The following is a 57671-nucleotide window of genomic DNA, read 5'->3' on the forward strand; positions in this document are numbered from 1 at the left end:
CTTTTGTGGTTCATCCAGGGAAGTCGTGAACAGACTGCTTAGTGACTTGAAGAAAGAAGGCGTGCTTGTTGTGGATAAGGGATATATCATTGTGTTGGATCTGAATCATCTGAAAGATGAAATCGACTGTGAAAATTGTCCCGTTTCCATCTGCCGTATCAATTAGAAGAGCTAAGTAAAATCCCCATGGAGCAATAATTGAATTGCCCCATGGGGATTTTATAAATATTTGCAATTAACGAATGCCTAATGCAATCTTCGCATATCTTGACATATTGTCTTTGCTCCATGGTGGATTCCAAACGATGTCTACTTCAGTTTCTTTGACTTCGGGAATATCCCTAAGTGCCGTTTTCACTTGATCGACGATGGTTCCTGCAAGCGGGCACCCCATTGACGTCAATGTCATGGTGACCGTTGCCTTCCCTTCTTCATCCAGATCAACATCATATACTAAACCTAAATTAACAATGTCTATTCCTAATTCAGGGTCGACAACCTGTTCCAATGCACCCATCATATTATCTTTAAGGTCCTGATCCATGCTAATCACTCCTTTATGCTTGTCTTTTATCCATTTTCACTACTCATCTTAACAAATAAACAGGTATAAAACAAAAGGTTAAGCTGATAGATGCTTACTAAACCACTCGACGAGTCGTAACACTCCGTCCCGCGACACCTTATGATCAGCTCTCTCATCTTCTATAAAGAGCAAATGGTCTTCATTCTTTTCATAATAAGGTAAAATCCTTTCATAGAATTCCCGGGTCAGATGGAACGGTACAACTTTGTCCCGTTTCCCATGCCAGAACATGAGTGGTCTGCCGGCAAGCTTTTCAGGTTGAAGGCTTAAATCGTAGCGTGCAAGTTCTTTCATCATCTGATCAATTTCCTCTTCGCTGAAAGGTATTTCATATCCTGAAGATTCTACTTGAGACAGCTGTGCCTGTGCAAACTTTACATATGTAGGATTACCCATCAATGAAACGGCAGTGGATATCCAATGATATTGTGTCATGGCACCTAATGTCACGATCCCTCCCATGGATGTACCGGCGACTCCGATTCCATTCGGAAGGATGAGGGCTTTTTCTTCAAAGTATCCTTTTAAGATCGATAATTCATGAATCGTATTTAAGACAATCTTCCAAAAGTCTTCTCCTAATTGATATTCGGATTTCCCAGTTGACCGTTCTCCATGCTCTAAGCAATCGGGAAGGATCACCCTGAATCCTCTCTCCGCAAGAAGATAGGCGTAGTGAAGATTATGCTCTTTCGCACTCGTGAAGCCATGAATGAAGAAGCATGTGGGTAGCGGTTTATCTATATTCTCTTCCTTTACAAGATGAAGAAATGGGATGTTCTGAAAATTTGAACTATCGACTAGAATCATGTTTGTCCTCCCCCTCCTGACTGCATTTCACTTTACTATGATATCCTAGATTTGGTAGTATGTATAATATTTAAATCGTAAGCGTTTGTAAACATTCGTTAAAGCCAATAAGCAGGATATAGACAACGTTCAAGCTGTCACGATACACTAGAGTAGCCTTAAACCAATAAGATTGGGGATTTGAATTGATGAACTCACAAGAAAAACATCTGATTGTTCTGGATCTCGACGGAACATTATTAACCGATGAGAAGATAATCTCATCCAAAACCCACGATATACTGAAAAAAGCACGCCTTAAAGGACACGAAGTGATGATTGCAACGGGAAGGCCTTTTCGCGCGAGTGAATTGTACTATCAACAATTGCAGCTTGAAACCCCCATCGTTAACTTCAACGGTGCTTTTGTGCATCACCCATCCGATCCATCGTGGGGACTATACCATGAACCGATGGATTTAAAAGTGGCGAAACAGATTATCGATGCCTGTGAAGAGTTTAAGTTTCGCAACATTGTTGCAGAAGTGATGGATGATGTTTATCTCCACTATCATGATGAAAAGATCATTGATGTCTTTATGATGGGGAATCCATCCATTTCTACAGGCGATATTCGCAATGTACTGTCAGATCACCCCACCTCCATGCTCATCCATGCTGAGGAAGAAGACGTTGCAGAGATTCGTGCACATTTAGATGATGTCCATGCTGAATTAATCGACCATCGCCGCTGGGCTGCGCCATGGCATATCATAGAAATCGTTAAAACAGGTTTGAATAAAGCGGTGGGCATTGACCGTGTAGCTTCCTCTTTAAACATCCCAAAAGAAAGAATCATCGCATTCGGGGATGAAGACAATGATCTTGAAATGCTTGAATACGCCGGGACTGGCGTTGCCATGGGGAATGCCATTGATCCCCTGAAAGATATCGCAAATGAAGTGACTCTTTCAAATGAAGACGATGGCATCGGACGCTATTTACAAAAACGCTTCGACCTCTAAACAATTGGAAGCGGTGGGTATATCTTCTTACTGTATGATTCCTTCTCAAAAGCCATACTAGTAAAGAACGCAACGCTGCGTTCCAACTTGCAAAAGGGGTGGTAGTAATGGGTAGAAATAAATCAAAACGATTTGTACAACAAGGTAAAATTGCTGTATCAAAACATGATGAGCGAATCCCGTATCATCTCACATATGCTGAAGCCGAGGCGAAGAAGCTTGCTTCCAACGAATCAGGAGGGCTTGAATAATGAGCAATCCATTATTTCAACAAGCTCGTACGGCTGTCTCTTCTGCTAAGAAGGCTTGCAGTTCAGGAGAAGATGCTCACATGTCCATTGATAAAGCAAAGAATGCTTTGTCTTCTGCTTACGCAAACTCGAATGTTGAAGAACAACACCAACTTCATGCTCTTCAAGATGAGTTAAACCGCCTATCATAATGAAGGTCAAGACAGGGTTGCCCTCTTTGGACAACCCTGTTTTTATGGAATGGCAATCACAAAGGGATGAACAATCTTCCCATCTCCCGCATCCCGCTCATACAAGCTCACGATCAGATTATCGTTTTTCCCTTTCACCTGGTTAAGAATAATGGTAAAGTCTGACCAATTAGGTGCTTCTTTATTCACCTTTTGAAACGTTTCTGGTATTAGTACTCTATGTCCATCTTCAACGGAATAATAGAAACTTCCATTTGATACACGGGCTTGTCCGCTCACGGTATAGACCCCTTTAATCTCTCGAATCTTCACATTTCTGAAAGAGGGATTTTCTTCAGGTATTTGAAAAGAAGCCGTAGCACGTAAGGGATGATTGAAACCATTCATATCTTCTCCCATTAGCACCGCTTCAATTGTATAGTCACCCGCAGGCGCGCGGTTCCCTCCATGAACATAATCCCAACTTTCTTTCAAAATCTTAGTGCCTCTCCGTTTCAACTCGGTGGTCTGTAAAGCCTGTAAAAATGATTTCCCTTCACTGTATCGGTAAACCACTTTTCCCTTCTCATTTTTAATTGTAAATTCAAACATTTGACTCGTGGGGAATGTGATGTTCATGTCTCGTTCGCTATTGTTGTAAAGAAGCAGTTGTATCTCGACTCCTTCTTCTCCAGGAAGTGCATCTACTGAAAAAATCAAAGGTACTCTCCCGGCACCGACGGTCAGGGAGGAAGACATAAACAGGATGGAGCAGATAAGTATATACAGTATGGCTTTCAAGGTGATGCCCCTTTCTATCTAGGATCACCTTTAGTATTTGTTAAACATGAGAATTTAATCTTTTCTAAAGAATCCAAATATCCCGGTGGTTTGGACAATATTCGTAAATGCATTGGGATCTACGTCCTTTATGGTATGTTCAAGCTCATATAATTCATACCTTGAAATGACGATGATTAACATTTCTTTATCCTCACCAGAAAATGCCCCTTTGGCAGGTAAAGTGGTGATTCCCCTCACCAGCTTGGAATGAATGGCTTCCCTCAATTCATTTGATTTCTTCGTGACGATCATGGCCGTTAGCTTCTCGTGGCGGGTATGGATGGCATCAATCACTCGTGTAGAGGCATATAAAGTGACTAACGTATACAATGCTTTTTCCCATCCGTAAAGGAAGCCTGCAGACGTGATGATAACGGTATTCATCAAGAAGAAATAGGACCCGACAGGCTTATCTTTCATTCTGGAGAGGATCATGGCGATAATGTCCATTCCCCCGGTGGATGCCCCCCATTTCAACGTGATCCCTACACCAATCGCCGCAATCACCCCACCAAATACCGCATTAAGGAGAATATCCGGTGATAATTTAATGACTGGTATCACTTCTAGGAAAAAGGAGGTCAAAAATACCGAAATAAAGCTATAAACAGTAAAGGAACGGCCCACCTTCAGCCATCCCAGAATGGTTACCGGAATATTAAGGATGAAAAGTAATATACCTGTTGAAATATTGAACGGTGCAAATTCCTTCAGTAGGCTTGACAGCAACTGGGCGAGTCCAGTAAAGCCGCTGGCATAAACGTTTGCTGGTATAAGAAAGAAATTCATGGCAATGGCCCCTAACAGGGATCCGACCAACACTACGACAAATTTCTTAGCTTCCAGCTGAACATGGTTTCTGGACATACACATACCTCCTAATATCTTGTTGTTAGTTTCTATGTTCCACATTATATCTTAACTAAACTCCCCCTGCTAATCATCTTTTTCTTTCAAATTCATGTTTAATCGATTGTTATTTTCATCAAAAGTAGCTAGACTGAAACTATAAGACCAGTCAAAGGATGATGAGGATGACAGTTAAATTATTTGCCGATAGTGCAAGCGATCTTCCAGCTGCCTATTTCAAGGAACACAACATAGAGCTTCTACCCCTTAAAGTACATATAGATGGTCAAGATTACGAGGACTTGATCACTATTGAACCCGAAACGGTGTTCAGCAAAATCAGGAAAGGATATATGCCTAAAACGTCTCAAGTATCACCCGACCTTTTCTTAAAAAAGTTCACTGAGCTTGCAGAATCAAATCAATCAGGCATATACGTAGCTTTCTCCTCCCAACTTTCAGGGACGTATCAAACCGCTGTAATGATCCGCGACCAGGTAAAAGAGGAGTACCCGGATATCGACTTGACAATCATTGACTCAAAATGCGCCTCACTTGGCTACGGTTTGGTTGTCATGAAAGCTGCTGAACTTCTCCAGAATGGTGGAACCAAGGAGGAAATCATACAAGCCTCAAGGTTCAACTCTGAACACATGGAACACCTGTTTACCGTAGAAGATTTAGAATATCTCGCAAAAGGAGGCCGCGTTTCAAAAGCTTCTGCCTTTCTCGGAGGGCTGTTGAACATCAAACCTCTTCTGCATGTGGAAGATGGAAAGCTCGTCCCGATTGAAAAAATGCGCGGAAAAAAGAAACTTCTTAAACGCATTCTTGAATTGATGGAAGAGCGCGGAGAAGACCTTTCCAATCAGGTCATCGCCATCAGTCACGGTGATGACAAAGAACTCGCTCTGGAAATGAAACAACTGATTCAGGAAAAATTCTCACCGAAAGATGTCTATATCAGTATTATCGGGTGTGCGATAGGATCTCATACAGGAACAGGAACCTTAGCCATATTTTTCCTGAACCGATGCTCATAAACTCCCCTCCTACTCCTCATACTAAAGAGGAGATCTAATATGGAAGGGAGTATCACCATGTCACATACATCTGATAATGAAAAAAAGGCAAGAGACAACAACGCCCTGCGCCAGGAGAAGAATAAAATCAAAGAAGTGAACCGAAAAGCAGGAAAAAATCAATACTCTAAGAAGACGGACCATCTGTAAGGGATGGACTGGAAGAAGGCACGGGCTCTTTCATGAGGCCGTGCTTTTTTTATTTTAGGCTATTTTCGTAAACATTGTTGCTTTCGGATGTAGCGAGTGGCGGTTGATTGCAGCGAGTGGTGCTCGCTTTCCGCGGGGCTGGCGGTGAGCCTCCTCGGCTGACGAAAAGTTTGACTATCACAAAGAAAATGAGGAGATTGCGTATGCCAGTTCTTTTTCATTCGTTGCAGTGACTGTTTTTATTTCATAGTCCTTTACTCTTATTAAACTGATGATCACATACCATTTTGCTCTGTCAACTACTTACTACTCTAGAGGGTGAAGGGAACTGCGTAGACTCCTACGGAAAACGGGCGTGTCGAGACCCCGGAAGCGGTTTGCTGAGGAGGCTCGGCCGAACGTCCGTGGAAAGCGGAGCAGTTCCCTTCACCCTCCTGCACCACAACCTAAATGACAGAGCATCGAAAATCTTAGTTTGGATACGAATAGCAACAATCTTTGCGAAAACAGCCTCATTTCAACTCCCATGAAAAAGTTTAGACGTTTCTCATATATTCTCGACTTACCCTCTCAACCTTTATAAAAAATCCACTTCCACCCGACAAAGAAGTTGTATGTCCCCTCACAGCTTGTCTATAATGAAAGAAGAAAAAAATATGGAGGGGTTACATATGGCAAAGGAAAGTTCATTTGATATCGTATCCAAAGTGGATATGTCAGAAGTAAGCAATGCGATTCAAATTGCATTGAAAGAAGTACAAACACGGTATGATTTCAAAGGAAGTAAGAGTGACATAAAGTTAGACGGTGAGGAAATTGTTCTTGTCTCAGATGATGAATTCAAAATGAATCAGTTGAAAGACGTCCTTCTAAGCAAACTGATCAAACGTAATGTTCCAGTGAAGAACTTGGATTACAGCAAGCTTGAAGGTGCATCTGGAGGTACAGTCCGTCAGCGCGCGAAGCTCATTCAAGGAATCGACAAAGAAAACGCAAAAAAAATCAACACCATTATCAAGAATTCCGGCGTGAAGGTTAAGAGCCAAGTACAGGATGATCAAGTGCGGGTAACCGGAAAAAGCAAAGATGATCTTCAAAAGATCATCGCAGCAATCCGCGAAGCCGATTTATCCATTGATGTACAATACGTAAACTTCCGTTAAAACGGTTTTTCAAAGAAGTCTAATGGGTACAATAATTCCATTAGACTTCTTTCATTTAGGAGGAAAAACATGAAGAAAAAAGTCATCATTATAGGTGCCGTCGGCGGCGGTGCGACAACGGCATCCCAAATCAGGAAGGTTGACAGCGAAATCGAGATTATCCTTCTTGAGAAAACATCTTACCTATCCTACGGTGCATGTGGCATGCCCTATTATTTAGGAGAAGTGATCAAGGACCGTGAAAGTCTGTTTGCAGCGACTCCTGAACGTTTACATACGAAGAAGAATATCGATGTCAGGATGCATCATGAAGCGTTACACATTGATCGTGACAATAAATCGTTACTTATTAGGGATCATGACGGTAACAATGATTATGAGGAATCATTTGATTACCTGGTCATCGCTACAGGCGCGTCTCCCTTTCTCCCCGACATAGCCGGCCTTCAGCAAATCCCTGCTTTCCATCTCAGAACTGTTGAAGACATGGACAGAATCAAGCAATTCTTAGAAACAGAAAAGCCTGAAACATGCACGATTATAGGCGGCGGTTTCATCGGGGTGGAAATGGCTGAAAACTTCACTCATCTCGGGATGAAGGTGAACATCGTCGAACGATCCGAACATGTCATCAGCATCATTGATGCTGAAACCGCTAAGCAGTTGCAGGATCATATCATTGGGCAGGATGTTAAACTGTACACAAATGATGGTCTGAAAGAAGTACTACCGGAGTATACGTTGAAACTGGAGAGCGGAGAAACATTCCAATCGGATTTCATCCTCCTATCAGTGGGGGTAAAACCCAGAAACGAATTGGCAAATCAAGCAGGGTTATCCATCGGTGAATCAGGCGGGGTAGTGACCAATGAGTTTATGCAAACGGATGACCCCTGCATCTATGCTGTCGGGGATGTTGTCGAGTCCATCGATTTCATTGACGGTACGCCGAAACAAGTACCCCTTGCCTGGCCTGCCCATCGGCAAGCCTATATCATCGCAAGACATTTATCGGGAAGCCCTGTCCCATTCAAGGGTATGCTCGGGACAGCCATTGCGAAAGTATTCGATCTTTCCATCGCTTCCACGGGATTGGGGGAAAAAGAGTTAAAAGATAAGGGGTATACCTATAAAACGGCAATGCATGAAGGAAAATCCCATGCCGGATACTACCCCGGCGCTCAGGACGTATACGTAAGAGTTCATTTCTGTCCTGAAACGGGTAAAATCTTTGGTGGTAATGTGGTAGGGGGTGAAGGTGTTGATAAACAAATCGACACCCTGGCCACTGCCATTTACGGTGGATTGACGGTTACCGATCTCCAGGAAATCGAAACCTGCTACGCCCCTCCCTTTTCTTCACCAAAAGGCTTGTTGAATATGATTGGTTATAAAGGTTCTGGCATGATGAATTAAGAATAATGAAATGACAGACAGGCTTCTCTTGGCAGGGGCCTGTTTTTTTATGGGCTCATGCAGGTTAAGAGTCTTGATGGTGGTAGGATTAGATAATTGGCTTCATTTTTGATAGAGATGGCCTGATTCCTTTCTATTCCGGCTGGATTCACCTACCCAATAAAGGTATTTACACCACCCCCTCCCAAAAAATCACGTTAATAATTATTTTTTCCGGGTAAACACTATCTTAAGATATCCTAAACTATAAAAGGAGTGTTTTCATTGTCTCAACAAGAACAAAACCAAAACCAGACATTTCCACCTCAGCATCAGAACCATCAGCCTGGTACGGTGGATGAAATGAACCCTCAACCTATTCATACGGATCAAAATTATAAAGGCAGCGGCAAATTAGACGGAAAGGTAGCCCTCATTACTGGTGGCGACAGTGGAATCGGCCGTTCGGTTGCCTGGTACTTTGCAAGGGAAGGGGCCCATGTGGCCATTTCGTACTTGGATGAGCATGAAGATGCTAATAAAACGAAGGAGTTGGTAGAAGCAGAAGGAGTCAGGTGTATCCTTTTCCCGGGAGACGTCGGAAGCTCCACTTTTTGCAAAGAAATCCTGAATAAAACGATATCCGAGTTCGGTAAGCTTGATATCCTTGTGAATAACGCAGCTGAACAACATCCACAAGAGGGCCTGACGGATATAAGCGATGAACAGCTGGAGCGTACTTTCAAAACGAATGTATTCTCCATGTTCTACTTGACGCGAGCTGCTCTTCCACATCTTAAGAAAGGGGCTTCGATCATCAACACGGCTTCGATCACGGCGTATAAAGGCAATAAGGTTCTCATCGATTACTCTTCCACTAAGGGTGCCATCGTCAGCTTCACCCGATCGCTTTCGGAGAATATTGCATCCGAGGGTATCAGAGTGAACGGGGTAGCTCCCGGACCGATCTGGACACCTTTGATTCCATCTACCTTCAGTTCGCAAAAGGTGGCAGAATTCGGAGCCAACACCCCTCTCGGAAGGGCGGGACAGCCATTTGAATTAGGGCCTGCCTATGTTTACCTTGCAAGTGAAGATTCCAGCTATGTGTCAGGACAGATGATTCATATCAATGGCGGCACCGTCATCAACGGATGACAAAAAAAGCGGCTAAAAGCTTTGAGGTTCCTCCCAGAGGAGTCTCATGCCTTTTTAGCCGCTTTTTATTTCTCTTTCACTTTTCGCTCACTGCATGAACATCTCTTCACAATGTGATGCGGGACAATGATTCTTTTGATTGGCTCTTTCGGGTTTTCAATCTTTTGGATCAGGCTTTTCGCTGCCTCATTCCCAAGATTGTATATATTGATATCCACCGATGTGAGCGGCGGCCGTGACATCTCGGCAAGGAGTACATTATTGAAGCTGACAATGGAGATATCTTCAGGCACACGTATGCCCATCTCATCAAGAGTGTTCAAGACACCAAGAGCCATTAAATCATCTGCCACGACGAGAGCCGTTGGTGGATCTTCCAGCTGCATGAGCTCATTGATCGCCTCACGTCCCCCTTCCCGAAGAAATTCTTCATGGATGATGTATTCGTCCTTCATATCAATCCCTGCATTCCTGAGGGACTTTTCATACCCTAATAAGCGCTCAACGGTCACGACGAGATTCAAATCTCCCCCGATAAAGCCGATGCATTCATGCCCGAGTTCCAAGAGGTAATCCGTTACTTCCTTCGTTGCCCGGAAGTTATCATTATCCACATGTGTGATTTCTTCGCAATATTTATAAGGCTTTCCGACAACGACAAATGGGAAGTCCCGATCTTTCAAATAGTTCATGACTTTATCTTCTACCTTTGAATAAAGCAGGATGATCCCGTCCACCCGTCCACCTTGGACCATTTGGACGACTCCTTCATAGATCTCTTCTTCGGATTGACCAGTGGACATCTGAAGAGCATACTGTTTTTCCTGTGCCCCTTCACTCAAACCTCTTAATACCGTCGGAAAGAATGGGTTTTGCGAAAAAGTACTGGCCGAACCCGGTAATACAAGCCCTAACACTTGAGTGGACTGATTGGCCAGGCTCCTTGCAATGAAATTAGGGTGATACCCCAGATGCTCCATCGCTTCCCGTACTTTTTGTTTTGTTTTTTCGCTTATTCTTGGATTATTTGCGATAACCCGCGATACCGTAGATGGTGCCACGTTCGCAAGCTTTGCTACATCCTTTATGGTGACCGCCATTCATTCCACCCCCTCTTTAGAAAAACGCAGTCCCGCAGCGGGAGGTCTTTCCATTTAATTAAAACGCTTCCAATTTATCATTTTTGAAGATGGCAGCAGGAATCTTATACAAGATCCCCACAACTCTCAATGCTGCTTCTTTCCTTTTCCCCGTTTCCATACGAAGTAGAGGAACAGAAGAAATAATACGTACATAATCCCCAGTGTAAATAGATAAGGATAATTCAGCCCACTCTTGTTTTTAAGCAAGTAAATCTCTGCTTCTTCACGGTCAAGGACGAGATGATAATTCCCTTCTTTATCACTGCGTATAAGGTCATCGCCCATTAACCCCTTTAATTCATGATTATCCGCCAGTTCTTCTTTTGTCAATTGAACATTTTGTGTTTCACTTGAATTGTTGATGGCTATAACAGTTGTTTGATCCTCGTATGTCCGTTTAAAGATGCCCATGCCGTCTTTGTTGTATATCGGTTCGATATCCCCCCTCGTCAATGATGGGTATTGTTGACGGAGCTCTCCTAGACGACTGATGTAATCAATCAGTTCTTCATCAGCCCTGAAATTCATAAAACGGCGATTGTCAGGATCGTTTCCCCCGTCCATGGCGATTTCCGATCCGTAATAAATAATCGGAATACCTGGAGTTGTATACATATAGGTCAGGGCAAGCTTCCACCTCGTACCCGGAAATAGCTTCTCTTCTACAATCAATCTAGTAAAGCGTTCCATATCATGGTTATCAATGAAGGTACCCATCAAGTATGGATTATCATAATAGGTTTCATTGTATTTCCAAAAGTTGAATAATCTCTCCATGGAGGTATCCGGCTTTTGGAAGACAGTGCGCGTTTCTTCTGCCTGAGGCACATTGACGAATCCATCGATCCCGACGTCATTATACGCAGCAATCTTATCAGGATCACGGTCGAACACTTCTCCCAGGAGGTAAAAGTCATCCTTGACCGACTTCACCTCTTCACTGAACTCTTCCCAGAATTCTTGAGGGACATGACGGACTGTGTCTAGTCGATACCCGTCGATGTCTGTTTCTTTGATCCACCACTTGGCAGCATCGAACAGATAGTTTTTTACTTCGGGATTTTCTGTATTTAAATCAGGAAGGTCATATAACCACGCATTCTGCAGACTTTCTTCATTAGTAAAGTTCATCGCCTGCTTGTCATGGAACCAATCCTCTTTATCCGGGTCATTTACCCAAGGGTGCTCCGGTCCGACATGGTTCACCACAAAATCCAGCATGACTTTCATATCCCGCTTATGTGCTTCGGCCACAAGCTTCTTGAATGTTTTCATCGAGCCGAAATGTTCTTCGGTCTTATAGAAATCCGTGATCCAGTAACCATGATAGCCCATGGGTTGATTATCAAAGATCGGAGTCAGCCAAATGGCGGTGAATCCCATATCCTTAATATAATCAAGTTTATCGATGATTCCTTGGAAATCCCCGCCCTGATAGGCCTTTGGGTCCTCTGTATTTACATTTTCATCATTGCTCATATCCCCATTATTAAAGCGATCGACCATCAAAAAGTAAATGGTTTCATCCTGCCATTTTCGTTCTTCTTTTTCAACTGCTCCTACCGGAAGGGCGTAAAAAAGAAGAAACGGGACTAAAATGAGAGATAATACTCTTCTTTTCATCTCCGCTCCTCCTAAAATTGTTAGTAACGCCTATAAGATTATCCTTTTGTACCCCCTGCCGTCAATCCTGAAACGAAGTATTTCTGGAAGAACAGGAATAATAGAGCAATTGGCACAGCGATTAAAACAGATCCGGCAGCAAATGTCGTAAATTCGGCCCCGAACTGTTTTGCCACCATATCATAAAGGGCAACCGGTAATGTGTACATTTTTTCTGAACGTAACAGGATACTTGCAATGATAAAGTCCGCGAATGGAGCAATGAATGAAAACAGTGCTACAACCGCAATGATTGGTTTCGCAAGAGGCATGACGATCTGGAAGAAGATTCGCAGATGTCCTGCTCCGTCCATCTTAGCTGATTCATCAAGCTCTTTCGGGATCGTATCCAGATATCCTTTCATCAACCATGTGTTCATAGGGATTTGACCACCTACGTATACGAGGATCAAACCGATATGCGTATCTAAAAGTTTTGTTAATAACGCTAATACGAAAATCGCAATCAGCGCGGCAAAGTTCGGAATCATCTGTAAGATCAAGAATGTCATCAACCCATTTTTACGTCCAGCGAATCTGTATCGGGAAAAAGAATACGCGGTTAGACTGACCAGTAAGACGGTAATGGCCATCGTAGACAAGCTGACCTTCAATGAATTCCAGTACCATATCATGTAATTACTTTTCTCGAGGTCAAAAAGCTCTTTATAATGAGCCAGTGTTGCATTCTTCGGGATAACCGATGATCCGGATAAGCTTTGCCCCGGGTTGAATGAAGACCCGATGATCCAGGCAACCGGGTAAAGAATGATGGCAAACATGATTCCGATGGCTGCGTATGAAAGTGTTAAACGTATGAGTTTCTGTCTCTTCATATTCATATTACATCATATCCTCTTCTTGGAATGACTTCGTTCTCTTGAACTGCCAGATTGCTACAGTGATCACGATGATGGACAATAATACTGTAATGGCTGCAGCTTTCGAATACTGTGCGGATGTCATCGTCAGACTGTAGATCCAGGATATCAGGATATCCGTCCCACCTGCATTTTGGCCGGTTAAAGCCGGTCCACCGCCGTTGAATAAGTAAATCACGTTGAAGTTATTAAAGTTAAACGTATATTGCGTAATGATGATGGGTGCCGTTGCAAAAAGAACAAGGGGCAGCGTAATATTCTTAAACTTTTGAAAAGCGGATGCCCCGTCCACCGTTGCTGCCTCATAAAGCTCATCAGGAATCGATTGAAGAACCCCCGTTGTCATGGCAAAGATGAATGGGAAACCAAGCCAAGCCTGAATTCCAATCAGAGCAATTCGTGTATACATCGGTTCGGTCATCCAAGGTAAGTCTTCAATGCCGAAGAACCCCAGGATGTCACGATTGATCGTTCCGAATGATTCATTGAACATACCGGCGAAAACAAGAACCGAAACGAAAGCCGGGATCGCCCAAGGTAGTATGAACACCGTACGGATGATGGCTTTCCCTTTTAAGTCCTTTTGGTTAACGAGTATGGCGAGGAATACACCAAGTGCCACTTGAAGAGTTGTCGCACCGAACGTCCAGACAAGCGTCCAGGCAAGCACCGTAATGAATGTTTCTCTCCACATATCAATCTTAAAAATATCAACAAAGTTTTGAAACCCTACCCAGTCGACTAACTTGGCAGGCGGTGAATGATACAAATCGTAGTTAGTAAACGCTAATAAGACGACAAAGATAATCGGGAAGATAACGACGAATACAAGAAGCAAGAATCCCGGTGACATGATGAGATACGGAAATCCATTATCAATCAGATTTCTGTACTGTTCCCGGATCGTGCTGGGCTTCTCACCCCTGTCTCTCTTTTCTCCATTTTTATATGCGTCCCGAAGATTGAAAAGGTAAAAGCCGATTCCTAAAATACATACAATGATGGCGAGAATACCGTATACCATTAAGAAAATGGAATGGTCTCCATATGAAATGTCTGTCCCAAGGGTCGTGATCCCCCATAATCCATAGCCGATTAAATCACGGAAGACAAGGATAAAAGCAGCTGTCATGATGAGGAAAAATCCGCCTTTTAGAAACTGTCTATGATACATCTGACCTAATCCAGGGATTAGGGAAAGGGCCAGTGCAGTTTTTCTTTTGTTTGTTTGATAGGATTGTTGCTCCATCCTATATTCCCCTTTCTACGTTCACAATTTTGATAAGCTTCAAGAGCTTTTTAAGAAAAGAACTACATTTTTCCCTTAAAAAGCCCTGGAATGGTCTTTAAAAGGATAGCAGTACCTCTCAAGATGAGAAGGTACCGCTATGTAAGTGATTAGTTGGAATGACCTGCTTTGATTTTTTCTTCAATTTGCTTCACTGCTGCATCAAGTGCCGCTTTTGGTTCTTGCTTACCTGTTACAACCGTTTGAAGGGAATCAGCCATAGGGTCCCATACTTCACCCATTTCAGGGATGTTCGGCATTGGAACAGCATATTGAGATTGCTCGGCAACCGCTTTTGCTCCCGGATTGTCAGCAATAGCTGGATCGTCGATCAAACCTTCGTTTGTTGGAACTTCCTGAGTTTGTTCGAAACGTAACTTTGCATACTCATCTTGAGTGATGAACTCAATGAATTTTTGAGCCCATTCTTTATTTTCAGAGTAGCCTGACACATGCCATCCTTTAACACCCATGAACGTTTTCATCGGCTCACCGTTTGGAAGCTTAGGCATGGCAGAGATACCGATGTCGATGCCGGCATCTTTATAGCCTTGGAAAGACCAAGGTCCGTTCATGACAGATGCCACTTTTCCTTCTCCGAAAAGACCGTCAAGTGCCGATCCACCATTTTCCCCGATGATTCCTTTAGGGAATAGTCCTTCTTTGTACCATTTTTGAATATATTCAGTACCTTCAACAGCACCTTCATTGTTTAAGCCAAGATCTTTCGCATCCAGTGCTCCGTCTTTTTCAGCAAATACATATCCGCCGAATCCACCAATCGGTGCATGTGCGAAATAGAAGTTATCCCAAAGTGCTAAGAAACCATATTTTCCGTCTTTTGTGAAATCTTTAGAGAAAGTGTAAACCTCATCCATTGTCTTTGGTGCTTCTTCCATCAACGCTTTGTTGTAAACAAATACAGGCGTTTCAGAAGATTTTGGAAGACCATATAACTTCCCATCATAATTTTCAGCTGTCATAGAAGACTCCGTGAAACGTTTTTCAATGTCCCCATCCACTTCTAAAGGAGCGATATGCCCTGCAAGAGCAAGCTCACCGATTTGGTCATGTGGTAATGTCAATACGTCCGGGCCAGTTCCTGCAGGACCGTCTAAACGTAGTTGTTCTTTCATTTTAGAAGCCATTTCGACTTCTTTCACGTCAACCTTGATGCCTGTTTCTTCCTCGAACTTGGCACCTACTTCATCTAGCCAACCGGATTTTTCTTTATCTTCCCAGACAACCAGCTTTTCAGGTTTGTTCGCATCGTCAGCTTTTTTCTCTCCGCTGTCACCCGATCCTTCCTCACGGTTTGGACCACAAGCAGCGAGCGCCCCTAATACAAGCATGATTACCATCAACAATGATAACGCTTTCTTCATCTCGACCCCTCCTAAATATGTTAAAACTATCGATTCAACTTACAGATTGAACAAACGCTTGCACACCCTATCAAAAAAACTCAAAAGATATCGCTTACATATTTTTGTGAAAACGATTGCACAACCTATCTCTTATTATACAAACTATAATCCTTTTGACAATACTTTTTTGAATTTTTTTTAATAGTTAATAGAAAAAAGAAAACGGTTTATTCCTTTACTATCGTATTATTGACATAGAAGCTTGTTTAGAATACTCTTTAATGGAAATAGAAATGAGGAGGAACGATGATGCTGTTGGAAGCTGTTTATCATAGACCGAAAGACAATTATGCATACGCTTGCACTGATAAAGAATTACACATTCGACTACGCACAAAGAAGAGTGATATAAGCCATGTCACTCTTCTCCATGGTGATCCTTATCAATGGGAAGATGGGAAATGGTTGTACGATCGTAAAGATATGGTACTTACCGGTTCTGATCATCTATTTGATTATTGGTTCGCTCCCATCACCCCTCCCTACAGGCGGCTTCGATATGGATTTCTTCTCGAGGATGAAACAGAGGAAGTATTTTACGGAGAAAAAGGATTCGACGGATCCCCTTCCAGTGATATTGGAGATTTCTTCTGCTTCCCATTCTTGAATTCCATCGATGTGTTCAAAGCCCCTTCCTGGGTGAAGGATACAGTCTGGTATCAAATTTTCCCGGAACGATTCGCGAATGGCAATCCAGAAAACGACCCTGAAGGAGTCCTTGCTTGGAACAGTACAGATCCGACACCAACCAATTTCTTCGGCGGGGATCTGGAAGGTGTGACTCAGAATATATCCTATCTCAAAGAACTTGGAATTACAGGAATCTATTTCACCCCCATCTTTAAGGCGCATTCCAACCATAAATATGATACGATTGATTATTTTGAAATCGATCCGCAGTTTGGTTCAAAAGAAACAATGAAGGAATTGATTAGAGTTTGTCATGAGAACGGAATCAAAGTGATGCTGGATGCTGTATTCAATCATAGTGGTTTCTATTTCGAGCAGTTCCAGGATGTTTTGGAAAAAGGAGAAGAATCCCGCTACCACAATTGGTTCCACGTTCATGATTTTCCTCTGGATATCGAGAGCAAGCCACCCAATTACGATACGTTTGCTTTCGAACCCACTATGCCGAAGTTAAATACTGAAAACGAACAAGTACGAAAGTATTTATTGGAGGTCGGACGTTATTGGATCAATGAATTCGATATTGACGGATGGCGCTTGGACGTAGCCAATGAAGTGGACCACCATTTCTGGCGTGAATTCAGAAAAGAAGTCAAGAGCATCAAACCTGACGTGTACATTCTGGGTGAAATCTGGCATGACTCCATGCCGTGGCTAAGAGGGGACCAATTTGATGCGGTCATGAACTATCCACTTACGACGAACATCCTGAATCTGTTCGCCAAGCAAACGATCTCTCCTGCTCATTTCGTTGAGAATATGACGTCTGTCGTTCATATGTATCCTAAAACCGTGAATGAGGTGAATTTCAATCTTGTTGGAAGTCATGATACCCCCCGTATTTTGACAGAATGCGGAGAAGACATACGCCGCGTTAAACAAATATACACGTTCATGCTGACATTCATCGGAACGCCATGTATCTATTACGGAGATGAAATTGGATTGACAGGGGGACAGGATCCCGGCTGCAGAAAATGCTTCCCCTGGGAGGAAGATCAGCATAATAAAGAACTTTTCGAGCATATCAAAAAGCATATCTCCCTCAGACGTGAGCTTCCTTTACTCAGGAATGAAGGAAATCTCTCCTTCTTACCTGGTGACATGCACGAGCATTGTCTTGCCTTCACCAAATCAAACGGGGAGGAAACGGTCCTTGTCATATTGAACGGCAGTGAGGAATCAACCACCTACACACTGCCGTTTCAACTAAAGGGTAAAAAAATCACGAATGTCTGGAGCGGAGAGGAATTTGCTGCTGAAGCAGAGTCAATCGAAGTAACGCTTAAAGGATTCGATTTTGCCATCCTCCAATTTCAGTAAAATGCACTCACTAATTACGGGACTACACCTCTATGGGTAGTCCCATTATCTGTTTAAGAAGACTGGCCTCCCTTCAGGCCAACTAAAGGAGGACACGTATGAGCAAGAATCAAAAGAACATGACCCTATTCGCATTGACCTGGCCGATTTTCATAGAAATATTCCTTCACATGCTCATGGGGAACGCGGACACATTAATGCTGAGTCAATACTCGGACGACTCAGTTGCGGCTGTCGGGGTGTCCAACCAGATCCTTTCTCTTATCATAGTGATGTTCGGGTTTGTTGCAACGGGTACCGCCATCCTTGTCGCCCAGCATTTAGGAGCCGAAGAAAATCGAATGGCCGGGGAAGTTTCCATCGTTTCCATTGCCGTCAATCTGGTATTCGGGATATTACTGAGTATAGCCCTAGTATTTTTCAGCAAACCGATCCTTCTATCAATGGATCTTCCACGTCCTCTCATAAGTGAGGCCTCTTCCTATTTAAAGATCGTAGGAGGGTTCGCTTTCATACAGGCCCTGATCATGACAGCAGGCGCCATCATGAGAAGCTACGGCTATACGAAAGATGCCATGTATATCACAATCGGAATGAATATCATCAATGTTATCGGGAACTATTTATTCATTTTCGGACCATTAGGCGTACCCGTGCTGGGGGTAGAAGGGGTGGCGATTTCCACCATTACCTCAAGAATGATCGGACTCATTGTTAGTCTTATCGTCATATGGAAGCGAATACCAAGCGCTCTTCCACTCGGGGCATTATTCCGCCTTCCTATGTTCCATGTTAAGAATCTTTTGCGCATCGGGATCCCCTCTGCCGGAGAACATCTGTCCTACAATGGATCTCAGATGGTTATTACGTATTTCATTGCAAGCATCGGAACCAATGCACTGACGACAAAGGTTTATGCCCAGAATCTTATGATGTTCATCTTTTTATTCAGTGTGGCCATCAGCCAGGGAACACAGATCATCATCGGACATATGGTTGGAGCGAAGGATTTTGACAGTGCCTACGATCGTTGCTTAAAAAGCTTGAAAATCGCCATTGTTATCTCTCTTATCATGGCTGGTATATTTTCCTTAGCCGCAGAACCGCTCCTCCGGATTTTCACGAGCAACGAAGAAATCATTTCTCTCGGTAAGACCTTGATTTACCTGACGATCATTCTTGAACCGGGAAGAAGCTTTAACCTGGTGGTCATCAACGCACTCAGGGCAACAGGCGATGTACGGTTCCCCGTTTATATGGGGATTTTGTCCATGTGGGGAGTCAGCGTCACCCTCTCCTATATACTTGGAATCTGGTTCGGCCTCGGACTGATCGGAATCTGGATCTCTTTCATAGCAGACGAATGGCTGAGGGGAATCATCATGCTCAAACGCTGGCGATCCAAAGTTTGGATCCACAAACGCCTCACCCAAAGTGACAGAGACGCCATTTAGAGGGACGAACCTTCCGCCCCACCCAATAGAGTCAGCTCGTAAACCGAGCTGACTTTTTTTATCCTGTAATGTAAGCGCACACAAAGATGTATGTTAGATTTTTTTACATAAAAACGCTTACATTACTAATTAACACTTGAACTTTTGTTATTTTCTGAATATGATAAATAATATAACTTATTCATGTGACAAAAACTAACATCAAAGAATAGAGATATTGAATAACCCATTCTAAAAGGAGGAGTAAATTATGAAAAAAGTAGAAGCGATCATTCGGGCAGAAGCTTTTTTGTCATTACGAGAAGCATTATGTCTTCGCGGATTCAGCGGACTGACCGTATCGGAAGCTGCTGGTTGCGGAAAACAAAAAGGAAAACAGGGAATATTCAGGGGAAACAAATTTGAACTTCAACTGGTTCCCCGGATCAAAGTGGAAATGATTGTGGATGACGGGCAAGTGGAAGATATCATCGACCTGATCGTGGAGCATTGCAGTACTGAAACTGTAGGAGACGGAAAGATTTTCATCTATCCAGTTGAAGAAGTCATTCGAATTCGCACGGGTGAACGTGGAAGAAAAGCAGTCTTATAGCCTACCGCTCATCACCTTCGTTACTTCAGCCACGGCTAAACTCATTTTTGGAGGGATACCATTGATTAAAAAAATTTCAGCTCTTGTATTTCTGTCATTGTTCGTAAGCTCCACTGCATTCGCAGCTGCACCTACTGCGGAATCGGTTCAGGCATCCGTAGACTCTCTTTGGGTCATGATTGCTGCCATACTTGTGTTTTTCATGCACGCCGGTTTCGCAATGGTTGAAACTGGATTCACCCGTGCCAAGAACTCTCTCAATATATTAATGAAAAATTTCCTGACCGTTGCCATTGCATCCGTCCTGTATTTCATCGTAGGGTTCGGCTTTATGTTCGGGGGATCAACGGGTGGAATCATTGGATCTGATAGCTTTTTCCTGTCAGGACGTGAGGATATTGGCTTCTTCCTATTCCAATCTGTTTTCGCCGCTACCTGTGCGACGATCATATCGGGGGCAGTAGCTGAAAGAATGAAACTAAAGAGCTATATCCTTTTGACCGTTGCCATGACGGGAATCATCTATCCAATTGTTGGCCATTGGGTATGGGGAGGCGGATGGTTGTCGGAGCTTGGATTCGTCGATTTCGCCGGCTCTACCGTCGTCCATTTAACAGGTGCTGTGGGAGCCTTCATTACTGTCTTATTCCTTGGAGCCCGCATAGGCAAATACACCAAAGGTAAAGTGAATGTCATTCCTGGTCATAATATACCAATCGGCGCCCTTGGCGTATTCATCCTTTGGTTTGGATGGTTCGGCTTTAACGGCGGCAGCAGTCTGGCAGCTGATCCCGCCCTTGTTCCTCAGGTCATCACTACAACCTTATTCTCAGCATCTGCTGCCATTCTTTCATCCGCTTTTTATACGCTGATCCGATTCAAACGAATCGATCCATCCCTAACGCTTAACGGTGCCCTTGGTGGACTGGTCGGGATCACTGCCGGTTGTGCCAACGTGTCACTTGTGGGTTCTCTCATTATCGGTCTTATTGCCGGGGTCATCCTTGTTGAAGCCGTGACGTTCATCGATTCGAAATTGAAAGTAGATGATCCTGTCGGTGCCATTGCAGTGCATGGAATCTGTGGGATTTGGGGAACGTTTGCTGTAGGATTATTTGATATTCAAAACGGGTTACTTTATGGCGGAGGGGCCTCATTAGTAGCCACTCAAGCACTTGGTGTGTTAGCAGTCATTGCCTGGACGTCCATTAGTGTCGGAGGGTTTCTTTACATCGTAACGAGAGTATCAAGTATCCGCGTATCACGTGAAGAAGAGCTATCAGGATTGGACTTTACAGAACATGGGTCCAATGCCTACGAACTAAAAGATACAGTGCTGGAATCAAACGTTTCTTCTGCTTCACCATTCGGGTCTGATTTAGTGGATCGCTTGAACTCAATCGGAACGGGCAAAGTAAGGGACATGAATCAAAGGAATACGATATAGATACGGACAGGAGCTGCTCATAAGCGGCTCTCTTTTTTATTTTAATACTTTTTCACGAAGCTTGAACCACACAAACATAAGCTCATATGGAAGGCTTTCCTGCAGCCTCCATATGAGCTTACTTATGAAATACTCGATATGATTTTCTCTTTTGCATCTTTAGAAACAAAGTGTTTCTTGGAAAAAACATTGTAGTGATTATTTCTCACCTCATCCAGGATCGCCCGGTATAATAAGGCAGCACCCTTCACGGGGGTTCTTGAATAAACAGGATAAAGGTTCATCGTGCGGAAGGCTTTTTCATAATAGCCTTCCGCTACACCGGCCATTTCTTCCCACAGGGACTGAAAGGCATCATCGTTTCTATATTCCATCAAATCCGTAACGGTATATTCATATTTCACTAACAAATCCTGCGGAATATATAGTCTTCCTCTTTCCAGATCCTCGCCGATATCCCTTAGTATATTGGTAAGCTGCATGGCATACCCCAAATAAATTCCATCTTCCCTCAAATGCTGTTCTTTCCCTGGAGCAAGTATAGGAAGGAGCATTAATCCGACTGTGCTCGCTACGTGATAGGAATAATCCAGCACATCTTCCATATTCACATATACCCTTTCGCTGAGATCCATCCTTTGGCCCCTGATCATATCACGGAAAGCCTGCACGTCCATATTGAAACGCTTAAACACATCATCCAATGCAATCCACATTGGCTGATCATGATTGTAAAACCCGGTTAAAAAAGATTCAAACTCCAATTCGAATTGTCGCAATTCATCAAAAGGACTTGTGCCCTCATCAACGATATCATCTACTTTGCGACAAAATGCATATACAGCCCAAACGGCCTTCTTTTGATCTTTCGGTAAAAGAGAGAACGCTCTGTAAAATGTTTTGGAATGAAGCTTAATGATATTTTCACAATGATCGTATGCTTCCAAGATCCTGTTCATGTAAGGACACATCCTTCCTTTCCGATTCTGTTTTATAATATTCTTTAAAGGCTTCAGCAACCAGCTTTGCACCTTGCATGACAATCGGCACTCCACCACCCGGGTGGATGGATGCTCCAACGGCAAAGATATTTTTCTCCGCAAACGGTTGTACCTGAGGTCTGAAGGGACCAGACTGCATGAGACTCGGCGCAATGCCGAAACTTCCACCTGAATACAGCCCCTCCTGCATTGCTTCTTCAGGCGTTCTGACCTTTATCCACGTGATTCGTTTCTTTAGCCCATCGAATCCTCTTTCCTCCATTGTATCTAATACGAGATTAGAAAGAAATTCTGAAGCATCCTTCCAGTCCAAATCGTCGGATGCAGGAACAGGGATGAGGACATATAAGACACTGTTGCCTTCGGGCGCAAGGGATGAATCGACCTTAGAAGGATTAAAAACGTAAAAAGAAGGTTCTTTAGGAATTCTCTTATTCTTGAAAATATCCTCCATATTTCTTGAGAAATTTTCGTTTAAATAAAATTGATGCATTTCCTTATCATCAAATTTCCCATCGACCCCCATATATATAAGCACACATCCAGATGACGGCTCGTAGGTTTTAGGGGATTTCCTTTTTAATAATTTCGATGCTGTGGGGAAGTCTCCATTGATGATGACAGAGTCTATTTCTTCCTGGTGATTTCCCAGGATAATATGAGTGGCTTGATCACCTGCAGTCTTGATTCCGGTAACAGGAGACGATGTCTTGATCGTGACCCCATTTCGTTCACATGCCTTTTCCACATGGTCCAATAAGCCTGCATAGCCCCCTTTAATATAATAGATACCATGCTTATGCTCACTGTAGGATACTAAACTGTAAATGGCTGGAGTACTGTATGGGTTTCCTCCAATGTATAATGTTTGCAGACCATAAGCTGTCTGAAGCTTTCCGTGCTGAAAATACCGCTCCAAATTCCCCATTACATTCCGGTAGGCTTTTAATTTGAGTAATGAACCTATCGTTCGAGTGTTGAGGTAATCCTTTGTTTTCAAAAAAGATGATTCAAGAAATTGAGGCTTTCCGATCGCGAATCGTCTATCCATGTCATTCATAAATCGAAGGAACCCTTCTTCATCACCGGGAAACTGCTCTTTAATTTCTTCATACTGCTTTTGGATATCAGCATACTTCCTGTACGTTTGACCATCTGCAAAATGAATATGATAAAGGGGATCACATCGGATGAATTCAATTTCGGCTGTGTCTATCCCCGCCTCTGAAAGAATTGATAAAAGCATTTCAGGAAGGAGAACAATGGTCGGTCCTTTATCAATTTTGTACTCACCTTCTTGAACAAAGGCAAGGCGCCCACCGATCGCCGACTCTTTCTCATAGACGGTGACATCATGACCCTCTTTTGCCAATAACAATCCGGATATCAATCCACCTATTCCCGATCCTACGACTGCTGTTTTCATAAAGCTTCCTCCATTGGTTGTTCTTTATTGAAAGAGTAGGAAGGGTCTTCATTCATCAGCATATTGGTTGTAATACGGGCAGATTCCAATATCGTAGGCAATCCGCTTCCAGGATGAGTTCCTCCTCCAACCAGCCAGCAGTTTTCAAGCTCTTCGAACCGGTTATGTGGACGGAGTGCCATCATCTGGGTTAATTGATGCCCAAGGTTAAAGGTGGCCCCTTCATAAATATTGAAGTCCACTTCCCAATGATGCGGAGAAATGATTTTTTCAACCTGAATATGGTCACGGATATTTTCTAACCCTGCTTTACTTTCCACCGCATCCAATACGAGTTCTTTGAAAGTCTGCTCATTCCTTTGCCAATCGATCCCACTTACGTTGTTCGGAACAGGAGCAAGGATATATAATGTGGAATGCCCTGGCGGTGCCAGTGTTGGATCTGTAACCGAAGCATTTTGAATATAAATGGAAGGATCTTCAGGAAGGGTATACGTCTCCGTTATTTCCTCAACATTTTTCTTATAATCCTCTGCAAAAACGATACTATGATGAGGAAGATCAAACTGTTTATCCATTCCCAAATAAATCATAAAGGTCGAACAGGAATATTTTTTCTTTTTCAGTTTTTCTTTACTGTATTTCTTTAAGACGCCATCATCAACCAAATTACTCATGACGTGGGCAAAGTCCCCATTGATGATGACTTCATCAGCGGCAATCTTTTCTCCATCTTCTGTCATGATGCCTTTCACCACATTACGGTCTTCAATCCATAGTTTCTTGACTCCTTGCCCAAGATGGATCGAACCTCCATGCTCTCCCACCACTTTTGCCATGGATTTTGATAATTGATTCAAGCCTCCGATAGGATGGAAAATGCCATATTCGTGCTCCATGAAGGAAAGTATGGAAAATGCCCCTGGACACTCCCAAGGTGACATCCCTAAATATTTTGATTGAAACGTAAAGGCTAACCGTAGTTCATGTTCTGTAAAATAATCACTCAACACGCTATAAAGGGATTTCCCAAGGGACAATTGGGGCAGTGCTCTCAAAACCTTCCAACTGATATATTGATAATAACGGTCCATCGGGCTCTGCAGAATCGGTTTTAATCTCTCCATTTTTTTTCGTGTATCATTCATGAAACGGGTATACCCTTCTGCATTTCCTGGATAATGGCGCTCGATTTCATCGGACAGCTTTTTAGGATCTTTAAACATTCGGACTTTTCTATCCTTAAAGATGAGTTCATACATCATGGAGAGTTCCTGTAAATCCATATAGTCATGAAGATTTCTCCCTGATGCCTCAAATAATTCTTCTGCAATTTCCGGCATACTTAAGAATGTCGGCCCAATATCGAATGTATAACCATCCATCGTGACAGAACCATTTCGTCCGCCCACAAATGATTGCTTCTCATATACGTCTACTTTATACCCTTTACTGGCAAGAAGCATTGCCGCGGCCAAGCCTCCGGGACCTGCGCCGATGACGATTATTTTTTTGGCCAATGTTATAGCCTCCAGTGCTTTTTATTTGTACATTTATTATACAATACTTATACAACTCTTTTCCACCAGAAAGAAAATATAAACTCTATTTTTCCAAATAAACATGTTTTTTTACAATGGATGAGGTTGTCCTATATATAATAAACTCTTAAAAACCGCATACGGATCTCTTCAATTGCATCATGTTGCTATTCAGCCACAGCGGCTTCTCATGGTTTAAATAAGAAAAAGCATAGTTGAGAGTGGATCCCTCTTTACTATGCCTCCTTTTGCTAATCATTATTAGTTTAAATCTATGTTTGTACCGGACTCTTAATTCTTAATACCGGCCTACTCCACAATCTCAATCTTATAATCCTTGAACCATACATGTATCTGGGCAAGATGGGCAAGGAGCTGAGGTCCGGTCATGAGCTGACCGTACCACGGTACTTTAAAGGCAGCCCCTCCCGATGCAACAATTTCCTTCAGTTTCTTTTCATCAAATAATTCGTAAAGAATACTCGATTTATCTTCAAGGATTTCGGTCAGCCAGTCCCCGACCAGTTTCGTATAGACCGGGTGATGGGTTTTCGGATACGGGCTTTTCTTTCGATACAGGACTTCGTGAGGCAGGACCCCTTCAAGGGCCTTCCTCAGGATGCCTTTTTCTCTTCCTTCATGCATTTTCATCTCCCACGGAATGTTCCATACATATTCTACAAGTCTATGGTCTGCAAAAGGAACACGTACCTCAAGGCTCGCTCCCATGCTCATCCGATCCTTTCGATCTAATAACGTGGTCATGAACCAAAGTAAATTCAAGTAGAACAATTGCCTCCTCTTGGTCTCCAGTTCATTTTCCCCTTCTAATAACGGGGTTTCTGCAACGGTTCGGTCATATTGCTCCAACACATATTCTTCGAGATTTAATTTCTTACTCCACTCTTCCTTCAAGAGCCCCTGGCGTTCAGCTGTAGACCGCATCCAAGGGAATCCTCTGCGATTAAAATCTTCAGGTCGGTGGAACCACGGGTATCCACCAAAGATTTCATCAGCACATTCACCGGATAGTCCTACCGTAAAGTCCTGTTTGATTTCCCGGCAAAACCATAAGAGAGATGAATCCACGTCGGCCATCCCCGGAAGATCCCTTACATGGACTGCTTCAATCAAATGGTCTTTAAGCTCTTGTTGGCTGATTTCACATTGGTGATGAATCGTATCAAATTCCGAGGTCATCTTTTCTATCCAAGGTGCATCGGAGTTCGGTTGAAAATCATTCGCCTTAAAGTATTGGTCATTCTCCTCATAGTCAATGGAATACGTATGAAGCTTCCCTTTACCTTCTTTTTTATATGAATTGGACGCAACTGCTGTAATGGCGCTGGAATCGAGCCCACCCGATAAGAATGTACATAAGGGTACATCGGAAACAAGCTGCCTTTCTATGGCGTCGGTAAGAAGAAAGCGCACTTTAGAAACCGTTTCGATAAAGGAATCGGTATGTTTCTCACTTTTTACATTCCAGTACCTCCAAATGTTCAAACCCGCTTTCGAGAAAATCATGGCATGGGCCGGACGCAGCTCCTTTACCCCTTTGAACACACCATTTCCCGGCGTACGCGAAGGACCGAGACCCAATACTTCCGCCAAGCCTTGAAGGTCCACTTGGGGCAAAACATCGGGATGAGCAAGCAAAGCTTTTATTTCAGAACCGAACAGGATCCCTTCATCCTTTTCGAAATAAAATAAAGGCTTTACGCCCATTCTGTCCCTCCCAATAAAGACATGTTCCTTTTCACTGTCCCATACGGCAAAGGCGAATATCCCGTTTAAATGATGAACACATTCTTCTCTCCACTCTATATAAGAAGTCAGCAGTACTTCCGTATCAGAGTGTCCCTTGAACGAATATCCTTTTTCTATAAGTACTTTCCGCAAATCTTCTGTATTGTATAGTTCTCCGTTATAGCAGATGGTGAATAGGTTGTTGTTATGATATAGGCTCATGGGCTGTCTTCCACCTGAAGGATCGACTACGATCAATCGTTTATGACCAAACGCAACGTTTCGGTCCACCCATACGTTCGTTTCATCCGGCCCTCTTTTAGAGAGGGTTTCCGCCATTTTTTCAACGACAACTTTTTGTTTCGACATATCTTGTTTATAATGGATCCAACCTGTAATTCCGCACATGGTGATCATCCTCACTTTCTAGTCAAACAAACTGGGCTCACTGACACATAAATTATTCTATGCTTACCGATAGAAATGGTTAATTGTCTCAATCAATCTTCACATGAATGAAATATGATAATTATGACAAGAAATGTAGTTAAGGAGGGATATTCACTTGAGCAACATATTTCGATCCAACATTATAAAATCCCAAAAAAGGTCCTATTCCGAAGGCACCGCCTTATTCGAGGAGGATACGTGGTTCTTTTTCGAAATTGATGCCGAGGAGGAGTCTGAACTCGAATTTTACCTCAATCATGAATTGAAAGTATATAGAGATGGAGATTGGCTTGCCGGTGTTCTTTTAGAAGACGGGATCATTGTCACGCCCTACGAACGGCTAAGAATTGAGAATGGCGATCGAATTCAAATAAAGAAGAATATATTATATTCGCTGGAGAATTTATTAGAAGAGATTTCAGATGATGCTTTTCATCAGTTTACAACGGCCTTGAACAATTTGGGTTATTCGATTTATGACAGTATTTTCTGTCACAACCACCTTGTTTTCCTCGGAAACCAAAAAATCAAAGAAGGAGTGAACTTCATCACCTTCGACAACAATGTGGAAGTGTGTGCCGTTCAGCATCACTTCACTTATTACAAAAAGAAACGGGATCGATTTGAGTTTACACTGAGCACCGGCAGGCGGATTGTGATTGAGAGCTTCAATATCTGAATACCTGAATGAAAAACATATCCAAAAGCAACAATGTATACGAAAACAGTCTTAAAATAAAAAAAGTTGGCACTCATACGGAGCCAACTTTTTTTCATTATGCAAACGGATGAAGACCTAATGGTAAACGTAATCCCAAGTATATAACAATGACTAAAGCGATGACCATCACGATCCAGAGTACATTTGTACTCTTTCCTTTATTCATACGGACCAGAATCATTTCAAAGATTCCGATGAGCAAGATCCCCACCAAGCCTTTGATACCGTAAAGGGCAGGATCAATGCCTTGATGCTTCCAGAATAAAAGGGAACCCGTTAAAATGATGAGCAGGTAGAATAATCGTAAAATCATATGTACAACTTTCATGCCTTTTTTCTTTCCTGCATTATGCAAGCCGACCGCTACAAAGAAAAGAATGATGGCAATGACCCACGTTGTAATATGGGCATGTGTATTATCAAACATATTGAACCTCCTACAGGTAGATAGTTTACGTTCATAATATTACCACAGTCTGTACAACAACAGAAATTTTAACTAGGCCTGTAACCGATTTGTCAAAATTCCAAGGGCTTCGATTTCAATCTCCACCAGATCTCCCTTTTTTAGAAAACGGGGAGGCTTAAAGCCTTTCCCGACGCCTGAGGGTGTACCTGTCGCAATTATGTCACCCGGTTCCAGTGTCATCCCTTTTGATAAGGTAGAAATAATGGTTGGAATGGTGAAGATCATTTCTCCCGTATTGGAGGATTGTCGGATTTCACCATTGACCTTTGTCTTTATGGACAAGTTATGAGGATCCCCCACTTCATCCTTTGTCACAAGGTAAGGACCCATTGGGCAGGTTGTATCGAGACTTTTCCCGATGAAGAATTGGCCATGTTTTTTCTGAAGATCACGGGCAGTAATATCATTAAGGATGGAATAACCAAACACATACTTCATGGCATCTTCTCGAGAGATCCCTCTCCCCTTCTTCCCTATGATTACGGCCAGTTCTCCTTCATAATCAAGCTCTTCTGTTATATCATCGTGATGAAGTACCGTTTCTCCGTGACCAATGACCGTATTCGTTGCTTTCGTAAACATCATGACGTCCTTGGGGATATCTTGTTCAGCACCCATTTCCAGGGCATGCTCACGATAATTTTTTCCTACGCACATGATATTTCTCTTCGCTTTCGGAATTGGGGAAAGCCATTTCACTTCATCCTTGGCAAAAGAACGAATGGTCCCGGCCTGCTCCTTAAGGACATTTGTCACACCTTGGAGAAAATCTTCCCCGTATTCTATCCCCTTCAGTAAATCCCGGGGTAAATCATGGACTCCCGCCAAATCAAGGAGCCTGCCATCCATCTCCACCCCATAGGTTTCTTTATCCTCCACTTTAAAACTTACGAATTTCATACGTCATATCCCCTTTCTACCGTTTTACATCTTTCCTTTTTCCCCCGCATTGCGTCTACCATAACTTAATACACGCCATAGCTTCTCAACAGGACCGTGCTGGAACTTGGATAACCAAATTTCTGACATGATCACCTGTATGACATATATGCCTACTGCGAGCATGGTGCCAGTCGTTAACGTCACTTCCCCGTATAGACCAAATCCATATGAATAGAAAATCAATGTACCGATGACCGATTGCATCAGATAGTTTGTGAGGGACATCTTCCCCATTGAAACTAACGGCCTGCTCCATTTCATGATTTTTTCATTCAACAATAATAATGAAAGAATTATTGCATAAGATACTGATAAGAACGGACCTCCCAAAAAGTCTTGTATGTATGAATAAGCAAAGTTGGATGCTATGAGAAGCGGCAGGGACTTGATGACAATTCCCAAGAGAAGTGTACTTCCACCAGTCACCATCCAAATCTTTCTATGGGTCGATACCTTTTCCAGTAGCTGCAGCTTACTTGCTGCTGCCCCGATCATCATCATAGGGAGAATGGATAATAATAAGAACAAAAGATTATCAGGGGAATTCACCATATACCAGTCTTCGAAACGCTGGGCCATGATACTGCTGAAGCTGCCTGAAGCATAGGCTGCAACCGAATTCTGGAGAGCGGAAATATTCGTATAATGCATTACCCCCGTCGGATCGGCAAACGTCATCAACACTAGTAAAATACTGAAAAAAGTTTGTGGCAACAGAAATAAGATACCCCCAAGCCACATCAATCCCTTTCCGGAAAGTCTCATGAATGCAAGTAGAATAAAACCAAACACTGCGTAATTAATCAGGATATCCCCAGACCATATCAGGAAGGCATGGATACATCCGATTCCCAATAATACAAGAAGCCTCCTGATTCCGAAACGGTAGAAGGACGTTCCTTTATCCACAGCCCTCTGCTGCTGAATTCCTAACCCATACCCGAACATCATGGCAAATAATGGGTAGAAGCTTGCTTGAACCAGCACATCGATCCATGGATACAGCCCAATATCTTCCGGTGTTTTCCACCACGTATACGGATCCATATATAGAAATGGTGAATGAAAAGAAATCATATTGATGATAAAGATACCCAGCAATGAGAATCCTCTGATCACATCAAGACTTAGAATGCGTTTTGATTGTTCAATAGGCGACATGGTGTTCATTTATCTTCCTCCGAAAAAATAATCTTGATTCTATTCTAACCCTAAACTGGGAATTAGGCGATTATCACCTATTCAGTTTCTTAACATAGAATAACAATAATTAACTTTGTCTTAAAGGTGTGAATCACAATGCCCGCAATCGTAGGAATTGCACAAGTCGTCAATGTCGGTTCAAGCGCCGTCTTCCATATCGGGGACGTATTTAACATCAGTCCCATATCCACAGCCAAAACCTTTGCCGGGGCAGGTTCATTCATCACGGGAAAGGGAATTTCAGTCTATAATGAGAGCTCCTTGACCTACACCGTGGATGACGATGGAATGGATCAAGGAATAAACTTTAACGTATGAGTGTGATGCCGAATGTCGAATTATTATATTCAACAATCCATACAGATTCAATTTATTAAAATCGGGGGAATGTCCAATTCTTCCATCCTTCAAATTGGAACATGCGGTCAAATTACTACCAATGACTTTCTTTATAACACAGGGGGCTTTACAGAGCCTGCTCCTGAAGCTCAGAAGAACGGAGCCTCACCTTCCTCTATTACACCGCTCGTTCCGCTGCAATCGCCGGGATAAATATAAGATATCGCGACAAAAGAAAGAGGTGGCAGGATGAATAATTACTATATGACCCCCCAACAACTCTATCAGTATATCGAAATGTTAAATTCGAAAATTGTCGCGTTGGAAAAAAAAGTGAATGAGCTGTCACAGGAATTAACCACCCTCAGGGATACCCCCAAAATCAATGTGGAGAAAATCGAATACAAATTTGACCAGCTTAAAGTGGAATCCCTCGACGGCACGCTGAATATCGGACTGAATCCAAGCAACTTAAAGGAAACCATTGAAGACTTAGCCGTCGAGCCCAATGTTGATGTTAAATCGATCAAAAACCTAGAGCCTTATAAAGAGAGAATCACATCAGAAATCAAAGCGTATATTGATTCAGAATTACCCTCTCTTATCCAGGATAACGAAATGCAATTCCAGCGTTCTCTAGATCCATCTTATTACGAAATGATTCAGCAGGATCTTCTGAATCAGATGCCGCAACGAATTGATTTTTATTTACAAAATATCCCCTATATTGAATCGAAACAACAAGAAGGGGAATGGGAGCGGAAAATCATCAATAAAATTAAAAAAGATATCGAAACGGCCCTGTTCTCCTTTATGTCACAAATCCCAGATCATATGGAAGGAATGAAGAACAATGAACCTCCAGGTAATCAATCGTGAATTAACCGTTGGGAATATTGATATTGCAGGGGTTTCCAGTTCCTCCCTCGTTCTCGTCGGGGATGCTGACATCATTCAGCTTGCCTCGGCATTCGATACCCCGCCGGAATCACTGCTCATCGGTCCATTCGTTCCTCTTACCCCTAAGTGATTTATGCTTAAGAGATACTCGATTTTGAATTCATTAGAAGGTGTTACCTTAGCCTTTAGTTCTCTTTATCAGATAGGGGATTCTCAAAATATCAATGCAGTGTCGAAAGCGTATGCCGTACAGCGTGAGAAGGAATTTTTTTTAACAAGCGAAGGTACTTTTGATTCTGAAGTGTTTACCAGTTCCATTGACCTCCCCCGCATCAATCCGAATATAAAGGTAAGCAGATTAAATCTGTGCCCGATTAAAGTAAACAGTATGTATATACGCGCTACAGCATTTTCGTCCATCATCCATATCGGGAACACATGCAATGTGTATATGGAAGGCAGGGTTAAGAATATTCGTCAGCTCGAAAAAGGTAAGGAACAACAAAACTTTGAAAACATAGAAGAACCTAATTAGAATACTTCTCTTTCAACGGGATCAGTTTTTCACATGAACGTTCCAGTCAAGTTCACATAGGCTACTAGTATAGACAAATCAAAAGAGGATGTTGATTATGCCCGCTTTAGTAGGTCCTGTCGCTATTCTAAACGTAGGTGGGGGAAATGTTCAGTTCGGTGACACTGCCATTATTTCACCAAAGTCAGCGTCTAAGACATTTGGTGGATCCGGTTCCTTCAATACGGGTCCATTTCAGTTAAGCTACAATGTCTTCAGCGTAAGTACCACCTTTGATTGTAACGTCGTAGACCAGCCGATCACCGGAAATAACTAAGATAACAAAAAGCCCATTCAAAGGCTTTTTGTTATTTATAGGACCTATCGCTTTCTTCTGCGTTCCAGACTTTTCTTTGTTTTTATTAATTTGGTGGGAGGCTGCTTACGTATCCATTTGATGAATGCGTAAATCTTTTCATCGTTTCTTAGATCTTCAATGGTGTTTAATCTCGCCCCCAGCTCTTCGTTGGTGTAAAGGGAATGAATCTGCTTATGACAGGGAATGCAAAGCTGTGCCGTGGGAAGGAATGTACCGCCCACCTCTTTAGGTGTGAGGTGATGAACCGTTGTTTCCACGTTCCCACGTGCACATAATTCACATATTCCAATTGTTTTTTTACCCATTTTCACCATCCCCCAGTGTGTGATTAATATAGGTATTCCCTAGCTGCCATTAAAAAAACACCTCGAAGGAAAGCTTCGAGGTGTTTTTTATCTATAATTCCAACACATGTCCTCCATCAAAGAAGTATAGGTATTTTTCTGATACCGGTTCTTTCCAGATGGATTCTAATGCCCTGGTATATAATTCAATCTGTACTTTGTACCTCTCGAGAAGGACAGGCTTTGCCTCGGGAAAACCTCCTTCATAGCGATCATGAATGCCGTCTGTTTTGTAATCCAACAGGACGATTCCTGATTCATCCCGAAATACACAGTCGATGACCCCTTGAACAAGGATTGTTTCTTCAGGGGCTTCTTCACCTGTTTCAGAGATTTCACTTAGAGGGACGCTCATGCTGAAGGGAATTTCCCGTTGGATATTCCATGCGCCTGCCATCCGCTTTCCAAGTTCACTTTCGAAGAACCCCACAATATTATCGACTGAGATTGCCAGTTTCTGTTCCTTGGTCAGAATTTCTTTACGGACAAGGTTAGATAATAGATCTTCAACCATATCCTCTGTCGGCACCCCATCTTCAAATGAAATATGCTGCATGACAGTATGCATGGCTGTACCCTTTTCAGCTGGTGACAATTCTTTCGATTGCATGAATTGTGGACGGTTATATACAGGCTTGTGGTGGCGTCTCAGGATATCAATACTTGACGCTTCGTCTCTTATTTCAACCATCCTCTTGAGCTCTGAGACGGATTGCTTCGAACGGAGGTTTGTAGCCTGAAGATGTGGATATTTCCACGATAATCGCTTCAATACCTCATCTTTATGCAGAGACTGTATTTCCACTTCTTTCCCTTTTTTCACCTGTTCCTTCCAATTATCATCTTCACTCAATGACTCACCAGCTTCTTCAGTCAATTCAGACTTATGAATCGAGGTGATTTGGAAGCGGGAAGGATGTTTCAGAATCTCCTCATTAATTCCGCTTCCCCCCGGCACTTCTCCCCCAAGCTCTTTGCAATGAGGATGGCGCATGAGGGACGGACCTATCCAGTCAAGATAGGAATTTGCACCTGCCCTGTCATGATCGGATAATAACCATTCTTTCTGGCTTAATGACCCGCGCCACTTCTTAAGTGATTTCTCCAGGCCTTTCACAGTACCCACGAGGAATAATTTCTCCTTCGCACGGGTCAATGCCACATAGAGTACCCGCATCTCCTCGGAGATCGCCTCCATCCGCTTCTTCCTCTTAAATGCCAATTGCGGGAGTGACGGGTAACTGATCCGTTTGTCTGGATCGGTATATTTCACAGCCAATCCAAGATCTTTATCTAATAAGTAAGCTGCATTCAAGTCCATGAGGTTAAATTGCTTAGACGTCCCCGCCACAAACACAACCGGGAATTCGAGACCCTTACTTGAGTGGATGGTCATTAGACGAACCACATCTTCTTGTTCGCTCAGTGCTCTCGCCACCCCAAGGTCATCCCCCCGTTCTCTCATCCTGTCAATGAATCGCAGGAATCGGAATAACCCCCTGAAGGATGTTTCTTCATATTGGCGGGCACGGTCATACAAGGCCCTGAGATTTGCCTGCCTTTGCTTTCCACCGGCCATCCCACCTACATAGTCGTAAAAACGGGTATCCCTGTACAATTGCCATATCAATTCTGTCACTGATCCCTGACGCGCTTTTGTCCGCCAATTTTCAAGTTGGTACAGAAACACTTTCACCTTCTCAAATGTTTCTTCATCCCTGGGATGATCCGGCTTCTTACCAGCAAATTTTTTCACGGCTTCGTAATACGTCCCTGCACGTGAATGAACCCGGACACTTGCCAGACCCTGCTCATCGAGCCCTACAATCGGGGACCTGAGAACCGAAGCAAGAGGAATATCCTGATACGGATTATCGATCACTTTCAACAATGATAGCATAATGGCAATTTCAGTCGCTTCAAAATATCCAGTGGATAAATTCGCGTAAATCGGTATGCCCTGCCTCTTGAATTCCTCCAAGATTTCCGCAGCCCAGGGCATGGAGCGAAGTAGAATGACAACATCACGATACTGTATCGGACGTTCTGTTTTCGTCTTGGCATCATAGATCGGTGTCCGTCCCTCGATCATTTGTTTTACCTTGTTTGCCATGTAACGGGCTTCCAGGACGGATTTTTCTATATCCCCTTCATCAAAGATGGAGAGCTCTTCTTCGCCACCGCCATTGGCAGGCTCTTCGGTTTCCTGATCGATGATCGCCACTTCGATGGGAAATTCATTTTCTTCGGGATATGGTGCACCCTTTACAAGCTCGGCTTCCCTGTTATATTCCATCTCACCGACAGATGTGCCCATGATTTGTTTAAATAAAAAGTTCGTCCCTTCCAATACTTCCTTCCGGCTCCGGAAGTTTTGGGAAAGATCAATTTTCAATCCTGCTTCCCCGCTGCTTGGAAGGAATCGGGTGTACTTTCCTAAAAACAGGTTGGGTTCAGCCAGCCGGAAGCGGTATATGGATTGCTTCACATCCCCTACCATAAATCGGTTCCCGACTGCTTCACGTTCTTCGGTGATGAGACGCAGGATGGATTCCTGAACCATATTCGTATCCTGATATTCGTCTACCAATACTTCCCTGAACTTATTTTTATATTCCATGGCAGCTTCCGAAGGTACTAAAGCATGAGAAGTGTGGTCTCTAAATATGTCCAGACAGAAATGCTCCAGATCGGCAAAGTCAACGAGGCCCTTTTCTTCTTTCACTTGTCTGAATCGCTTCCCGAATTCGATCACCACTTCTGCAAGTGTATGAATCACATTCTTTATCTTCTTCATATCTTCAAGGAATGAACCGGGCCTTCTTGAAAAGAAATCCTCCTGAATCTTTTCCAATGTTTTCTTTCCCTGATCACGGAGTTTCTTCGCATCATCCACTAATTCCTTATCGTACTCTTCCCCCCTACATGCTTTAAGCTTAGTGAAGGGTAAGGTTTGGATCGTTTCGTATAAAGCATTCCATGAATTGGACAGACTTGCCTCCAGGCTATCGACTATTTCGATATCGCTTAAGAAATTCTCAGCTCTTGGGGCTGGTCCCCCTGGTACACGGGTGAGGTCCAGCGCCCGCTGAAACAGGCCTTTTGCTCCATGAAGCTGTAATTGGATATCTGTCAGCAAGGGTTGAATGAAGGAAAGATCGTCTATTTCTCTGCCTTCTTCCAGCTCATACATCTCTTCCAAGCTCAAAAGCCATTCATCGGGATTCGGATGTGACCTGGAAAAGTCATACAGTTTCCTGATCATATCCTGCAATGCCCCATCACTTCGGTCATTTGTAAACGTATCAACAAGTTTAAAGAAGTCATGGTTATCTTCTTTGCCATATTCTTCTTCAAATAGATCGTCAAGGACCTCGTCCCGAAGCAGGTCTCCTTCTGTTTCGTCCGCAATCCTGAACCCTGGATCGATATCGATGAGGTAATAATATTTACGGATCACTTCAAGGCAGAACGAATGTAGCGTAGAAATGGATGCCCGGTTTAATAAGCTCAGCTGTTTTCTTAAATGAAGTGAATGGGGATCCTCATCAATCGCCTTCCCCAACGCCTGTCCGATCCGATGTCTCATTTCCGCAGCAGAAGCGTTGGTAAAGGTAACAACCAATAATTCATCCACGTCCATCCGGTCTTCTTCTGAAAGAATCTTCTGTATGATCCTTTCGACCAGTACAGCGGTCTTCCCTGATCCCGCTGCTGCAGCGACCAGGATATCCTGCCCCTTCGCCCAAATGGCCTTCCACTGGTCGTCGGTCCACGTGACGTCATGCGGCTTGGCTGGAATCTTACCATTACTCATTGGATTCTACCTCCTCTCTCACTTTCCGCAATAAATCTTCAGGTTTCGCCGTAGGCAACTCTCTGTATTCGTTTTCCTCCAACGACTGATCAAATTGACAGACGGAACGGAATGAACAGAACTGACACGGAGTCCGGTCCTTCAGTTTATAAGGAGAAATGTCGGTCTCCCCCGAGATGATCCGATTTCCTGAAGCTTCATAAAGTTTTCTGACATGCTTTCGCATATAGTGAAAGTCTTCCTGGCTGGCCGCTTTTGACCTGGATGACAATGATCCATCTTTTTTGATACCGGCTGAGATCATATCTGAATTCCCCGTCTCCAACGACTGATCCATCAACCTGACGATATCTGTATTCCCAAGGACTAGACCTTTCATTTTAAAACTCTTGAAAATTTCCTGTTCGATTTGGTCCATGGTCAAGATTTTCTTACTATTGATCATCGGATTGTGAACATGGAAATAAAGGACGCCTGCAGGCTTCGCTTCTTTTCCGACAAATTGTTTCGAATTCGTTAACACTATATCCAAGTACGTGAGCATTTGAAGGGCTAAACCGTAATACACTTCCGTCATATCGAGATCCCTTGGACTCGATTTGTAATCGACGATTCGGAGATATACCCCATTGGCATCCTCCGCTTTGTCCACCCGGTCGATCCTTCCCTGAAGTTCCATCTTCGTCCCGTTTCTGAGCTGAAACTCGAACGGTGGAAGTGTCGCGTGAGGTCCGAAACCAAGCTCAACCCCGACCGGGACAAACCCGCTCGCCTTCGCATGCTCACTAAGGATGAGGCTTGCCCGGCCAATGATTTGTTCCAGTTTCTGTGCGATATAATAATGCCTGTTCGAGCTTAGTAGAATCTGATGTTGAAGCTTTGGTGCCAGCATCAGGACGGCTTCTTTCGCTAGCCTCAAGCACTGGGATTTCGAAAGAGCAGCCCATGTCAGACCATGACGTTCCACTTCTTCTGATATCCATTTTAAAGCTGAATGGAACATTTCACCGATGTCAGGCGCTTCTAATTTGAAGAAATCCCGTTCCCTGAGCTTCAATCCGTGGCTAGCAAAATGAGAAAATGGACAGCTGTGAAACAACTCCATCCGGGAAACACTGGCCAGGATATGGTCGCCGTACAATTCTTTGCTTGTCTCCTCAGACAGTTGTTGTCCGGTATTCTCATAAAAAAGACTCGATAAGATATGTCCGGAATGCCATTTCCAATCATTGGACGTTGTATAGAAGTTATAAACATCCCACCAGAAATCATAAATAGGGTAATCCCGTTTCTTTAATTGCAGCTGGGACGTGAGATGAGATATCGTCACATTCGGATGACAGACGTAATGAAGCTGATCCTCTTCAGGTAATTCAGATGGTTCATTAATGAGAAGCTTTGTTGGTGCACCAGGGAACATTTCATTTAACCTCTTGATAAACGAAGAAGGCAGTAGTGCCTTTCCTTCTTCATTGGCGATCGGGTAGCTGATGAAGATCCGTTCACTTGGAGTCGTAAAGGCTTTATATGCCACAAACTCCTCATCCAGGAGCTTCGTCCGGTTACTCGGAGCGATCTTATATCCCCTCTTGATCAATGACTCACGGTCCTCATCGGACAGGACTCCGTCTTCACTCATTTTTGCCGGTAGAACACCATCATTCACGCCAATGATGAACGCGGCTTTAATATCACCTAGCCTCGATTTCTCCAGGTCGGCAATAATGACCTGATCAATGGCCGGTGGAACCAGGGAAAATTCCATCGTCTCTATACCAGCATCCAGAATCGATGAGAATCTCTTCATGGTCGTTTCTTCATCACCAAGCATTTCTACATATTGATCAAGCAAGTCCATTGCCGCTGACCACGCCTGATCATGTTCCCTTGCTGCAACCAGATTCCCTTTTTCTTCAGCTTCCATGCGCATCCGCTCCAGCTTTTCGGGTATATTCAGCTCTTCCAGATACACATAAAGAGCCTCACAGTATTCCCGACCTGTTGACCGCTTCTTTAAACGTTTTCCAAGACGTATGATCGGTGCGGATATAAATAACCGCAGCTCATTAATCTCGTGCTCAATTTCCCTCTCAGCGTCGGTCTGTGGTGCATCCACATGCTCAAGACCCCTGAAACGCCGGTATTTCCACCGATCTTTCTTCGTCCATCGGTCACCCTTTATCCCATAGGCCAACACATAGTTTTCAAGACGGTCCATTTTTTCACGCAAATCGGTGGGGTTCTTATGGTAAGGGAACAGAAGATCTGTTTTCACTGCCCTGAAGACAGGTTCATACCTCCAATTCGTGTTCATGATCTCAAGCGTTGAACGAATCAGTTCAATGAGAGGGTGATTCAGCATCGTTCGCTTTTGATCAAGGAAAAAGGGAATCGAATAATCTTGAAATATCGTTTCGACTTTATCACGATAATCCTGGCTGTTTCGTACCAATACAGCGATATCCTTGTAGCGGTACCCTTCTTCCCTGGCAAGCTTCCTGATTTCCCTGGCCACACCTTCAATCTCAGCCCGACGGTTTGACGCTTCCAGGAATTCAATGGTTCCATTTCCTTCATCAAAAGGTATGGTCGGCCTTTCATCGAAATGACGTTCTAAGTGAAGCAAGGCTTCACTTTGGTAGCGAATGGGTTTGCTCATCACCTCTTCTACTGCCGATTCATCTGCCATACTGCATAGATCCTGAAGTGTATGATACGTTTCATTTGTCATTCGATACAGACTTAACTCGTTCATCGCCCCCATAGGCTCTTCAGGATCGGTTGTAAGGGCAACCGTCACTCTTTTTGTATGGTGAATGAGCTCATCGATGATGAGATACTCCTGAGGAGTGAAACTATGGAATCCGTCTATATAGATTTCTGCCTTCTTCAGCAGCTCGGAATTTCTCACATTATCGGAAAGCAATTGAAAATAATCTTCTGAATCGATGTATTTACCGAAAAGCTTTTCCTCAAATTTCTCATAAATCAGTTCGAGGTCATGAAGTTTGTCCTTCAATACCTTGTACCGTTCACTGTCCCCTTCAAATTCTTGCAAGTCTGAAGGAGAAATACAGTAACGTTTGAACTCCTTAACGATCGCTTCTACATGATGAATAAAACCCGGCTTCTCAGAGGCCTTGTTGAAAATATGGAGATGTTCCTTGTTTTCATCTATAATCTTCCGGATCATCATATTCAACCCTACATCCGATAAATGATAACGGCTCATTCCTCCCGTTTCCTGAAGAATCTTCCACGCAAGTCGTGTGAAGCTGAACACTTGTCCACGGATCATGCCGTTCAATCCCGGTGTGTTCACAAGCTCGTATTCCGATATAAAGGACATTTGATCCGGTACGATATAAATGATAGGGTCCCCGTTCGGTGCTTCCAATAAGTTCTGTTTCATCTCATCCAGTATATGATGTGTTTTCCCCGTACCGGAGCGTCCGAGAATAAAGCGTACAGACATCCTATCACTCCTTTTCTAATACTCTATCTATTCTATCCCAAAGGCTTTATGATTTTTTGCATAGGTTCATTATAGTACACTACCAGGATTCTTTCCTGCCCCAATCTCAACTGAAAATAATTGGAACTTCCGCATACAGTAAAGAGAGGTAGGTGATTTCATGAGGAATCATGATTTTAACAGAATTTCAGTTGTGCTTGTTGCGATGGCCGTAATGGTGGCATGTAATATTTACACATTCATCCCCATATATGGAGAGATCGGCTCCTCCCTAGTGATCAAGGAAAGCGAAGTGGTCATGGCTGGCACTTCGTTCATCTTTTTTTACGCATGCGGATTATTGACTTTTGCTAACGCTGCGGATTACTTTGGTAAAAAGCGGATCCTCGTCTGGGGAATGCTTGCTTCTGCCTTTGCATCGGGACTCGTTGGTCTTTCTGCAGATTTTTGGAGTTTATTTTTCACCAGGGGATTCCAAGGATTATGCCTGGGGAGCTTTGCCCCTGTCGCTTTTGCCTATACGTATGATTTGTTTTCCGGAAAGCAGAGGACCCTTCTCCTTGCCTTCGTCAATACCGGTTTCCTCTTTGCAGGCATCATAGGACAATTACTCAGCGGGGGCATCACAAACTTATCTGAATGGTCAATGGTATTCTATTTTTTCGCAGTGGTATACGCCTCTCTTTTTATCATAGGCCACAAAGCTCTGCCTCAAGCCAAGGTTGAATCTGTATCCCCTTCATCCCAACTGGCCACTATCATCAGACTGCTCAGGAGAAAGGAACTTCTATACTGCTATGGGATCGTATTCACACTTCTCGCTTCTTTCATTGCCTATTATGACAGTTTGACCCGTCACTTGTCAGGCGAAGAAGACCTCCTTTTTCTCACCAGGTCGGTGGGACTGATCGGAGCGGGTTTATCACTCTTTACCGGGCGACTTATGGAAGTTGTCGGAATATATAAAACCCTATTTATTGGAGTAGCATTATCTATCGTAAGCCTGGTCGCTGCTTTGTTTTATGCAATTGGGCACATACCCTTCATCATTATTTCTTCCATTCTATTTGTCTCAGCCATCTCATTATTGTTACCGACCGTCATTACACTGATCGGAAATATGGGCGGAAAGGGACGAAGCCAGGCTCTCAGCCTTTATTCTTTTATCTTATTATGTGGAACGAGCCTGGCACCGCTTATCGTCATGGATCTTTCATACCTTGAATCTATCTTCCTGCTTCTCGGCTGCTGTTTCTTCCAGGCTTTGATGGGTGGCTTATTGTTCAGGGGTCGGAGGAAATGGGAGGTGGGCAATTAATCCCACACTTTCATTCTTTCCTGTAGATTCGAGGTGTGTAATTCGAATTGGACATTATCAGGGGCCATGAAATTAATACTCCATCCTTTCCCCCTCTTTAAAGGTCCACTTACAATTGGCACCTTTTTTTCTTTCAGAAGTTGAACAGCATCATGGAATCCTTTTTCATCGATGGTGAATGCCATGTGATGGATTCCATAACCACTTTGATTACCGGAACACTCTCTTTCCTGAAGACAAATCCAAATCGGCCCCCATTCGAGGTACGCATCTTTTCTCCCCTTATGTACTAGGGTGGTGCGCAGGATATCCAGATAAAATGAAAGGGAGTCTTCTAGTTTACACGTGCTGATGGTCAGATGATTAAAGCCTGAAATGTTCACTTACTCTCACCCTTTCACTCATTTTGAATGTTTGATTGACGATTCTATTTGAAAGGCAGCATGAAGGAACGTCTACTGCCGGGGGTTAAGTCCATGTGACTGGTTCATAGGAACTTTACAACATCGCTTTCAGCGGGATTGCGTCATTTTTCATTATGATTGCGTCATTTTTTTCATATTTGCGCCATTATAAATTTTATTGCGTCATTATTAGTGCTAATTGCGTCGTTTAACAAATTAAGGGAATTGACTGAGCGCTCAATCCCCTCCCCCGCCACGACCTACTCCAAAAAAAGAAGGACTTCACAATCCTTCTTCCCATTCACCTGCTAATAATCCAAATAAAAACATATCATACCGCTTTCCGTCTCTTTGCAGGAATTGACGATAGCTTCCTTCTTTCCTGAACCCGAGCGATTCATACAACCTGATCGCTCTCTCATTATACGAAAACACCGTTAATTGAAGACGGTGAAGATTCAACTCATGAAAGCCGTAGGCCAAAAGACATTCCATAGCTTCCCTGCCATATCCACTCCCCCAAGCTGTTTCGTCACCGATTGAAATGGATATCCACCCCACGCGATGGGTCCATAGAATGCCATCCAGCTCTACAAATCCTATGATTCTCCCATCGTCCTTCAGCCGTATCGCAAATCGAAAGGAATTTTCTTCCGGCACCATCCATTTCTTAATCTCTTCTTCTGTTTTCGGCTTAGGCGGGAGGGCGTCCAATAGTCTCTGCACTTCTTCATTTTGATTCCATTTCTTTATGGACGAAATATCTTCTTCTTGAAAGCCTGTTAGATCCATTCTATTTCCGGTCAATAACCGCTTCATCCTTTTCACCTCGACTTATGTATTTCGAGGCATTCCATACCATTTCCTCTATTGATTTTGAAAAAGCTTGTTATTACCTGTTTACAGACTGCGGTTTCATTACGAAGTGCCGGTATTCTTTTATCCAATAATAGGGTTTTTAAAAAGACAGTAAAAAACCGAACGAATTCGATGTTCATGAGAGAATCTCGAGTGATCGTTCGGTTTTCCTTTTGCTCAAAAAGCTTGCTACCAGATCATTTCTACCCATTCAGGATGGTCGATGAATGGGTTGCGGTTACCCTGATATTGTTCAAAGATGATATTGTTCCTGCGGATTTCTCTTGCATCCACCGGATCTTGTTCGTTCCACTCCAGAAGCACAGACATTTTCCCCATGTAAGGAGCGCTTCCATTGTTGACGTTATTATTCAGCTCTAAATCCACTTCCCCCTTATCTCCTTCATAACGGACATCCATGTAGAAGATCATCCGGGCAACATCGCCTTTTACTTCATCACGGGGCTCCCATGAATCGCTGTCGTAGTAGTTGCCTGGTGCTTCCGTCTGCTCGGTTCCACCATTGTCAAAGTCAAGATTTCCTCTTGTCGAGTTGACCGTAACATCCGTCGGTCTCAAATGATGGAGGTCCGTCCCTGGGCCCTGTGCCGTTCCGAAATCTCCATGGGATTTCGCCCACACATGTTCCCGGTTCCAGTCGTTCACTCCACCACCGTTTGTTGTTTTGGATTGTGAACGGCCAGAGTAGAGGAGTATGACATTATTGGGGTTGTTTGGGTCTTCGTCCGTTTTTCGCAATGCTCCCCATACAGCATCATAGGATAGGGTATGATGATCGTCAATGATGTTATGTAGTGCCGTTTTCAAGACCTCACCCGTTTTGCCTTCCGCTGCGTTGTAGTAGTCTTCATAAGCCGGAGGATCGGTAGGTTCTGATGGAGGATCTGTCGGATCTGTTCCTCCTTCTTCCATTAATTCAAAAGCTGATGTCGATTTCACTCCAGGATGGGAAAAATAGGCTGACAAGCTTCCCGTCACTTTGATCTTTTCCCCCATTAAACCCGGGTTACTTTGCGGGCCAAAGCTTGAACGATAATCAGATGGAATTTGAACATACACCATCTGATTTGCATTGGCTTCTGATGGTGTTGCCGCTAAGGCCAATGCATAATCGTTCGGAAAATCATTTGTGATAACCGACGACGCAGAGGTTGGCTGTCCGACCACATACCCTTCGATAGATTTCGTGGAACCATTCTGATTTGTAATCGCTTGATCTGCTGTATAAGGGGAGCTCCAAGAACCGCTTCCCGCTGCACTCATTTGAGTGGGTGATACCTGGCTGCACGCTATCGTAAAAAGAAATACGATAGCAAAAATACCAATGACTTTTTTGTGTGCAAACTTCAAACTGCTTCGCCTCCTTTAAATGCATTACACATTTAGCGTACAATAATCATTTTCATAATAGGGTAAATTTTGTGTAAATAAGAGAAAATGAGTCTATTTTCACATCTTTTTCCATATGGAAAAAAGCTTCCTTCCAGTGTCCTAACTGTATATAATCCACAGCCATGAATGAAAGAAGGGAATTGCGTCACTTTTTTAAATAAATTCCCTCAAAGTCACACCCTCTTTACACAAATCTATCAAACACCCATGTTCCCCACTCTCATTTTCCTTTATAATGAACCTACTAAATGTTAGGGAATTTGGAGGATTCATCCTTGAATATATTTCATCAATTTCAACGTACAATCATTAACAATTATCTTTTTGGAAGTATCATTGCTGTGTTTGGTGTCGGTTCTGTGTTTATATTTCAAACCCTTTCCCTAAAGGAAAGCGAGTTCTTTGCCATGGGGAGCATCATTTTCCTCTCGATCCTTACGATGTTCGGCTTTGAATTCCTTGTGTACCAGAGGCATATTCGTCCTATTAAACTTGTTTATCAAAAGCAGGGTGGGACGATCGAATTGAACCTCCTGTTAACGGCTTATCAACAAGCAGAAAGGTTCCCGCTTTTAACTGTTAAACGAATTATGCTCCCTCATTTCCTTGGGCTTGCTCTGCCTTCAACTTTATTGACGGTCCTCTTCATTCATACTGATTCACTTTCGCTTCCATACTCTTATATACTATATGCCTGGTGTGGTGCTTTCTTAGTGGCGATCCTCCATGCGTTAATCGAATTTTTTTTAACCTTTAAGGCATGTCACAGGCTCCAGGAAGATCTTATACGAAAAACGGTTGAAACATATGGAATGGATCCTGCAAATCAATCAACAATATTTATCAGTTTGAAACGAAAGATTCTGGCAGCGTCATTGTTTCTTGCGCTGTTCCCGATACTGCTGTTTTCACTTGCTTCACAGATTCGCTTATCCATCGAGGACTCCACCCTTTTAGTCGACTACTGGAAATGGGCAGGGACCCTGATCTTCATCATTACGCTCCTTGCCTTTTACGGTGCGGTCCTTATCTTTAAGAGTATTGAAGAACCTGTGAAGGAGCTTGTCTCCCATTTCAAAAAAGTGGAGGGGGGGCATGTTGCAACCGTTACAAATACGTATACGGATGAGTTTTCTCATCTTTTCTCAGGATTTAATCATATGGTAGATGCCATCAATCTCAGGGACCGTAAGAATCAGCAGCTCCTTGACCAGTTTTTCGCAGTGGTGGCCGGCACATTGGATGCTCGCGATCCTTATACAGCAGGTCATAGCAAGCGGGTAGCGGATTATTCCATATTGATTGCCAAGCAGTGCAAATGGCCGGTGAAGGACATTGATTTACTAAATAAATCCGCTCTCCTTCACGACATTGGAAAAATCGGGATTCGTGATGATGTACTTTTAAAAGAAGGAAAATTAACAGATGAAGAGTTTGACCAGATTAAACGCCATCCCGTCATTGGTGAAGAAATTGTCAAAGGGGTTCAACTCACAGAAGAGCTCCTTCCCATCTTACCCGGCATCAAGCACCATCATGAGCGGATGGATGGTTTAGGGTACCCTGACCGATTAAAAGGAATGGAAATCCCCCTATTCGGACGATTGATTGCAGTAGCCGATGCCTTTGACGCCATGACCTCTGATCGCCCTTACCGAAAGGGTATGCCTTTTGAAAAGGCCTTCTCCATTCTGGAAGAAGGGAGAGGAAGTCAGTGGGACGAGCAATTCGTCGATGCTTTCCTAAAAGGAATGACGGCTGAGTCCGATTCTATAAAGCACACATACTCATGATAATCCTCTCTCAAAGTAAAAGGATCAGACCGTTAACCAATCTGATCCTTTTTCATTAACATTCTCGCTCCATACTCTCTCCATTGTATAAATAAGACCTATTAGGGTTTGGTACATGTAGATAGAATTGTATATCACCGGGTAAATACTCAATGATCTTCTCCTCGATTGATTGATCGGAAAGGATTGGTCCACAAGATGATAACCATCGGGAAGTTTCCATGCAAAGGTTAAAGTACAGAATTCACAAAAAAAAGAAGACGACTGATCGTTAAGTCATCTTCCCATGATGTCATTTTCTGAATTGCACATCCCATTCATTGATGGGCCAATAGCGAAGGTCCACTTTTCCGACAATCTGTTCCCGGTCTACAAAACCGAAATAACGGCTGTCCATGCTTCCCCGACGGTTATCCCCCAGAACAAATATTTTCCCTTTTGGAACTGTTTTTTCACCAGTGATTTCCTGCAGGGTAAAGTCACCCGTCAGCTTACTTCCAATATACTCCTGTTTAAACTTCTCCAGGTAAGGTTCTGGATAATATTCTCCATTCACGTATAACTTGTCATCTTTATAAACAATTTTATCACCCGGCAGGCCGATGATTCGCTTCACATAATCTTCTTTTTCGTTTGCATGAAATACCACTACATCAAAGCGGTCCAATTCCCCGATATGATAGCCGATCTTGTTGACAACCAGTTTATTTCCATCCTGCAGTGTCGGCATCATGGATTCGCCTTCCACCACATAGTTGGAGAAGAGAAAGGTCCGTATGATGATGAAAATGATTAATCCAATTCCCAGGGCTTTGATCCATTCCAGTCCTTCTCTTTTTACCTCTTCTCTCAATTTGATTCCTCCTGCTTTTTCCGTTCAATTCGTTGGTCTAATTCCATTTTCTTATTCAGATGTATCTCAATTCGTTTTCCTACAAACCACAAAACGAAAATAATGGCTACAACGATTACTGTACGAATAGGTTGTTTAACTAATGATATAATATCATATCCGATAAAGCTTATGGTGAATATCATCACCATTTTCCCTGTCACCACCGCAAGCATATACTGAGCAATGCTGATGGAAGACAAACCTGCCACGACATTGACTACTGCTGACGGTGTGAACGGGAAACATAGCAAAATGAACTGCGGGCCAAATCCATGCTTGTCTACCCATTTCGTCAACCTGTTCACTTGACGGCTCTTCCTTAAGAAGCGAAAGACCCGGGCCTCCCCGTACCTTCTGACCAATAGGAATACGATCAAGGCACCAAGGGTCGCACCGATCCACGAAAACAGAAAGCCCCACCACAGGCCGAACGCATTCGCGTTGGCCGTCACAAACACGACCAGCGGAAGGAACGGGAGAAACGCCTCCAACAACGGCAGCAGGATTCCCGGAATCGGACCAAATGAACGATATTGCTGAATCAAATCCATCATATTCTCAAGTGTAAACCAATCTTTTATCGTATTGATATTCATATTATATGTTTCCCCTTAAACGACCATGAACAGATATACTCATCTCGTCATCACTACTTACTCATTTCATCATATCATACCAGAACAGGATTTCCATATCGTAATCTCCTGCGTCGTTTTTATTAATACAAGGTTGCCTAAAGTTGTTTGTTGTAAACCTTTTGCTGGAGGATATTTTCTGAAGATGATCGGTTCAGACATGTGAAATCTAGCAATTGTCTATAAGAGCGGAAGATAAATCTTCGTCTGGTTTCCGATTGCCACGTCCACCCATCCTTTATTATCGACTTCTCCCAAAATTATAGCTTCCCTCTTCTCCTCCATTCAGCACCAAAAAAAACTGCCAACCCCATACGGAAATGACAGTTCTCCCTTAGTTTATAAATATTCCCCAAACCAATCCACGATCTCCTGCAACCTGGCTTCCCGCAAGGATGGCTTTCCGGTCCGGGACAGATGATGATTGGATTCCGGGAAACGGACGAATCTCGCCTCTTTTTTCTCCCGTTTTAATGCAATGAAAAGCTGTTCGCCCTGCTCGATCGGGCAGCGATAGTCCTTTTCACTGTGAAGAATCAAAAGAGGTGTGTTCATATTTTTCACGTAAGCGAGTGGTGAGTGCTTCCACAAGGTTTCAATGTCACCAAGATCACTTTGGATCTGCCATTCAGAGAAATAGTAACCGATATCACTGACTCCGTAAAAGCTGATCCAGTTGCTGATGGAACGCTGGGTTACAGCCGCTTTGAATCTGTCGCTGTGACCGATGATCCAGTTGGTCATGAAGCCACCGTAGCTTCCACCGGTTACCCCCAGGCGATTTTCATCAATAAAAGGATATTCCCCCAGTGCATAATCCACTGCACGCATGATGTCTTCATAATCTCCACCGCCGTAGTCACCCCTAACGGCATCGACGAACTCCTGGCCATAGCCATGACTTCCTCGTGGATTAACGTACAAAACAACATAGCCACTGCTTGAGAGTACCTGGAATTCATGAAAGAACGTATTCCCATACATCGTGTGCGGGCCGCCATGTATTTCAACGACCAGCGGATATTTCTTTCCTTCTTCGTATCCGGCAGGCTTCATCATCCAGCCTTGAACCGGCCAACCTTTCGCCCCCTGGAACATAAAAGATTCCGGAGAAGACACGTTACGATCTGCGAGCCAATCTCTGTTCACATCCGTGACTTTAGTCAGTTCCCCTGTCGGTACGTGGAGAGTATACAATTCACCAGGCTCTGCCGGTTTGCTCATTGAAACCAGGATGATTTGGCGACCCGAATCCAGGTCGAACCCATAGACGTGCTGCTCTTCCTGTAAGAGTGCCGGATAGATTGCGCCTTCGATGTGTGCATAGTAGAGGACCGTATTTCCCGCATCGGATGCCAGGAAATAGAAGCTTTCATTGTCCTTTGACCACTTGATGCCCGTTTGGGACGAGCCCTGGATGCTATCGCTATTCAGATAATCCCCTATGGCAACATCCATCCCTTCTGTCAGGCAAACGGAGTGTCCTGACGAAACCTCATGAATCCAAATCTTATTATGCGTTGCATTCTCATATTCACGCTTATGACCTATATAGGCCAGATGCCTGCAGTCCGGGGACCAGCTTGCTTCTCCGTAGTACCCCTGCTCCCCATTGATCTGCTTACACTCTCTTGTTTCAAGGTGAAAAATATATAAATCGGACTGAAAGGAGAAATCCCTGTCTTCATTCTTGTCGGTTGCGAAGGCAAGATAGTTTCCATCCGGGGACCATGAGTGAAGGGTATAATCGTTTTCATCATCCGTGACTCTTCTCACTTCTTTCGTCCCCAGGTCCACAACCGCTACCTGAGCATAACGGTCATCCTCAAAACCGCGATCATCACTTTTGTATTTCATACTGGTTGTAGCGAAAGGTTTTAGCTTTTCCTCTTCAACTTCCTTTTGATCGAATGCCTCCCCTTTCTCCAATCGAATGGAAAAGGCAATTTTCCCACCGCATGGAGACCAGACGGGATTCGAGACTCCATTCGGACAGTTTGTGACCGCCTCCGCTTCCCCGCCATTCCGACTGAGGAGATAAAGCTGATTGACTCCGGAACGATTGGAAATGAAAGCGATACTCCTTCCATCAGGTGACCATCTCGGCGATGAAATTTTTTGTTCACCGAATGTCCATTGACGTGTGGACTGGTCTTTCAGACTGATACTATGTAAGGTTGAAAAATAGTCATTTTTTTCTTCATTCAGGATGGTTTGGATAAAGACAGCCTCTTCCCCGCTTGGAGAAAGTCTTGGATCCGATACGGCCTTTAATTCGTAAAGATCTTTTATTGTAATGCCTGTCTTCAAGATTTTGCACCTTCCTTTCTATCTGTACCTTTTATAAATTCGACACTGACGACCTATTCCCTTCACGGATAAAAACCTGCATTTCCCTTCATAATAGAAACAAATTCAAATTCTACAACTTTCCCTATTGAAAGTAAATTGAAATCCACGTAAAATAAAACTACGAACATACGTTCTATAATAAAATAAAAAGGAGTCTTTTCATATGACAAGAATCCCGGAGAACGATCGGAATATTTTGGAACAGGCAATTTATCTGCCCATGGTACTGACGATTTTGAATCGTGACCTGCAAATCGTCGACAGCAGTCCCTTTAAATTAAAACGGCCGTATTTAGAGATGATCGAGGAGACGATGAAGGTCATTCAAGGAGAACTGGCCCATGTTAAGAAATATATGAGGACGAATAAGATGAAGGTTGAACGTATGCAAACGGATGATGCATTCACGATGTATATGTTTTTGTATAAGGGATATGAAGAACACCATAACTATTTCAATCCACGCCTTCGTAACCGGGTCGAGGATTTGATGAGACACTATTTGTACCGCCGATTCACAGAATCAAAGACTGATACAACAAAAGAAGCGTGATACTCTCCTCACGCGTCGGTTTTGTGGATATGTCGATTCATATAAAATGTCTTTACATGATTCGTTTCTGTCTGGACCTTCGTGTTATATTTACTTTCCATTTCAGCGATTCTCTGTGTGTAGGCAATCCGTAAATCCGAGGTGCGGAGCATTTGATTTTCAAAGGAACTGTATGAAATGGGAACCGTGCAGGATTCATTGTTTTGAAGGAAGATCCGTGTTGATCCATTTGTCAATCGTTCATATCCCCGGACATGGGAGTGGGAGATCCAGGCACATTCCTGCTTCACTGGAGATGATGTCGGGAATAGATAAATGAACATATCAGGATTAACCATGATGGGGGCTTTATAAATGATACCCGTAAGTTTTTTCGTTCCTTCTTTTCTGCCTTCATAAGAGCAGCCAAAGAATTCGCAGCTTTTTTTCAGGATATCAAAAGGTTTGAACGGAGAGATCAATACGTCATCTACCTCTATTATTTTTGTAAATGTCCTGGCACCGTACTCCATAGGCTGAAGGATCATCGTATGGGGATTTACTTCATATTCTTCTATAATTCGAGATTTTTCTCTCATAACATCGCCTCCATTTACATTTTTCTCCAAAATAATACCACAAATTTCGAGGGTTGTCTCCCATATTTTTAAAAATTCTGAAATTAGATAACGGGCACCGTTATATGAATAAAAAATTATCTGAATATTTAATTTTTTAGTTGAATTTTTAATACTTACACCATATACTAATAAAAAGAATTCAGGGGTGAGGTATATGGAAAGCAAAAAGTCCTATACAGAAATGATGAAAGCCGCCGCCGCCATTAACCGGAAGAAATCCGCTGAAAGAAGCGTAATGGAAATTTATATCGATATGGTGCTGCATGAAAGCATCCTTATGACACAGAAATCCAAACTCCTAACCGACATTGATGCCGCCCTTGATACTAAAGATAAAGTACTGTTCATGAAATTGACTAAAGAATTATATGAATTGAACATAAGCTGCGGATAATCATAAATGGCTGACTCCACTATCGAGTCAGCCATTCCCATTTTAATGGACGGGCCCTTAATACCTCTCTATGCATGACTTCTTCTCGATTGGTTAATCCTAATGGTTAACTTGAATACGATGGAGCGAATCACCTTGATCTTACTAATAAAAGTTCTGGTCCTTTATTTGATTACCATTGCTGCCATGAGGCTGATGGGTAAATCAACAATCGTACAGATGACCCCTTATGACCTCGTAGCCATCATCATTGTAGGGACGATTGCCTCTGAGCCCTTGATCTCCACAAAGTTCTGGCCAACCATTGCAGCCCTCGTCTTTCTTGTAGGGCTTCACGTCCTTTTCTCGTTTATGACGTTAAGTCAATGGGGGAACCGCTTCTTCCTAGGAGAACCGACTTTACTGATAAAAAACGGGGAAATATTAGAAGATAATCTGGAGAAATCCAAAATCTCACTCATTCAATTAACGTCCATCCTTAGGTCCCAGGGGTACCCGAAAATATCCGACGTGGATTATGCGATGCTCGAACCCATCGGAGAAGTGAGCATCATTCCTAAGGTGGAGAATACCCCGGTTACCGTCGAGCATCTTAATTTAACGATCGACGACGAGGGGCTGCCGATTTCCGTCATTGTGGATGGGAAGATTCAAATAAGGAACCTGAGGCTACTGGGAAAATCGAAAGAATGGTTGGAAACTCAACTAACCAACTCAAATCTCCACCATAAAGATGTCATTTTCGCCTATATGACGGAAAAAGCAAAAAATCTCGTCATCAGCAAAAGAGAAAAGGCCTAGACACTCAAAAGTGACTTGGCCTTTTCTCTTCTTTACTCTTCTTTCTTTTCCGCCTCATATTCCTCAAGCATGGAAAGGCGCTCAAGCATGGTCGGATGTCCGTATCGGAAGATCTTCACCAGAAGCGGCGGGTTCACTTGGGATAATCCGACCTTTGATAACTTCTGGAAAGACGAAATGGCTGATTCCTTGTCTCCGGTCATTTCGATGGCATATCGATCTGCCCTCGTTTCCTGGTAACGTGAAATCCAGTTGCTAACAGGGCTGATTGTGAACAACAGCATAGATGTAATCATTAAGAATAATGGTAAAGAGCTGAGGTTTGAGACCTTTGATACTTTGAGATTATCTTTATGGTTTGCCACGATTCCCCTCATCAGCTTGGACGTCAAGAACAATCCAAAGAAGGACAGAACGAGATAGATCCCGATTCCTATATAGATGTGCTTTTCCACGTAATGAGCCATTTCATGAGCCATGACGAAGAGGATTTCCTTGTCTGTCAATTTCTCAAGGGTCGTATCCCAAAGGACAATCCTTGAATTGGCGCCTACTCCGGTGACGTAGGCGTTAAGTGAATTGGTCTTTTCAGACATATCGACTTCAAACACGTGGTCTGCAGGGATTTGGGCCCTGTCTGCAAGTGTAAGGATCTGTTCTTCCAATGCTTTATCCTTCAATGGATAAAAGTCATTGTACAGGGGATCGATCAGGACAGGCTGAACGAACATCATGAAAATAGTGAACGGTACGGATAAAGCCCAGGCAGCGAGCCACCAGCGCTCTTTAAACCTCTTCATCAGGGCATACAGGACCGATACAATGATAAACATGAGCAGATAATTCACCCAGAAATCGGTTATTTCATCTTTCATCCACATTGAGAACGTCTGAGTGGATATGTTGTAGCTCTTTGAGATCTTATACGAAATATACTGCAAAGGAAAAATCGCAACAAAAGAGGCGATCGATAACCAGAACAAGTAAATGGCCGTTTGGAGGAGCCCATTCTTCACCGTTCCCCTCGCCCATTTCTCAAACACCCGTGATACACCAAGTATCAGTATCAAGAAATAAAATAGCCATTCATATGGAGTCGAAAGGAAGAACAAAAGATTCTTGATTTTTGAAAAGTCCTCACTCAACATGATTTCTTTATTATTCATGAAAGTGGCTGGATCCGCACTGCTTCCCTTATACAGTTCGGGTAAAGTGGAATCCGCCAGGAAAAATAAATATACATATAAAAATAAGCCTAACAGCAAATATGCCAGTATCGACCTCAGCGCCCATTTTCTAGCCAATATACTTCCTCCCTTCTTGTCTTCATTACTATATGTAATACCCTGTCCAAAGTTTTAGAACCTAAACACGGACGGTGAGAGAAATGGTGCCGTTCGTGCAAAGAAAATCATTTATCTGCCTTTCTGGAGGTTACGTGCCACATGTTCAACTTATGCCCTATCTTCATTATTTCTTCCAGAATAAAATTTTATCGGCCATTTTTATCATTCATCTGCGGTTCTACAAAATACGACGGCCAACTCAATAAAAAAAGCCACGATTCAAATCGTGACCAATAGTCTTCTACATTAAGAAGACTGAATACAGAGACAAAACGGATATCGCTCCAATTACCACAAGGATGACGTTGGCACCCAAAAAAGCGACCCCAAAGGCAGCAAGCGTCCCTACCATTCCAAACATTAGATTCCCTTCCTGAATTAACAAGATGCTTGGAAAGATCAGCGCACCCAATACGGCAAATGGAACATTTCGCAAAACTCCTTGAAGAAATGGAGGGAGTTCTTTTCCTTTAAACACGAGGAAAGGAAGCATTCTCGGGATATAGGTGACAATGGCCATCCCGAAGATCATCCACACGATCGCACTATTCATCCTCACTTCCTCCTCCCTTTATCATGACCACTGCTTCGACGATAACAGCCGAAACGATCGTAGCGGTCACTATCGACCAGCCGTTTGAAAGGTTCGTGGTAAACAGAAGAATACTATTCAGAGCACCTGCCACCACCGCCAAAAACGTGACTTTGACGCTTTTTTTCATAGAAGGAACGAGGAGGCCGACAAACATGGCGTACAGAGCGATCGTCATGCTGGCCTGAAGGAATTCCGGGAGGACCTCTCCGATGTAATATCCTACCCCCGAGTTCACCACCCAGCTCCCGTAGGAAATGAGCATGACTCCTACGGCAAATCCCGACCGTACCTTTCCCTCCTTGACACTGATGACTGTAAAGGTTTCGTCCGTGATGCCAAACGCATAGAAAAGCTTTTTAAACAAACGGTCTTCCTCAATCTTCTCGTTTAACGATGCAGACATGAGAAAGTGACGGATGTTTACGATGAACGTGGTCAGAATGATCTCGATGATTCCGGTGCCGACCGCAATCAAACTCAGTGATATGTATTGAGCGGCCCCTGCAAACACAAGCATGCTCATCAGGACCGTCTCCGTCACGGTCAGTCCGGTTGTACGTGCCAACAAACCAAACGTAAGGGCCACTGGCATATATCCAATGGCTATACTAAGGCCACCCTGCAGGCCAAGGCGGAAATCACTCACTTTTTTTGTAGAAAGAAGTGCCTCCATCCTCTCACATCCTTTATAATAGAAGTCATTGCTATTTTAATTTTTTGATAATTTATTATATTATACATATAGACGTTATAGTATACAAGAGGAGTTTTGAGCATGGAACATTTCCCGATTCAAATTGGAGAAAACATTAGGAAAATAAGAAGAGAGAGGGGATTCAGCCTTGAACAGATGGCTGAACGAACCGGGGTAAGCAAGGCCATGATCGGCCAAATTGAACGAGGCGACTCCAATCCCACTGTTGCGATACTATGGAAAATTGCCAACGGCCTGAAGGTATCCTTCTCTTCCCTGATTGAAAAGCCGAGCAATCAAGTATCCATTATTCACTATGAAGACGTACAGCCTGTACTTGAAGATGACGGCAACTATATCGTATACCCCATCTTCCCTTTCGACCCATTAAAAAAATGGGAAAGCTACCGGGTGGAGATGAAGCCTGGATGTGCCTATCGGAATGAAGGACATACGAAAGGGGTAGAAGAATACATCACAGTCCTATCCGGAAGCATCGTTTTGAAATTAGCCGAAAAAAAATATGAATTGCCGGCAGGAAGCTCGATACGCTTCGCAGCCGACTCTGGTCATGAATATACCAATGAGGCGGGTCAAGAGGCCGTATGCCAGATGGTCGTATATTATGGAGAAGATTAATGGAGAATCATTAAAGCTGTCACGGTGTGGGGTTCCACTCCGTGGCAGCTTTTTCTCTGTTCATTTCGTGGCACATTGCGCAACGTGACCATATACTATTACATCATTAATAAAATGGAGAGGAGAAAACGACCATGACTCCTTCCTTACCTTCATTTGACCTCCAATTCCAACGTACGGATCTGTTGGAATTGGAGCGGGATGTATGGAGTGACTCACCTGTTCCGGCCCGATTAAACATAGAAGACACTACGTATGACATCGATATCCGCTATAGGGGTTCCTATACACGGGAATTGAAAAAAAAGTCCTATCATATAGAATTCAGAAGTCCGGGGGAATGGGCCGGATCTTCAGAAGTCCATCTCAATGCTGAATTATTCGACCCCTCCCACTTCAGAAACAAACTGTCCCTGGATTTCATAAGGGATTTGGGGATTCACACTCCAAACAGTCAACATGTATTTCTCACCCATGGAGGAGAACCCCTTGGTTTATATCTTCAGCTCGAATCGGTGGACGAAAAATATTTACGTAAGAGGAGGCTTCCACCAGGAACGATTTATTATGCCTTCAATGACCAGGCGGATTTTTCATTGAAGAAAAAAAGAGGTCTTACCTCAGGGTATCAACGGAAACTTGGGAAAATGCAGGATGATCAGCATCTTATTCATTTCATTAGGAGTATCAATGCATCTCCTTATGAGATACCGGAATTTTTAAACATTGAAAACTATCTCAGATGGCTGGCTGGAGCGGTTTGCACGATGAATAATGATGGATTCACCCATAACTACGCGTTGTATCTAAACCGGGATGACCACCTTTTTTCCATCATTCCGTGGGATTATGATGCCACGTTCGGACGAAAAGTGAATGGGGACGAGATGGAGTATGATTATGTGCCCATCACGGGAAAAGCGAAAAACAAACTTACGGCGCAGCTGATGGAGCGAACTCGATACAGAAAACGTTATAAGGATATATTGGAAGAGATTCTTGAGACGAAATTTAATGTGGATTACTTTGAAGACAAGGTGATGGATTCCCATTCTTCCCTGCGGCCGTATATCCTGATGGATCCTCACCTTCAAAGCGAGATCGATTCATATGACAGAGAGCCTGCCTTCATCTTTCAGTTCATTGAAGATCGTGGGGCTTTTCTGAAAAGGGAATTAAAGAAACTCTAACAAAAACACTGCGTGGGAAGCTCCCACGCAGTAAATTAACAGAAGGTATCTTTCGGTTTTGGAACAGACAAGCCAAACAGAGGACGAAGATAAAGAGCAAGGAATGTGCCAAGAAGAGCCAGGATTCCCCAGATGTAACCGTGCAGACTGAAGGACGCGATTCCCCCGAAGTAAGCACCAATGTTACATCCGAATGCCAATCGGGCACCGTACCCCATCAACAGTCCGCCAATGACAGATGCTGCGGCATTCTTTCCGGTGATCTTATTAAAACGGAATAGTCCGCCTGCAGCAGAGGCAAGAAATGCACCAAGGATGACACCAAAATTCAATACGGTTGTAGAATCAGCAAAGATTGATGCTTGAAGAGCTTCTGCATTGGCACCAGACCAATAGCCCCAGCTTGCAACATCTACCCCGAACACTCCGGCAACCTTTGAACCCCAAAGGGCAAAGGCAGAAGTGATTCCCCACGGATTCCCCCTCGTCATGAGCGTAAGGGCATTCAATATCGCGAGCACGATGGCAGCGGCG

General features: G+C 43.3%; 57 protein-coding genes (2 of these 57 only partly in view). 27 read left to right on the forward strand and 30 right to left on the reverse strand.

What is annotated here, in order from left to right; genetic code table 11:
* Positions 1-166: the 3' portion of a Crp/Fnr family transcriptional regulator gene (locus JI667_RS09920; RefSeq protein WP_206852620.1), read on the forward strand. It extends 527 nt beyond the left edge of the window; the window shows 166 of its 693 coding nt (coding positions 528-693); the start codon falls outside the window, past its left edge; the stop codon is at positions 164-166.
* A gap of 69 nt (positions 167-235) precedes the next feature.
* Here the strand turns inward: JI667_RS09920 and JI667_RS09925 are convergent, their stop codons facing one another.
* Both JI667_RS09925 and JI667_RS09930 read right to left on the reverse strand, forming a co-directional pair.
* Positions 236-544 (reverse strand): metal-sulfur cluster assembly factor, encoded by a 309-nt coding sequence (locus tag JI667_RS09925; RefSeq protein ID WP_060670294.1) that lies wholly within the window; start codon positions 542-544, stop codon positions 236-238.
* 78 nt (positions 545-622) lie between these two features.
* Positions 623-1396 carry a prolyl oligopeptidase family serine peptidase gene (locus JI667_RS09930; RefSeq protein ID WP_206852621.1) on the reverse strand — a complete coding sequence of 258 codons (774 nt, stop codon included), beginning with the start codon at positions 1394-1396 and terminating at the stop codon, positions 623-625.
* Positions 1397-1584: 188 nt separating this feature from the next.
* On the opposite strand from JI667_RS09930, the gene JI667_RS09935 reads away from it, so the two are divergent.
* From JI667_RS09935 to JI667_RS09945, 3 genes are all read left to right on the forward strand, one after another.
* Entirely contained in the window at positions 1585-2400 is an 816-nt protein-coding gene (locus JI667_RS09935) for a Cof-type HAD-IIB family hydrolase (RefSeq protein WP_206852622.1), read from the forward strand.
* Between the two features lie 107 nt (positions 2401-2507).
* Entirely contained in the window at positions 2508-2651 is a 144-nt protein-coding gene (locus JI667_RS09940; protein ID WP_206852623.1) for a hypothetical protein, read from the forward strand.
* The gene (locus JI667_RS09945; protein ID WP_206852624.1) at positions 2651-2842 is read left to right on the forward strand and encodes a DUF3813 domain-containing protein; all 192 of its coding nucleotides are present in this window, start codon (positions 2651-2653) and stop codon (positions 2840-2842) included. Before JI667_RS09940 ends, JI667_RS09945 begins: the two co-directional genes overlap by 1 nt.
* A 42-nt stretch (positions 2843-2884) precedes the next feature.
* Here the strand turns inward: JI667_RS09945 and JI667_RS09950 are convergent, their stop codons facing one another.
* Positions 2885-3622 carry a BsuPI-related putative proteinase inhibitor gene (locus JI667_RS09950; RefSeq protein WP_206852625.1) on the reverse strand — a complete coding sequence of 246 codons (738 nt, stop codon included), beginning with the start codon at positions 3620-3622 and terminating at the stop codon, positions 2885-2887.
* Positions 3623-3676: 54 nt separating this feature from the next.
* Entirely contained in the window at positions 3677-4531 is an 855-nt protein-coding gene (locus tag JI667_RS09955; protein WP_206852626.1) for a YitT family protein, read from the reverse strand.
* Between the two features lie 167 nt (positions 4532-4698).
* On the opposite strand from JI667_RS09955, the gene JI667_RS09960 reads away from it, so the two are divergent.
* The 5 genes from JI667_RS09960 (at position 4699) to JI667_RS09980 (ending at position 9461) form a co-directional block, all read left to right on the forward strand.
* Entirely contained in the window at positions 4699-5556 is an 858-nt protein-coding gene (locus tag JI667_RS09960) for a DegV family protein (protein ID WP_206852628.1), read from the forward strand.
* Positions 5557-5613: 57 nt separating this feature from the next.
* Complete coding sequence (locus JI667_RS09965; RefSeq protein ID WP_206853045.1) at positions 5614-5745, forward strand: DUF3941 domain-containing protein; 132 nt, start codon at positions 5614-5616, stop codon at positions 5743-5745.
* Between the two features lie 671 nt (positions 5746-6416).
* Positions 6417-6908, forward strand: coding sequence for a YajQ family cyclic di-GMP-binding protein (locus tag JI667_RS09970; RefSeq protein ID WP_206852629.1), 492 nt, complete (start codon positions 6417-6419; stop codon positions 6906-6908).
* Positions 6909-6977: 69 nt separating this feature from the next.
* Positions 6978-8324, forward strand: a complete 1347-nt coding sequence (locus JI667_RS09975) for a CoA-disulfide reductase (RefSeq protein WP_206852631.1) — start codon at positions 6978-6980, stop codon at positions 8322-8324.
* A 264-nt stretch (positions 8325-8588) separates the two neighbouring features.
* Positions 8589-9461, forward strand: a complete 873-nt coding sequence (locus tag JI667_RS09980; protein WP_206852633.1) for an SDR family oxidoreductase — start codon at positions 8589-8591, stop codon at positions 9459-9461.
* 65 nt (positions 9462-9526) lie between these two features.
* Here JI667_RS09980 and JI667_RS09985 read toward each other — a convergent pair whose 3' ends face one another.
* The 5 genes from JI667_RS09985 to JI667_RS10005 form a co-directional block, all read right to left on the reverse strand.
* Positions 9527-10561: a LacI family DNA-binding transcriptional regulator gene (locus tag JI667_RS09985; RefSeq protein ID WP_206852635.1), complete on the reverse strand. Its 1035-nt coding sequence runs from the start codon at positions 10559-10561 to the stop codon at positions 9527-9529.
* A 126-nt stretch (positions 10562-10687) separates the two neighbouring features.
* A complete protein-coding gene (locus JI667_RS09990; protein WP_206852637.1) occupies positions 10688-12226 on the reverse strand; it encodes an alpha-amylase family glycosyl hydrolase in 1539 nt (512 codons plus the stop codon).
* Positions 12227-12264: 38 nt separating this feature from the next.
* The gene (locus JI667_RS09995) at positions 12265-13107 is read right to left on the reverse strand and encodes a sugar ABC transporter permease (RefSeq protein ID WP_206852640.1); all 843 of its coding nucleotides are present in this window, start codon (positions 13105-13107) and stop codon (positions 12265-12267) included.
* A 1-nt stretch (position 13108) separates the two neighbouring features.
* Positions 13109-14395 carry a carbohydrate ABC transporter permease gene (locus JI667_RS10000; RefSeq protein ID WP_206852642.1) on the reverse strand — a complete coding sequence of 429 codons (1287 nt, stop codon included), beginning with the start codon at positions 14393-14395 and terminating at the stop codon, positions 13109-13111.
* Between the two features lie 149 nt (positions 14396-14544).
* On the reverse strand, positions 14545-15819 hold the full coding sequence (locus tag JI667_RS10005; RefSeq protein ID WP_206852644.1) for an extracellular solute-binding protein: 1275 nt from the start codon (positions 15817-15819) through the stop codon (positions 14545-14547).
* Between the two features lie 291 nt (positions 15820-16110).
* Between JI667_RS10005 and JI667_RS10010 the strand changes: the two genes are divergently transcribed.
* The 4 genes from JI667_RS10010 to JI667_RS10025 all read left to right on the forward strand — a co-directional run bounded on the left by JI667_RS10010 (position 16111) and on the right by JI667_RS10025 (position 21367).
* Positions 16111-17874 carry an alpha-glycosidase gene (locus tag JI667_RS10010; protein WP_206853046.1) on the forward strand — a complete coding sequence of 588 codons (1764 nt, stop codon included), beginning with the start codon at positions 16111-16113 and terminating at the stop codon, positions 17872-17874.
* 98 nt (positions 17875-17972) lie between these two features.
* Positions 17973-19328 carry an MATE family efflux transporter gene (locus JI667_RS10015; protein ID WP_206852646.1) on the forward strand — a complete coding sequence of 452 codons (1356 nt, stop codon included), beginning with the start codon at positions 17973-17975 and terminating at the stop codon, positions 19326-19328.
* 250 nt (positions 19329-19578) lie between these two features.
* On the forward strand, positions 19579-19920 hold the full coding sequence (locus JI667_RS10020; protein ID WP_206852647.1) for a P-II family nitrogen regulator: 342 nt from the start codon (positions 19579-19581) through the stop codon (positions 19918-19920).
* Between the two features lie 61 nt (positions 19921-19981).
* A complete protein-coding gene (locus JI667_RS10025; RefSeq protein ID WP_206852650.1) occupies positions 19982-21367 on the forward strand; it encodes an ammonium transporter in 1386 nt (461 codons plus the stop codon).
* A gap of 122 nt (positions 21368-21489) precedes the next feature.
* Here the strand turns inward: JI667_RS10025 and JI667_RS10030 are convergent, their stop codons facing one another.
* The 4 genes from JI667_RS10030 to asnB all read right to left on the reverse strand — a co-directional run bounded on the left by JI667_RS10030 (position 21490) and on the right by asnB (position 27492).
* Positions 21490-22326 (reverse strand): phytoene/squalene synthase family protein, encoded by an 837-nt coding sequence (locus JI667_RS10030; protein WP_206852652.1) that lies wholly within the window; start codon positions 22324-22326, stop codon positions 21490-21492.
* Entirely contained in the window at positions 22292-23794 is a 1503-nt protein-coding gene (locus JI667_RS10035; RefSeq protein ID WP_206852653.1) for a phytoene desaturase family protein, read from the reverse strand. The genes JI667_RS10030 and JI667_RS10035 overlap by 35 nt, the downstream gene beginning before the upstream one ends.
* Positions 23791-25314, reverse strand: coding sequence for a phytoene desaturase family protein (locus JI667_RS10040; protein ID WP_206852655.1), 1524 nt, complete (start codon positions 25312-25314; stop codon positions 23791-23793). Before JI667_RS10040 ends, JI667_RS10035 begins: the two co-directional genes overlap by 4 nt.
* A 330-nt stretch (positions 25315-25644) precedes the next feature.
* Positions 25645-27492, reverse strand: a complete 1848-nt coding sequence (asnB, locus tag JI667_RS10045; RefSeq protein ID WP_206852657.1) for an asparagine synthase (glutamine-hydrolyzing) — start codon at positions 27490-27492, stop codon at positions 25645-25647.
* 157 nt (positions 27493-27649) lie between these two features.
* Between asnB and JI667_RS10050 the strand changes: the two genes are divergently transcribed.
* Positions 27650-28213: a DUF2777 family protein gene (locus JI667_RS10050; RefSeq protein WP_206852659.1), complete on the forward strand. Its 564-nt coding sequence runs from the start codon at positions 27650-27652 to the stop codon at positions 28211-28213.
* 97 nt (positions 28214-28310) lie between these two features.
* Here JI667_RS10050 and JI667_RS10055 read toward each other — a convergent pair whose 3' ends face one another.
* The 3 genes from JI667_RS10055 to JI667_RS10065 all read right to left on the reverse strand — a co-directional run bounded on the left by JI667_RS10055 (position 28311) and on the right by JI667_RS10065 (position 30836).
* A complete protein-coding gene (locus tag JI667_RS10055; RefSeq protein ID WP_206852661.1) occupies positions 28311-28682 on the reverse strand; it encodes a YisL family protein in 372 nt (123 codons plus the stop codon).
* A gap of 72 nt (positions 28683-28754) precedes the next feature.
* On the reverse strand, positions 28755-29624 hold the full coding sequence (locus tag JI667_RS10060) for a fumarylacetoacetate hydrolase family protein (protein WP_206852663.1): 870 nt from the start codon (positions 29622-29624) through the stop codon (positions 28755-28757).
* A 24-nt stretch (positions 29625-29648) separates the two neighbouring features.
* Positions 29649-30836: a DUF418 domain-containing protein gene (locus tag JI667_RS10065; protein WP_206852665.1), complete on the reverse strand. Its 1188-nt coding sequence runs from the start codon at positions 30834-30836 to the stop codon at positions 29649-29651.
* A gap of 129 nt (positions 30837-30965) precedes the next feature.
* On the opposite strand from JI667_RS10065, the gene JI667_RS10070 reads away from it, so the two are divergent.
* From JI667_RS10070 to JI667_RS10095, 6 genes are all read left to right on the forward strand, one after another.
* Positions 30966-31187 (forward strand): spore germination protein, encoded by a 222-nt coding sequence (locus tag JI667_RS10070; RefSeq protein WP_206852667.1) that lies wholly within the window; start codon positions 30966-30968, stop codon positions 31185-31187.
* A gap of 12 nt (positions 31188-31199) precedes the next feature.
* A complete protein-coding gene (locus JI667_RS10075) occupies positions 31200-31421 on the forward strand; it encodes a spore germination protein GerPB (protein WP_206852669.1) in 222 nt (73 codons plus the stop codon).
* Between the two features lie 36 nt (positions 31422-31457).
* The gene (gene gerPC / locus JI667_RS10080; protein WP_206852671.1) at positions 31458-32087 is read left to right on the forward strand and encodes a spore germination protein GerPC; all 630 of its coding nucleotides are present in this window, start codon (positions 31458-31460) and stop codon (positions 32085-32087) included.
* Positions 32062-32238, forward strand: a complete 177-nt coding sequence (locus JI667_RS10085; protein ID WP_206852673.1) for a spore gernimation protein GerPD — start codon at positions 32062-32064, stop codon at positions 32236-32238. The genes gerPC and JI667_RS10085 overlap by 26 nt, the downstream gene beginning before the upstream one ends.
* Positions 32239-32262: 24 nt before the next feature.
* On the forward strand, positions 32263-32643 hold the full coding sequence (locus JI667_RS10090; RefSeq protein ID WP_206852675.1) for a spore germination protein GerPE: 381 nt from the start codon (positions 32263-32265) through the stop codon (positions 32641-32643).
* 97 nt (positions 32644-32740) lie between these two features.
* Complete coding sequence (locus tag JI667_RS10095) at positions 32741-32959, forward strand: spore germination protein (RefSeq protein WP_206852676.1); 219 nt, start codon at positions 32741-32743, stop codon at positions 32957-32959.
* 44 nt (positions 32960-33003) lie between these two features.
* On the opposite strand, the gene JI667_RS10100 is transcribed toward JI667_RS10095, so the two are convergent.
* From JI667_RS10100 to addB, 3 genes are all read right to left on the reverse strand, one after another.
* Positions 33004-33306 (reverse strand): HNH endonuclease, encoded by a 303-nt coding sequence (locus JI667_RS10100; RefSeq protein ID WP_206852678.1) that lies wholly within the window; start codon positions 33304-33306, stop codon positions 33004-33006.
* A 91-nt stretch (positions 33307-33397) separates the two neighbouring features.
* Positions 33398-37162 carry a helicase-exonuclease AddAB subunit AddA gene (gene addA, locus JI667_RS10105; RefSeq protein ID WP_206852680.1) on the reverse strand — a complete coding sequence of 1255 codons (3765 nt, stop codon included), beginning with the start codon at positions 37160-37162 and terminating at the stop codon, positions 33398-33400.
* Positions 37155-40637: a helicase-exonuclease AddAB subunit AddB gene (addB, locus tag JI667_RS10110; protein WP_206852681.1), complete on the reverse strand. Its 3483-nt coding sequence runs from the start codon at positions 40635-40637 to the stop codon at positions 37155-37157. The genes addA and addB overlap by 8 nt, the downstream gene beginning before the upstream one ends.
* A 160-nt stretch (positions 40638-40797) precedes the next feature.
* On the opposite strand from addB, the gene JI667_RS10115 reads away from it, so the two are divergent.
* Positions 40798-41955, forward strand: coding sequence for an MFS transporter (locus JI667_RS10115; RefSeq protein ID WP_206852682.1), 1158 nt, complete (start codon positions 40798-40800; stop codon positions 41953-41955).
* On the opposite strand, the gene JI667_RS10120 is transcribed toward JI667_RS10115, so the two are convergent.
* The 3 genes from JI667_RS10120 to JI667_RS10130 all read right to left on the reverse strand — a co-directional run bounded on the left by JI667_RS10120 (position 41952) and on the right by JI667_RS10130 (position 44588).
* Positions 41952-42338, reverse strand: a complete 387-nt coding sequence (locus JI667_RS10120; RefSeq protein WP_206852683.1) for a VOC family protein — start codon at positions 42336-42338, stop codon at positions 41952-41954. The two genes, JI667_RS10115 and JI667_RS10120, sit on opposite strands and share 4 nt — an antisense overlap.
* 303 nt (positions 42339-42641) lie before the next feature.
* The gene (locus tag JI667_RS10125; RefSeq protein WP_206852684.1) at positions 42642-43178 is read right to left on the reverse strand and encodes a GNAT family N-acetyltransferase; all 537 of its coding nucleotides are present in this window, start codon (positions 43176-43178) and stop codon (positions 42642-42644) included.
* Positions 43179-43406: 228 nt separating this feature from the next.
* Positions 43407-44588 (reverse strand): endonuclease, encoded by a 1182-nt coding sequence (locus JI667_RS10130; RefSeq protein WP_414635230.1) that lies wholly within the window; start codon positions 44586-44588, stop codon positions 43407-43409.
* 317 nt (positions 44589-44905) lie between these two features.
* Between JI667_RS10130 and JI667_RS10135 the strand changes: the two genes are divergently transcribed.
* Entirely contained in the window at positions 44906-46423 is a 1518-nt protein-coding gene (locus tag JI667_RS10135; protein WP_244668282.1) for an HD domain-containing phosphohydrolase, read from the forward strand.
* 292 nt (positions 46424-46715) lie between these two features.
* Here JI667_RS10135 and lepB read toward each other — a convergent pair whose 3' ends face one another.
* The 3 genes from lepB to JI667_RS10150 form a co-directional block, all read right to left on the reverse strand.
* Positions 46716-47276 (reverse strand): signal peptidase I, encoded by a 561-nt coding sequence (gene lepB / locus JI667_RS10140; protein ID WP_098441092.1) that lies wholly within the window; start codon positions 47274-47276, stop codon positions 46716-46718.
* Positions 47273-47914, reverse strand: a complete 642-nt coding sequence (locus JI667_RS10145; protein ID WP_206852692.1) for a TVP38/TMEM64 family protein — start codon at positions 47912-47914, stop codon at positions 47273-47275. Before JI667_RS10145 ends, lepB begins: the two co-directional genes overlap by 4 nt.
* Positions 47915-48292: 378 nt before the next feature.
* A complete protein-coding gene (locus JI667_RS10150) occupies positions 48293-50266 on the reverse strand; it encodes a S9 family peptidase (RefSeq protein ID WP_414635232.1) in 1974 nt (657 codons plus the stop codon).
* A gap of 202 nt (positions 50267-50468) precedes the next feature.
* Here JI667_RS10150 and JI667_RS10155 point away from each other — a divergent pair, with 202 nt between their 5' ends.
* Positions 50469-50858, forward strand: a complete 390-nt coding sequence (locus JI667_RS10155) for a hypothetical protein (protein ID WP_206852694.1) — start codon at positions 50469-50471, stop codon at positions 50856-50858.
* An 8-nt stretch (positions 50859-50866) separates the two neighbouring features.
* Here the strand turns inward: JI667_RS10155 and JI667_RS10160 are convergent, their stop codons facing one another.
* Positions 50867-51436 carry a competence protein ComK gene (locus JI667_RS10160; protein ID WP_206852696.1) on the reverse strand — a complete coding sequence of 190 codons (570 nt, stop codon included), beginning with the start codon at positions 51434-51436 and terminating at the stop codon, positions 50867-50869.
* A 196-nt stretch (positions 51437-51632) separates the two neighbouring features.
* On the opposite strand from JI667_RS10160, the gene JI667_RS10165 reads away from it, so the two are divergent.
* The gene (locus tag JI667_RS10165) at positions 51633-51872 is read left to right on the forward strand and encodes an IDEAL domain-containing protein (protein WP_206852698.1); all 240 of its coding nucleotides are present in this window, start codon (positions 51633-51635) and stop codon (positions 51870-51872) included.
* A gap of 135 nt (positions 51873-52007) precedes the next feature.
* A complete protein-coding gene (locus JI667_RS10170; protein ID WP_206852700.1) occupies positions 52008-52673 on the forward strand; it encodes a DUF421 domain-containing protein in 666 nt (221 codons plus the stop codon).
* Positions 52674-52705: 32 nt separating this feature from the next.
* Here the strand turns inward: JI667_RS10170 and JI667_RS10175 are convergent, their stop codons facing one another.
* From JI667_RS10175 to JI667_RS10185, 3 genes are all read right to left on the reverse strand, one after another.
* Positions 52706-53977, reverse strand: a complete 1272-nt coding sequence (locus tag JI667_RS10175) for a M48 family metallopeptidase (protein WP_206852702.1) — start codon at positions 53975-53977, stop codon at positions 52706-52708.
* A 283-nt stretch (positions 53978-54260) separates the two neighbouring features.
* On the reverse strand, positions 54261-54572 hold the full coding sequence (locus JI667_RS10180; protein ID WP_206852704.1) for an AzlD domain-containing protein: 312 nt from the start codon (positions 54570-54572) through the stop codon (positions 54261-54263).
* The gene (locus tag JI667_RS10185) at positions 54565-55287 is read right to left on the reverse strand and encodes an AzlC family ABC transporter permease (RefSeq protein ID WP_206852706.1); all 723 of its coding nucleotides are present in this window, start codon (positions 55285-55287) and stop codon (positions 54565-54567) included. Before JI667_RS10185 ends, JI667_RS10180 begins: the two co-directional genes overlap by 8 nt.
* Positions 55288-55389: 102 nt before the next feature.
* On the opposite strand from JI667_RS10185, the gene JI667_RS10190 reads away from it, so the two are divergent.
* Together JI667_RS10190 and JI667_RS10195 are read left to right on the forward strand one after the other, a co-directional pair.
* Complete coding sequence (locus tag JI667_RS10190; protein ID WP_206852708.1) at positions 55390-55947, forward strand: helix-turn-helix domain-containing protein; 558 nt, start codon at positions 55390-55392, stop codon at positions 55945-55947.
* A gap of 134 nt (positions 55948-56081) precedes the next feature.
* Positions 56082-57137 (forward strand): CotH kinase family protein, encoded by a 1056-nt coding sequence (locus tag JI667_RS10195; protein ID WP_206852710.1) that lies wholly within the window; start codon positions 56082-56084, stop codon positions 57135-57137.
* A 35-nt stretch (positions 57138-57172) separates the two neighbouring features.
* On the opposite strand, the gene JI667_RS10200 is transcribed toward JI667_RS10195, so the two are convergent.
* Positions 57173-57671, reverse strand: partial view of a YeeE/YedE family protein gene (locus JI667_RS10200; RefSeq protein ID WP_206852713.1) — the final stretch only. 752 nt of this gene lie beyond the right edge of the window; the window shows 499 of its 1251 coding nt (coding positions 753-1251); the start codon falls outside the window, past its right edge; it ends in the stop codon at positions 57173-57175.

Origin of the sequence: Bacillus sp. NTK074B, from assembly GCF_017303375.1 — a bacterium.
Taxonomy (GTDB): domain Bacteria; phylum Bacillota; class Bacilli; order Bacillales; family Bacillaceae_B; genus Rossellomorea.

Excerpts from the sequence above, each read along its gene's own strand:
- JI667_RS09925 (WP_060670294.1), bottom strand. The coding sequence starts at position 544 with ATGGATCAGGACCTTAAAGATAATATGATGGGTGCATTGGAACAGGTT.
- JI667_RS09930 (WP_206852621.1), bottom strand. The coding sequence starts at position 1,396 with ATGATTCTAGTCGATAGTTCAAATTTTCAGAACATCCCATTTCTTCAT.
- JI667_RS09935 (WP_206852622.1), top strand. The coding sequence starts at position 1,585 with ATGAACTCACAAGAAAAACATCTGATTGTTCTGGATCTCGACGGAACA.
- JI667_RS09940 (WP_206852623.1), top strand. The coding sequence starts at position 2,508 with ATGGGTAGAAATAAATCAAAACGATTTGTACAACAAGGTAAAATTGCT.
- JI667_RS09945 (WP_206852624.1), top strand. The coding sequence starts at position 2,651 with ATGAGCAATCCATTATTTCAACAAGCTCGTACGGCTGTCTCTTCTGCT.
- JI667_RS09955 (WP_206852626.1), bottom strand. The coding sequence starts at position 4,531 with ATGTCCAGAAACCATGTTCAGCTGGAAGCTAAGAAATTTGTCGTAGTG.
- JI667_RS09960 (WP_206852628.1), top strand. The coding sequence starts at position 4,699 with ATGACAGTTAAATTATTTGCCGATAGTGCAAGCGATCTTCCAGCTGCC.
- JI667_RS09965 (WP_206853045.1), top strand. The coding sequence starts at position 5,614 with ATGTCACATACATCTGATAATGAAAAAAAGGCAAGAGACAACAACGCC.
- JI667_RS09970 (WP_206852629.1), top strand. The coding sequence starts at position 6,417 with ATGGCAAAGGAAAGTTCATTTGATATCGTATCCAAAGTGGATATGTCA.
- JI667_RS09975 (WP_206852631.1), top strand. The coding sequence starts at position 6,978 with ATGAAGAAAAAAGTCATCATTATAGGTGCCGTCGGCGGCGGTGCGACA.
- JI667_RS09985 (WP_206852635.1), bottom strand. The coding sequence starts at position 10,561 with ATGGCGGTCACCATAAAGGATGTAGCAAAGCTTGCGAACGTGGCACCA.
- JI667_RS09990 (WP_206852637.1), bottom strand. The coding sequence starts at position 12,226 with ATGAAAAGAAGAGTATTATCTCTCATTTTAGTCCCGTTTCTTCTTTTT.
- JI667_RS09995 (WP_206852640.1), bottom strand. The coding sequence starts at position 13,107 with ATGAATATGAAGAGACAGAAACTCATACGTTTAACACTTTCATACGCA.
- JI667_RS10000 (WP_206852642.1), bottom strand. The coding sequence starts at position 14,395 with ATGGAGCAACAATCCTATCAAACAAACAAAAGAAAAACTGCACTGGCC.
- JI667_RS10005 (WP_206852644.1), bottom strand. The coding sequence starts at position 15,819 with ATGAAGAAAGCGTTATCATTGTTGATGGTAATCATGCTTGTATTAGGG.
- JI667_RS10010 (WP_206853046.1), top strand. The coding sequence starts at position 16,111 with ATGCTGTTGGAAGCTGTTTATCATAGACCGAAAGACAATTATGCATAC.
- JI667_RS10015 (WP_206852646.1), top strand. The coding sequence starts at position 17,973 with ATGAGCAAGAATCAAAAGAACATGACCCTATTCGCATTGACCTGGCCG.
- JI667_RS10020 (WP_206852647.1), top strand. The coding sequence starts at position 19,579 with ATGAAAAAAGTAGAAGCGATCATTCGGGCAGAAGCTTTTTTGTCATTA.
- JI667_RS10030 (WP_206852652.1), bottom strand. The coding sequence starts at position 22,326 with ATGAACAGGATCTTGGAAGCATACGATCATTGTGAAAATATCATTAAG.
- JI667_RS10035 (WP_206852653.1), bottom strand. The coding sequence starts at position 23,794 with ATGAAAACAGCAGTCGTAGGATCGGGAATAGGTGGATTGATATCCGGA.
- asnB (WP_206852657.1), bottom strand. The coding sequence starts at position 27,492 with ATGTGCGGAATTACAGGTTGGATCCATTATAAACAAGATATGTCGAAA.
- JI667_RS10055 (WP_206852661.1), bottom strand. The coding sequence starts at position 28,682 with ATGTTTGATAATACACATGCCCATATTACAACGTGGGTCATTGCCATC.
- JI667_RS10060 (WP_206852663.1), bottom strand. The coding sequence starts at position 29,624 with ATGAAATTCGTAAGTTTTAAAGTGGAGGATAAAGAAACCTATGGGGTG.
- JI667_RS10065 (WP_206852665.1), bottom strand. The coding sequence starts at position 30,836 with ATGAACACCATGTCGCCTATTGAACAATCAAAACGCATTCTAAGTCTT.
- JI667_RS10070 (WP_206852667.1), top strand. The coding sequence starts at position 30,966 with ATGCCCGCAATCGTAGGAATTGCACAAGTCGTCAATGTCGGTTCAAGC.
- JI667_RS10075 (WP_206852669.1), top strand. The coding sequence starts at position 31,200 with ATGTCGAATTATTATATTCAACAATCCATACAGATTCAATTTATTAAA.
- gerPC (WP_206852671.1), top strand. The coding sequence starts at position 31,458 with ATGAATAATTACTATATGACCCCCCAACAACTCTATCAGTATATCGAA.
- JI667_RS10085 (WP_206852673.1), top strand. The coding sequence starts at position 32,062 with ATGAACCTCCAGGTAATCAATCGTGAATTAACCGTTGGGAATATTGAT.
- JI667_RS10095 (WP_206852676.1), top strand. The coding sequence starts at position 32,741 with ATGCCCGCTTTAGTAGGTCCTGTCGCTATTCTAAACGTAGGTGGGGGA.
- JI667_RS10100 (WP_206852678.1), bottom strand. The coding sequence starts at position 33,306 with ATGGGTAAAAAAACAATTGGAATATGTGAATTATGTGCACGTGGGAAC.
- addA (WP_206852680.1), bottom strand. The coding sequence starts at position 37,162 with ATGAGTAATGGTAAGATTCCAGCCAAGCCGCATGACGTCACGTGGACC.
- addB (WP_206852681.1), bottom strand. The coding sequence starts at position 40,637 with ATGTCTGTACGCTTTATTCTCGGACGCTCCGGTACGGGGAAAACACAT.
- JI667_RS10115 (WP_206852682.1), top strand. The coding sequence starts at position 40,798 with ATGAGGAATCATGATTTTAACAGAATTTCAGTTGTGCTTGTTGCGATG.
- JI667_RS10125 (WP_206852684.1), bottom strand. The coding sequence starts at position 43,178 with ATGAAGCGGTTATTGACCGGAAATAGAATGGATCTAACAGGCTTTCAA.
- JI667_RS10145 (WP_206852692.1), bottom strand. The coding sequence starts at position 47,914 with ATGAATATCAATACGATAAAAGATTGGTTTACACTTGAGAATATGATG.
- JI667_RS10155 (WP_206852694.1), top strand. The coding sequence starts at position 50,469 with ATGACAAGAATCCCGGAGAACGATCGGAATATTTTGGAACAGGCAATT.
- JI667_RS10160 (WP_206852696.1), bottom strand. The coding sequence starts at position 51,436 with ATGAGAGAAAAATCTCGAATTATAGAAGAATATGAAGTAAATCCCCAT.
- JI667_RS10165 (WP_206852698.1), top strand. The coding sequence starts at position 51,633 with ATGGAAAGCAAAAAGTCCTATACAGAAATGATGAAAGCCGCCGCCGCC.
- JI667_RS10180 (WP_206852704.1), bottom strand. The coding sequence starts at position 54,572 with ATGAATAGTGCGATCGTGTGGATGATCTTCGGGATGGCCATTGTCACC.
- JI667_RS10185 (WP_206852706.1), bottom strand. The coding sequence starts at position 55,287 with ATGGAGGCACTTCTTTCTACAAAAAAAGTGAGTGATTTCCGCCTTGGC.
- JI667_RS10190 (WP_206852708.1), top strand. The coding sequence starts at position 55,390 with ATGGAACATTTCCCGATTCAAATTGGAGAAAACATTAGGAAAATAAGA.
- JI667_RS10195 (WP_206852710.1), top strand. The coding sequence starts at position 56,082 with ATGACTCCTTCCTTACCTTCATTTGACCTCCAATTCCAACGTACGGAT.